This window comes from Collinsella vaginalis (assembly GCF_900176655.1).
In the GTDB taxonomy this organism is placed as follows: Bacteria; Actinomycetota; Coriobacteriia; order Coriobacteriales; family Coriobacteriaceae; genus Collinsella; species Collinsella vaginalis.
In genome coordinates this window covers 188,061-240,657 of the sequence record NZ_LT838843.1, presented here as the reverse complement: position 1 = coordinate 240,657, position 52,597 = coordinate 188,061, and the positions used below count along the sequence as shown (strand labels likewise).

Genomic DNA, 52,597 nt, shown 5'->3' with positions numbered 1-52,597 from the left:
GCGTGCGACGCGGGGCGGCGGCGAGGGCGCGCCGCGCGCGGCGGGTATCGCCGTCAAAGTGGATGGGCCGGGCCGGTTCCTCGAGCTCCAACTCCCAGCGATCGTCAGACAGCCGGGCAGCAGCGAGATCCGCCCCGCAGAGCAACGTGACTCCCAGACGCTCGACCTCAGCGAGCAGCACATCGCGCACGCTCGCGGCCCGGCGCGTCACCGGGTACCAGCGGCCCTCGATTTCGCAGATAACCAGACCGAGTTCCTCGAAGAAGCTTCGAATCAGATCCTCAGGCCCTTCTCCCAGCACATGGTGGGCCCAGGTGGGATCGAGGTAGCGATCGACATCGAGGCGGCCGTTCGAGAGGTTGCAGCGGCCGTTGCCCGTGGCGAGGATGGAGAGCCCTGCGGCCACATCGCGCTCGATCACCGCGACGCGGGACCCGGCGCGGACGGCTGCGATCGCAGCGGCGAGCCCCGAGGCGCCGCCGCCGATGACGGCAACGTCGAATCCGTCCCCATGACCGCCCACCGCATCTCCTCTCAAAACAGCTGCACCCGAGGTCTCAGGCGAATCGCAAAACCGCTACTCCGCGGAATCCTCCACCGCATGCGGTGCCACAGCCTCCGCCGCTGCGACGGCCTCGGGCAGGAAGCCCTCAGGCAGGACGTCCTCGAAGGTCCCCGCATCGCTTGCGGCGGCGAGCGCCGGATCGATGGGCAGGCGCCCCAGGATGTCGAGGCCATGCTCGGTCGCCACGGCATCGAGCTTGCTCTCGCCGAAGACCTCGATCTTCTTTCCGCAGTCGGGGCAGGTCACATAGCTCATGTTCTCGACGACCCCGAGCACGGGGACGCTCATCTTCTCGGCCATGTTCACCGCCTTGGCCACGATCATGCTGACCAGGTCCTGCGGGCTCGTGACGATCACCAAGCCGTCGACGGGCAGGGACTGAAAGACCGTGAGGGCGACGTCGCCGGTCCCCGGGGGCATGTCAACGAGCAGGTAGTCCAAGGGACCCCAGCTCGTCTCCGACCAAAACTGGCGGATCGCCCCGGCGATCACCGGTCCGCGCCAGAGCACCGGGTCGGTCTCGTTGGCGAGGAGCAGGTTGCTCGACATCACCTTGACCCCGTGCTTTGAGATCTCCGGCAGCAGCAGGTTGCCGATTCCGCCGGCGTGCTTGCCGCTCATCCCGAACATACGGGGGATGGAGGGGCCGGTGATGTCGGCGTCGAGGATGCCGACCTTTTTGCCCCGGCGTGCCAGCTCCGTGGCGATCGCGCCGGTGACCAGGGACTTTCCCACGCCGCCCTTACCTGAGAGCACCGCGATTACGCGCTTGACCTCGGACAGCTTGTTCTCGTCGAATTGCTGCGGCGCGGACTTCCCGCCCGCCGCATCTGCATGCTCGCACCCCATGGCACGTCCTTTCCTGTGAGGCGCGCAGGCACTCCGCCCGCGCTGCCGCCCCATTGTACCCAGATGAGAAACGGGCCGCCCCGCAGGACGGCCCGAATCCATGGCATGAGTTGCGCTACGCACTCTCCGCGAGCGGGGGCGCTACATGGCTTTGACCCCCTGTGGTAGTTTTCGGACGCGCCCTCCGCAAGCATAGGGGGCACACCGGTCGGCGTTCACGTGCGCGTTGTCAAGCGGAGCGCACCCTCCGCGAGCGGGGACACACCGCAAACCCTCTTAAACCCTAGGTAGAACCCTAGGCAGCGGAGGCGCCCGCCTTCGCCGCGCGGCGCTCCTTGAGGAAGCGGGCAGGGGCGGCGATGGAATCCTCGATGGAGCCCGTGCCGCTGAGCACGATGGCGCCGTACGCGAAGCCGAAGCCGGCAAGGTAGAGGGTCAGCGAGGCGAGCCCCTGCGTGGCGCCGCTGCCGGCGAAGTCCATGATGTTCACGAAGGAGGTGATCCAGGTGGCCGCGGCGATGGCAAGCTCAACGAGCCAGAGCCCCTTCGAGACGCGGTCCATCTCCCAGGAGATGAACATCACGTAGAAGGACAGGAAGATGCCCACGAAGGCAAAGGTCTGCGAGAACACGCGGATGTCGTACGGGAAAAACAGCTCCCAGAACCCCGCGACGAACATGACGAGGGAGAGCGCGATCTCCGTCCAGCTCAGGATCCAGCCAGAGGTTGAGGCGAACGAGGCGATGATGCCAACCGCGCCGAGGAAGATCCCGATCCAAGGGAGCTGGGCCAAGATGCCGGGAAGTCCCGTCACGGGCGTGATCATGAAGGTCCCCTCACCACCGCTGGCGGGGGTTACGTAGATGTAGGCAGCGTAGAGGACGCAGAACACCGCCATGATGACGAGGTTCCACTTCACGCGGGCAGCTTTCTCCAACAGGTTCTTCATCGCAGATCGACCCTCCACTCGATGTGCATGCGCGGCAGCGGGCCGCGTCTCTTCAGTCCCTCAGTATAGCAGCTCAGAGCAGGTGCCGAACGGCTCGGGCGGGCAGGTGTCCGACTCCGTCCGATGCCGGGCGGCCGAATGTGCCGAGCGACGTCCTCAGTGCTTCATATGCGGCGTGAATCCGCGGCGCTGGCGGCCGCCCGCGAAGGCCGACCCCTTGCGCGCGTCGCGCTTGAGCGCGGCGATGACCTCGTCCTCCGAAGATCCCTGCGAGAGCGCGCGCAGGTGCACGACGGCGTCGCGGAGCCGCGCGGCCTCCTCGAAGTCCATCGCCTCCGACGCGGAGCGCATGTCGTCCTCCATCTGCATGATGACGCGCTCGAGCTCATCTGCCGGCAGGTCGGCGAGCTCCTCGGCGAGACGCTGGCCCGTCGACGTCTCAACGCCGGGCGCGCCCTCCGTCCCGTCCTCGGCGGGCGTGAAGAAGGCGCCGTGGCCCAGGGTGTCCCCGCGTGAGCGGTCGCGCTTCCCCACGGACTCGTTGGCCTCGGCGATGAAGCTTGAGATGTCGTTGATGGCCTTGCGCACCGTCATGGGCTTGATGCCGTGCTCCTCGTTGAAGCGCTCCTGGATGGCACGGCGGCGCGCCGTCTCGTCGATGGCCTCGCGCATGGAATCCGTGATGGTGTCGGCGTACATGATGACCTGGCCCTCGGCGTTGCGGGCCGCGCGGCCGATGGTCTGGATCAAGGAGCGGCGGTTGCGCAGGAAGCCCTCCTTGTCAGCGTCCAAGATGGCAACGAGGGAGACCTCGGGCAGGTCGAGGCCCTCGCGTAGCAGGTTGATGCCGACGAGCACGTCGATCGTGCCGCAGCGCAGATCGCGCAGGATCTCGACGCGGTCCATGGTCGCGGTGTCGGAGTGCATGTAGTTGACCTTGACGCCGGCGTCGAGCAGATGGTCCGTCAGGTCCTCCGCCATGCGCTTGGTGAGGGTCGTCACGAGCACGCGCTCATGCCGTGCCGTGCGCTCGCGGACCTCATCCAGGAGGTCGTCGATCTGTCCGCGCACGGGGCGCACGTCGATCTTGGGATCGAGCAGGCCCGTGGGGCGGATGATCTGCTCGACGTCGTTTTGCGAGACGCGCAGCTCGTAGTCGCCCGGCGTGGCACTCACGTAGATGAACTGGGGTATGCGGGCCTCGAACTCGTCGAAGCGCAGCGGACGGTTGTCCAAGGCAGAGGGCAGGCGGAAGCCGTGCTCCACGAGCGTCACCTTGCGAGACCGGTCCCCCTCGTGCATGCCGCGGATCTGCGGGACCGTCACATGGCTCTCATCGATGATGCAGAGCATGTCCTTGGGGAAGTAGTCGATGAGGGTGAAGGGCGGCTCACCGGGCTTGCGGCCGTCCAGGTGGCGCGAGTAGTTCTCGATGCCGTTGGTGAAGCCCATGGTCTCGAGTAGCTCGAGGTCGTAATCGGTGCGCTGCTGCAGCCGCTGGGCCTCGAGCAGCTTGTCGCTCGCGCGGAGCTCGGCCACGCGGCCCTCGAGCTCCTCCTCGATGGTCTTCAGGGCGGCGGTGATCTTCGGCTTCTCCGTCACGTAGTGGGAGGCCGGCCACACGGGGATGGCGTCGTACTCGCGGGTGATCTCGCCGGTGACCTCGTCGATCTCGGCGATGAGCTCAACCTCGTCGCCGAAGAACTCGAAGCGCAAGGGGTGCTCGGCGTACGGCGGGAAGACGTCCACGACATCCCCGCGCACGCGGAAGGTGCCGCGGCTGAGCTCGTAGTCGTTGCGGTCGTACTGGATGTCAATGAGGGCGTGGATGAAGTCGTCGCGCTCGAGGGGCACCTTGCGGTCCACGTTGGGGGCGAGCCCGGCGTAGTCCTCAGGGCTGCCGATACCGTAGATGCATGAGACCGAGGCGACCACGATCACGTCGCGGCGGGAGAGCAGGCTCGCCGTGGCCTGGTGGCGCAGCATCTCCACCTCCTCGTTGATGGAGGCGTCCTTCTCGATGTAGGTGTCTGACTGCGGCACGTAGGCCTCGGGCTGGTAGTAATCGTAGTAGGAGACGAAATAGACGACGGCGTTGTTGGGGAAGAACTCCTTGAGCTCGCTCGCGAGCTGGGCGGCGAGTGTCTTGTTGGGGGCCATGACGAGGGTGGGCTTGCCGAGCGCCTCAATGGTCTTCGCCATGGTGAAGGTCTTGCCGGAACCGGTGACGCCTAGGAGCACCTGGTAGCGGTCTCCATCCTCAACGCCTTTGACCAGGGAGTCTATGGCCTCCGGCTGATCGCCGGCGGGCTGGTAGGGTGAGACGACCTCAAAGGCCGCCGGCGCGCCCGCCTGGCCGAACCGCTTGAGCTCGCCGCCGACGCGCTCAACCTCGAAATGCTCCATTGCGCCCCTCCGGTGCTCAGGGTGTAGATGCCTTGCATCGTACACATGTTCCCCCCTTCGCGTCAACGCGCGAGGGGCTCGCCTGCACGGTACCCGAAAGCGCCGGGTTTACGCGAACGCCGTCGGATAGATCTGGCGGTACCGGTCGTACGCGTTGTTCACCCGCACGAGATAGGCCTGGGTCTCGGGGAAGGTGATGGCGTTGTGGAGGGTCGTGTCCTCCTGGGCCCAGTTGTCCACGTTCCCCATACCGGCGTTGTAGGCGGCGATGGCCCGATCCGTCGCCCCGTTGAAGTAGGAGCTCAGATATGCCAGGTAGGCGCAGCCGAACTCGATGTTGGTGGCCGGGTCCTCGAGGTTCTCCGCGCTGTAGGAGCTGCCGTCAACCAGGCCCTTGTCGACCATGTCCTGCGCCGTCTCCGGCATGAGCTGCATGAGCCCGCGCGCGCCGGTGGACGATTGGGCGGTGGCATCCCAGCTCGACTCCGTGCGGATGACCGCCGCCACCAGATAGGGGTCGACGTTGTGGCGGGCCGCCGAGGCCGTGATCTCGGACTCGTATTTGAGCGGGTAGATCGCCTTGAACAGGAGGCCCGGGGCGAAGGAGTACACGGCTGCGATCAACCCCACCGCGAGGACGGCGAGCATGGGTAGGACGCGATACCAGGCGAGGAGGCGGGGGCGCTTAGACATCATGGTCGGGCTCCTTGCGCGGCGCGNATGGGTAGAAGGGACAGCAGCCAACACCGGGCATCAGCCGATTCGCGAGCTGCCCCACCAAGACGGGGTGCACGAGCGCATCGAGGCGCGCGGTGTCCTCCGGAGAGGCGAAGGCACGCCGGGCGAGCGCGGCGCGGTCGATGCCGCCGTCGGTATCGAGCACCTCGGGGCCGAACTCACTCGCGATGGCATCAACCAACGCAGAGTCGGGCACGTACAGGCTGCGGGCCAGCTCGTCGAGATCGATGCGCAGGGCACCCCGACTCTCGAGGTGGCGAGCGGCGGCGGATTTGCCCGAAGCGATGTTGCCTATGATGAAGATCGTTTTCATAGCCGCCTATTCTCACTGAGCGCGGAGCGGGCCGCAAGGGATGGCGCGCGTCTGCGGGAAGACACCACGAGGGTGCCTGCGTGCGGCGGGCGCGCGGCGAAGTCGTGGGCGAGGCCGAAGCCCGAGGTGGACGGAAGCGACCGTGCTTCCGTCCAAATTCGCAGCCAGGCGGGGTGCTAGGCCTTCGCGCGGACCTTCGACGCCGCGGGCAGGACCAAGGTGGCGAGGCAGCACACGAGCGCGGCCGCGCCGATCGCGGCGCCCACGAAACCCACCGACTCGATGCCGAGGGCGGTCACGACCACGCCCCCGAACGCCGTGCCGCTCCCGATGCCGAGGTTGAAGATGCCGGAGAAGATCGACATGGCGACCGACGAGGTGTCCCGGTCGGTGGCGCGGATGACCTCGGCCTGGAAGGCGATGCTGTACATCGTGCCGCAGATACCCCAGAGCACGCAGACCGCGATCACGAGGCCGAGCGAGCCGGCCGCGGGCACGAGGAGGGCGAGCGAGGCCGCCACGCCGGCGATCGACAGGCTCATGAAGAAGGACCGGTGCCGATCGTACAGGCGCGTGAGGATCGCGCTGCCGGCAAGCCCCGCCACGCCGAAGACCGTGAGGGCGCCCGTGATGGCCCCGGCCTCGATTCCGCCCACCCGTGCGAGGAAGGGCTCGATGTAGCTGTACCCCGTGTAGTAGGCGGAGGCGAACAGCAGGGTGACGACGAAGATGGCGACGAGTTGGCGGTTCCTCAGCAGGGAGGGCAGCTGGCCCAGGCGGAAGGGCTCGCCGGCGGGCATGGGCGGCAGGCAGATGGCCTGGTAGATGAGGACCGCCACCGAGATGGCGCCCACCAGGAAGAAGGTCATGCGCCAGCCCACCGCGAGGCCGATGGCGCGGCCCAGCGGCAGGCCAAAGATCATCGCGATGGAGGTGCCCGTCGCGACCATCGAGATCGCCAGCGGGCCGTGGCTCTCATCGACCAGGCGAGTCGCCATGACCGCGGCGACGGACCAGAAAATCGCATGGGCCGAGGCGACGACGAGACGGGCGAGGACGAGGATGGGGAAGCTCGGGGCCGCCGCCGAGAGGAACTGACCGGCGGAGAAGACCGCGAGGACGATGAGCATGAGCCGGCGGAACTCGAGCCGCGAGCCCACGATCATGAGCGGCAGCGAGAGGAGCATGACGCTCCAGGCGTACACGCTGATCATGACCCCGGTGCCGGCCTCAGTGAGCCCGAAGGTGAATCCGATATCAGTGAGCAGGCCGATTGGCATGAACTCGGAGGTGTTGAAGATGAAAGCTGAGAGCGTGATGCCCAGCAGGGGCAGCCAGTGCCCGATCGTCATACCGTCCCTGCTGCGATCCGCCATGCGCGATCCCGCCTCTCATCCTGCCGATTCAGCCCAGCGATTATACCGCCTGCCGCAGGCTCGGACGCGGACCCTCATGATTCTCAGGATGTCCACGTCATGCGAACATCTGTTTGTGACCTGATGGTATACTTGAGGGTCACCGATGGCAGTCTGCCGAGAGGAGGGGCATGGCGACAGAGCGCGGTATCGCGGAGCTGATCATCAACCGTGTCATGGGAAGCGAGCGCCTCCGCGAGAGCTCCCACTTCTCCGAGCGCGTCGCCAGCGGGGAGCCCATCCTCACCACGGGACGGCAGATGGCTACCTACCTGCCCGATCGCTACCTTGAGATGCGCTCGATCTCCCGATTGGACACCACGACGGCAGGGCGGTCGCGGTGGCTCTCGGAAGCTGAGCACTTCTACCGTCAGGCCCGTTTCATGGCCGATTGGGAGGACGACTGCCCGTACCGGGGAAGCTTCAAGACCCCCTACCCCACGTACAACGCGATGAGCAACCGCCAGATGAGGGGGTACTTCACGTGGCGCGCCCAGATGCGGCGCGGAGAACCCGATGACGCGGCACCCGCTGCATTCGCTTTCGTGTACCTCTACGAGCTCATCTGCGGCATTGGGGTCGATGAGCCCGCGCACGGGTTCGAGCTCATGCGGGAGCTCTGGCGATCCATGCGCGAGAAGATCCCCAAGCTCGATCATCAACTCCCCGTCTGGTTGCTCGACTACGCCGCCTACCACGGGCTCGACCCGGCGCTCGTCGCCGATCTTCCCGCCATCTCGCATGAGCGCTCGGTTGGCGCGCTCACAGACGCCACGCGCGAGGCTGTGCCTCTCATGCCGCCGTCCCGGCAGCGGCGGCAAGGCCTCCCACCGCTGGGAGACGCCCTCGAGGGCCGTCTGTTCGACCTTCTCTCCGCGCTCTCCAGCTATCGGATCGGGCGCAGCCCGTTGCTGTCCGAGCATGCGGGCGACCTCCGTCATGTTGCCTGCGCCGTCTACCTGCGCCTGCACGAGCATCACGCCAAGCGCGGCTCTGATCTCATCGAGAGCGCCTTCGGATCGGTGGCCGAACTCCCCTATACCATGTTCTCCTCGGCTGTGTTCTTCGATCCAGCGGCCCATCCAGATACCGTGTACGCGGTTGGCCCGTACCACCGGTACGAGTGCAAGGATGGACTTTGGAGCTGCGCGCGCCTCTTCAGCGCCGCTGAACGCTCCACCGAGATCGGGCGGGCGCTGCGTGAGACCGACCGCCGGCTTCGCGAGGCGCTCGGTCATCCGCATCCGCTCGAGCCCCTCGACCCCGTGCCCAAGTACCTGGCGAAGATCATCGATGAGGAGGTCGCCGCCCGCATTGCCTGGATGCAGGCGCACGAGCCCGTGCGGATCGGACTCGATCTCAGCCAACTCTCCGACATTCGGCGAGCCGCGGCCGAAACACGTGAGTCCCTGCTGATCGATGAGGAGCGCGAGGAGGGTCCGCTTCCGACGGTGAACCCTGCGGCAGCAGATGAGGCGCAGGATGAGCCCGAGCTCCACCCGGATGAGGCGGCTACCGTGGCTGAGACCGGGACCGCTCCCAACGAGGCCGGGGCACCCGATGAGCGGGCAGATGAGTCGAGAGAGGCCCTGGACGCACCAAAGCCTGCGGTCGGGTCCGGCCTGCAGCTGGAAGACGCGGCGCCGGAGACCATTGAAGGCAAGGGGTCCGCGCCCGAGCCGCCCATAGGCACGGGTGCCCTGCCCGCGGCGCACGTCGCCTACCTTCGCGCCCTGGTCGCGGGGGATGCGCGCGCGGCCATGGACGCACGCGCCGAGGCAGGCACCACCGAGGACCTTCTCGTCGACGCCATCAACGAGGAACTCTTCGACCTCCTGGGTGACACCGTCCTCGAGTTCGGCCCCGAGGGACCTCAGCTCATTGAGGACTACCAAGAAGATATCGAGAGGATTGTGAACGATGATGAGTGAGAGCAGCCCTGCGCCCACAGCGCCCCGCGTGCCGAAGCGCGTAGCGGCCACCATCCTGAACTCGCTCAAGGGAGGCGTGGTGCCCCGCATCGGGCTCCCCTATATCACCGTGGGTCGCGAGACGGAGATCCGCGCCTTGCTCACGGACCTCGACCTGATCCGCGAGGGCGGGGCGAGTTTCCGATTCCTCGTGGGTCGCTACGGCGCGGGCAAGAGCTTCCTGCTGCAGACCATACGCACCCATGCCATGGGCGAAGGGTACGTGGTGGCCGACGCCGACCTCTCGCCGGAGCGGCGCCTGCAAGGCGGCCAAGGGCAGGGACTCGCCACCTACCGCGAGCTGATCCGCAACCTCTCAACCAAGACCCGTCCTGAGGGCGGGGCCCTCGGTCTCGTGCTCGACCGCTGGGTAGCCGCCACGCCCGAGCGTGCCGGAGCCGAAAAGCTCACCAGCGGGCTCACCGAGCTCGTCCACGGATTCGACTTCTCTCATATGCTCCTACGCTATTGGGAGGCGGCCCAGGAGGGCGATGATGACACCCGCGCGAACGTGCAACGCTGGCTGCGGGGTGAGTACCGCACCCGCACCGAGGCCAGGGCGGACCTCGGGATCTCGCGCATCATCACCGATGACGACTGGTACGACTATGTGAAGCTGCTGGCCACCTTCCTCGTCGCCGCTGGCTACCATGGGCTGCTCGTGCTCATCGACGAACTCGTGAACCTCTTCAAGATCCCCAACGCCGTCACGCGCCAGTACAACTATGAGAAGATCCTGACGATGTACAACGACACCCTGCAGGGCAAGGCACGGCACCTGGGGATCATCATGGGCGGGACACCCACCTCGATCGAGGACCGTCGACGTGGTGTCTTCTCCTACGAGGCGCTCAGGAGCCGGCTCACGCAGGGCCGCTTCGCAAGCGACGAGGTACGCGACATGCTCGCCCCCATCATCCGCCTGCATCCGCTCTCTTACGAGGAGCTGCTCGTGCTCATCGAGAAACTGGCCGAGATCCACGCCGGGTATTTCGGGTACGAGCCGAAGCTCACGGTGGATGACCTTGTCGCCTTCCTGCGGATTGAGTTCTCCCGCGTGGGCGCGGACTCGCACCTCACACCCCGCGAGGTGATCCGCGACTTCATCGAGCTGCTGGACATCATGTACCAGAACCCCAGCAAGAGCCTGGGCGATCTACTCGCCGGCGAACAGGGTGTTGGGAGCGGAGCCAGTGGTGGAAGCGCGACCACGGGAGCAGGTGGGGTTTCCGGGGATGGGGCCATGGGCGCCGGACCGGGTACGGTTTCCGGCGGTGGAGACGGAGACACGATAGCCGGAGGCCGACGCGACTTCACGGAGTTCACGATTTAGGGACGCGGCGGCAGGCTACGGCGCAGGTGGCGATGCGCGCTCTCAGGGGCGGGGTGGGTTGCAGGAAACGCCTCCAACGTATGTTCAATAGGCGCTGATCTTTGGGATCTGCCTGAACCTGGCCACTAAAGTATGCTTTGCAATGCGATTGCAAAAAGCGCCTTCAAAGTGTGTTTTGGAGGTCCCTTTCTTCGGGATCTGCCAAAAACTGGCTGCCAAAGTAGGTTTTCCAGCGCAGTTGCAGAAAGCGCCTCTAAAGCGTGTTATCCAGCGCAGTTGCGGAAAGCGCCTCCGAAGTACGTTCTGAAGTCCCGTTTCTCTGAGATCTGCCAGGAACCGGCTGCCGAAGCACGTTTCCCAGACCCCTCATGCCTGCCGATGAACACCCCACGCGGTCTGCGAGGTCCGCAGATCCGCGCGTCCACAGGCAACGACGGGTCCCAACGGCGCCCTTCACCCACGCGACCGCCAACCCTCCGCGATCGACTCGAAGCCACCGACCTCCATCTCCCTTCGCCCACGAGGCCACCAGCCCTCACCTGACCGCCGCCTCGGCATCCGCACGGCGACGAAGTCGGGACACCGCACCGCGCACCAGGAGCAGGGAGATCAAGATCCCGACCTCAACGAGGACGATGGCGCCGCCGGGCCTGAGGCCGACGTAGAACGAGAGCACGAGGCCCGCAAGCGACGAGACGGCGCCCACCAGGCAGGCGACGAACACGCACTGGCGCCAACTGCGCGAGACCGCGATGGCCGATGCCACCGGGACCGTCATCATCGAGCTCACGATCAGGGACCCCACGGTGCGCGACGCGATCGAGATCGTGAGCGCGCAGACAAGCACGAAGGCGGCGTTCACGAAGCCCGTCCGCACGCCGGCGAGACGTGCCGCGCGCTCATCGAGGGCAACCCAGAAGAGCTCGCGTGAGAGCAGCGTGCAAAACAGGATGACGGCGGCACCCACGCCGATGACGGTGACGAGCTCGGCATCCCCCACCGTGACGATGCTGCCGAACAGGAAGCTCGAGAAGGTCGCCGAGTTGGGCACGAAACCAGACAGCACACCGGCGAGGCCGATGCCCGCTGCCATGATGACGGCCACCGCGAGATCGGCACGAGCCGGCATGACGCGACGGATCCCCTCGATGCAGAAGGCTGAGGAGACGCAGGCGACAACGGCTCCTGCCACAGGGTTCAACCCGGCGATGAGACCGGCTGCCACGCCTGCGAGCGAGGCATGGCCAAGTGCATCACCGATCATGGAGAGCCGTTTGAGCACCACGGTGACGCCCACGAGCGGGACGGCGACGCCAATCACGAGGCCAGCGATGAGGGCGCGCTGCATGAAGGCATAGGCGAAGATCTCAGGCATGGTGGTGTCCGCCCTCCTCAGGCGTGAGGGCGGCGAGCCGCCCCGACTCAAGGCGATAGAGAGTCGCATCGAGGCCCGCCAAACGCTCGAGGTCATGGGTGACCAGGAGGACCGCAAGATCGGGGCGGGTATGGCGTAAATCGGAAAGAAGCTCCTCGAAGCTCCGCGCCGCGTGGGCGTCAAGCCCGCTTGTGGGCTCGTCGAGCACGAGCAGTCCCGGCTCGCAGACGAGGGCGCGCGCGAGCAGGACGCGCTGGAACTGGCCACCCGAGAGCTCCCCGATCATGCGGCGCTCGAAGCCCGCGAGGTCGACGGCCGCCAGTGCGCGCGACACGCGCTCCGAAGCGACGGCCCGCGCACCAAAGCGCGGAAGCGAGGGCCTGAGCGCGTACAGGTTCGCCTTGACGACCTCGTGCACCGAGGCGGGGAACCGCTCGTATGGGACATCGGTCCGCTGCGGGACGTAGCCGACCCGCCCCCAGTCTCGAAAATGCGCTGGGTCGATGCCGAAGATGCGCACCTCACCCGCAGCCGGCTTGATCTCACCGAGGATGAGTTGAAGCAGCGTTGACTTGCCGGCCCCGTTCTCCCCGGTGATGACCGCAAGCTCGCCCGGGGCGACCGTGAGATCGGTGCCGGTGAGGACGGTTTCGCGACCGTGGCCGCACACCGCGTTCACGACGCGAACCGCCGTCCTATCCGATCCCGATTCCATCGATCGCCCCTTCCCATGCGTTTGCGAATCGCGGATATTATACGGATACCCTTAACTCAACGCGGTGACGAGGGTGTCGAGATTTTCACGCATCAGGGAGAGGTAATCGGCACCCTCCTTCTCCTGCTCCTCGGTCAGGCCCTCAACGGGGCTCAGGACACGGCACTCGGCCCCCGTGGCGTCTGCGATGGATTGGGCCACCTTCGGACTCACGAGCTCCTCCGTGAAGATGGTCTTGACGTTGTTCTCCTTGACGAAATCGATGATGGAGGCCATCGTCTTCGCGTCGGGCTCGCCCTCGGCGTCGACGCCGGTGATGGCGCGCTGCGTGAGCCCGTAGGCCTCGCAGAGATAGCCGTACGCCGCATGGCTGACGACGATGGTTTTGTTCGGCAGGTCGGACAGGCGGGACCTGAACTCCTCGTCGAGCTCATCGAAGGCGCGGTCCTGCTCCTCGAAGGCGGTGTCGTAGTCGCTCGCGTGATCGGGATCGACGCGCTTGAGCCCGTCGCGAATGTTCGCGAGCTCCGCTTTAGCGTTTTTTGGGCTCAACCACACGTGCGGGTCGTACTCCACCTCATCGTGGTCATGCCCGTCGTCCCCATCCTCGGAATCATGATCGTGGTCCCCCTCGAGCAGGGTGATCCCGGACGAGGCCTCGACCACCTTCGACGCGTCGAGGCCGGAGACGACATCGTCTGCCCAATGCTCCATGCCAGCGCCGTTGTACACGAAGAGAGCCGCCGACTGCAGGCCCTCGATGTCGCGCGCCGACGGCTCCCAGTCGTGGGGCTCCGTGCCCGAGGGCACGAGGGTCGTGACGTCAACCAGGTCGCCACCGATCTTCTTCGTGAAATCCTCCATGACGTACATGCTTGCAACCACCTGAAGCGCGCCGGATGCGGACGAGCCGGTGTTGGAGCCGGCGCGGGCGCAGCCGGCGAGCAGGGCCTGGCCGCCGAGGGCAGCGAGGCCGAATGCGGCCAAGGCACTGCGGCGGGAGATGGGATGGGCGATGCGTGCGGGTGTACTCATGATGCGGGCTCCTTGCTCGTAGCGGGACGGATCTCAGCTCTTGGACGCGGGCGGGTTCGCGGCGGAGAGGCAGTCCGCGCAGGTGCCGTGCAGGACGCTTGCGGCGGAGTTGATGGCGAAACCATGCTCCTGCAGGACATGCTCGGAGAAGGCCCCCAGGCTCTCGCAGGTCAGCGGCAGCACGCGACCGCAGCTGTCGCATCTGAGCTGCCCCTCGGTGTCCGCAGGGGCCTGCTCGGGCGCGATGCGGTACTGGGCGGCGCCACCGCGGACCTCGGCGACCTTGAGCATGCGATCCTCTGCGACGAGGCGCTCGAGCGTGCGGTAGACCGTGGTTCGCCCCACCTCGACCCCATGCCCGTGCAGCAGCTCGCAGACGGCATCGACGCTCAGGAAGGCGTCGTCATGCGCTGCCATGACGGCGATGATGGATTGCTTCTGCCGCGTCTCGTACGCACCGCGCGCCATGGCTCTCCCTCCAGCATTCCAAGAACTGGAATCCAATTTCAATTTCAAAGTATGGCATAGCGAACATGCCTGCACAAAATGCACACGGGTGCATCCGAGCAGGGCGAGCGTTCCACTGGTCAAGCGCGGGAGATCCCCAACCGCTCCGCCATATCCGCATTCGCGCTCGCAAGGTCATCAGGCGAGAGCTCGCCGATGCTTCGATGCCCCGTGACACGGCAGAACATCCTGAGGTCGTCGAAGGTCGCGCGGTAGAAGTTCTCCACGCGCACGGCCGCCGCATCCCAATCACGGCGGCCCCGCAGCTCTGGATCCTGGGTGGCGATGCCGAGCGGACAGAGCCCGCTGCCGCAGATCCGATACTGCTGGCAGCCGAGGGCCATGAGCGATGCAGAGGCGAGGGCCACCGCATCGGCGCCGAGCGCAAGCGCCTTCACGATATCCGAGGCGACGCGCAAGCCGCCGGTGACGACGAGACTCGCCTTCGAACCGAGCTCATCAAGATGGCGGCGCGCGCGGACAAGGGCGTACATCGTAGGAATCGAGGAGGCATCGCGGAGCATGGCGGGAGATGCGCCCGTGGCGCCGCCGCGGCCGTCGATTGTGATGAAATCGGCCCCTGCCGCGTGGGCGACATCCAGATCTCGCTCGATATGGCCGGCGGCCAGCTTGATGCCCACCGGAGCACCAAGGGAGCGCTCGCGCATCTCTTCGACGAGCGCCCTGAGGCCGTCCACACCGTCCATACCCGGGAACGTGGACGGCGAGATGATGTCCTCGCCGGGCATCCGACCGCGGATGCGGGCGATCTCCTCCGTCACCTTCCCTCCCGGCAGGTGACCGCCCATACCGGGCTTGGTGCCCTGGCCGATCTTGATCTCGATCGCATCGGCGGCGCGCAGGTTCTCATCCGTTGCCGAGTACCGCAGTGGGGCGATTTCAAAAATGTAGCGCGTTGACGCCTCGCGCTCCGCGGGGAGAATACCGCCCTCCCCCGAGCACATGGCCGTGCCCACCGCCGAGGCACCGCGTGCGAGGGCGACCTTCGCCTCCGCGCTCAACGCGCCGAACGACATGTGGGATACGAACACCGGCCCCGCGATCGTGAGCGGACGCACGGCGCCCGGCCCTATCGTGCAGGAGATGTCGACCTCGGCGTCCTCCGCAAGCGGCATCGGGTCGAGCTGGGCCCCGAGGACGAGGATGTCCTCCCATGCGGGCAGCGGGAGCGTGGTCGCCATGGCGGCATCCGGCAGGCGACCATGCTCCGCAAGCTCGTGAATGGTGGAGAGGTGCCGGATCGAGGGATCAACCCGGCGCAGATCAGCAGGTACGGGGAGGGGCCCCTCCTCGTAGGTGTCCTCCTCCGTCTCAGCCGTCTCCGCATCATCCTCGATGCGGATGAATCCAGAGGCGGGTGACCCGCACATACGGCAGCTGTCCAGCGATGAAAACGGCTGCCCCTCCACTTCCTCGTCGTACGCCCACCCGCACATCGGACATTGATACCTTGCCATGTCGACTCCCCTCTTCACGGCCGTTTCCCCCAGCGTATCGTATATAGACCCCCTTCCCGACGGCATTTCGGCGGGGGGCTCGTGAGTCCCATCTCCACCGTAATAATAGAACATGTGTTCGTATTTTACAATAGAGAAAAGGAGATCAACGGGCGTCTTCGCTCAACGCGTGCCATTCGCGCAGACTTCTGTCGCGCCATTCAAGACGAACGGTAGGAAATCACCGGCAAGCGGTCACAAGCGCGGACCCGCTTAACGATTCGCAAACAAAGTCCCTATGATTCGCACAGCCGATTTGTCACCCTTCGGGGGCATCACCGGTGGCCGCGCGGAGACGCGGATCTTCTGCTCGCATGTACCTGGAGTTCCGGATCATGCGCATTTTCAAAAAGATCAACAACAACGTCGCGCTCGCCCGCGATGAACAGGGCCGTGAGTCCGTCGCGTTCGCCACAGGCGTCGGTTTTCCTCCGATCCCCTACGAGCTGACCGACGAGTCAACTATCCAGCGCGTGTTCCGCGATGTCGATCAGGGCCTGCTCAGAGCCGTCTCATCAATCTCGGACGACGTGCTCGCAGCCGCCCTCGACATCGGCGATCTTGCTTCCGCCGCCCTCCGGTGCGACTTGAACTCAAATCTGGTCTTCACCCTCGGAGATCATCTCCAATTCGCCGTGGAGCGCGCAAAAGACGGCATCGCTTTTGACAACCCTCTTGCGCTCGAAGTCGAATATGTATATCCCCGCGAGTCAGAGGTCGCGCGACGCGGGCTCGACATCATGTGGCGCCACACGGGCATCCGCCTGCCGGATCATGAGGTGAGCTCGATCGCCCTACACCTCGTGAACGCGGAATCGGCCGATGCCCATGACCCGGAGAACATCGCGCTGATCATGAAAAGCGCCGCGGTGATCGAGCAGGTCACCGCGATCGTCGAGCGTGAGATGGATATCAACGTCGATCGGTCCTCATGGGGCTACGTGCGCTTCATCACCCATATCCGCTATCTCATCAAGCGCCTGAGCAGCGATCAAGACCCCGTCGCATCGCAGAACGCAGGGCTCTTCGCCCATGTGAGCGAGAGCTTCCCCGAAGCATATCGGTGCGCCCTGCGCGTCAGCGAATTCCTTTGTTCCCACTACGGCCGCGCGAGCTCGGATGAGGAGACCCTCTATCTGATGATGTACCTCAACCGCCTGCGCTCGGACGCGACGCGATAGCATATCCCGCCGCATGCGACGCCGGGCCCAGCGCAGCATGCGACCCCTCTCACCCCAATCCACAGGTGCCGGGAAATCGGCAGCTACCCGAGGAGGTCCCATGGACTACGCAACGCTAGCGAACGCGATCATAATCGCGGTTGGAGGCAAGGACAACATCACCAGCGTCACGCACTGCATGACCCGTCTGCGCCTCGTGCTCAAAGACGAGTCGCATGCCGATGACGGCAGCGTCAAAGGTCTCGACCATGTGCAGGGAGTCGTGCACGCGAATGGTCAGTACCAGGTGATCATCGGCCCCGAGGTGGCCGACGTTGCCGCCGCGGTCGCTGAGGCGGTCGGATGCGAGCTTGGCGAGACGACCGTTCAAGAGGATGCGCCCGACGAGATCGATGGCCTGAAGCTGCCCTCAGCAGGCGGCGGTATCTTCAATCGGTTTATCAGGATCATCTCGAGCTGCATCTTCCCGCTGGTCGGTCTTTTGATTGCATCCGGTATGCTGCGCGGCACCCTCACCGTGCTCACGACGGCCGGGCTCATGCAGACAACCGACGGCGCGTATCTTGCCCTGAACGCGGTCGGCTCCTCCGTTATGTACTACCTTCCGATCCTCGTTGGCTTCATCGCCGGAAAAACGTTTGGGGCCAATCCCTACCTCACCGCCGTGATCGGGGCCTCGATGGTCTACCCCGACATCGTGGCAGCTCTCACAGACGGCGTTGAGCTCACATTCCTCGGGATCCCCCTCATCCTCACCCGATACGCCTACCAGCTCTTCCCCATCCTGATCGCAGCCTGGTTCACGGGGATCGTCGAGCGCTTTTGGCGGGCACGGCTCCCGCGCGTGATCTCGCTCATGTTCGTGCCCCTGCTCACCATGGTCGTTGTCGCCCGGATCACCTTCCTGGTCATCGGCCCCCTCATGACCTGGATCGGAAACGCGCTCGCAGGGATCGTGAGCGCTATCATCGCCGTGAGCCCGACGATCGCAGGCGCCGTGCTCGGGGCGTTCTTCCAGGTCCTGATCATGCTCGGCGTCGCCCGCGCCTTCAGCCCGATCATGATGAACAACATCACGACGTTCGGCGAGGACCCGATCCTTGCCATGGCCGGCGTCTCCCTGTTCGCGCTCGCCGGCGCGGGCCTCGGCTACATGCTCCGCCAGAAAGATAAGAAGGACCGCAGCGAGGCGCTCATGCTGAGCTTGACGTCCTTCCTCGGCATCAGCGAGCCGATCATCTACTCCATGGCCCTGCCGCGAAAGTCCCCCTTTATCGCATCGTGGATCGGCGGCGCCCTGGGCGGGGCCATCATCGGCTTCTTCGGCTGCGCCGTCCAAGCATACGGCGGCGGCATCTTCCAGGGCCTGCTCATGGTCTCAGCGGACAAGCCCATGAATGTGGTCTGGTGGGCCGTCGCAAGCGCGGTCTCGGCGGTTGTGAGTTTCCTCGTCTCGCTCGTCATTTCCAAGGACAGCAGCGCGGAGGCGTCGGATGACCATGCGTCGAGCGAGTCCGGTGTGCAGGCATAACCTCTTTGAACCCACATCGATGAAGGAGTGCACCTATGTATAGAAACACCGCACCGATTCACTTCCCCAACGGCTTCCTATGGGGTGGGGCCACAGCGGCCAACCAGATCGAAGGCGCTTGGGATGAGGGCGGAAAGGGCATGACGGTCCAGGACTGCCTGCCCTATCGCGAGGTCGGCGTCGCCGACTTCACTAAACAGTTCGCATTCTCGACCGCAGATCTTGACCGCGCGCTCGCTGCGGATGCCTCTGATAACTACCCCAAGCGGCGCGCTATCGATTTCTACCATCGCTACCAAGGGGATATCGAGCTTTTCGCTGAGATGGGATTTCGAGCGCTCCGCGTCTCGATCTGCTGGAGCCGCATCTACACCGACCCGCGCGACCCAATGCCCAACGAGGAGGGCATCGCATACTACCTTGACCTGTTCAAGGAGCTCCGTGCGCACGGCATCGAACCCATCGTGACGCTCTCCCACTACGACCCGCCCCTCGCGCTGGTGACGGACTTCCAGGGCTGGTATTCGCGGGAGTGCATCGATCTGTTTGTCAAATACGCTCGCACCTGCTTTGAACGCTTTGGGGGCCTCGTCAAGTACTGGCTGACCTTCAACAAGGTGGACGCGATGCTGCGCCATGCGGTGACCTCCGGAGGGCTCATCGAGGACAGGTTCCCCGGGCTTCCATTTGAGCAGGTTATCTATCAGGCGATGCACCATCAGATGCTGGCCAGTGCGCGTGCGGTGAAGCTCTGCCATGAGCTTGTTCCGGACTCGCAGGTCGGCTGCATGATGACCAAGCTCATGTTTTACCCGTACACGTGCAAGCCCGAGGACAACCTGGCAATACAGCAGAGGATGCGCAGCATCTACCGGTATGTGGATATCCAGGCGTTCGGAGAGTACCCCCGCTATCTGCTCACGGCGATCGAACGCAAGGGATTCTCGATTGAATCTCGTCCCGAGGATGCCGACATACTTCGGGCAGGCACGGTGGATTTCGTGAGCTTCTCCTATTACATGACGAGCTGCATGGCGGCCGACACCGATGGCCTCGACATGGCCCCGGGCAACACGGTCAACGGCGTGAAGAACCCCTACTTGCCGAGCAGCGAATGGGGATGGCAGACCGATCCCACAGGCCTGCGCATCTCACTCGTCGAACTCTACGACCGGTACCGCAAACCCCTGCTGATCGTTGAGAACGGCCTGGGCGCGAAGGACACCGTCGAGGCGGACGGGCGGGTGCACGATCCTTACCGGATTGAATACCTTGCCGAGCATGTTCGGGCCATGAGCGACGCCATCAACGTGGACGGCGTCGATCTCATCGGATACACATGGTGGGGCTGCATCGATTTGGTGAGCGAGAGCACCCGCCAAATGTCGAAGCGGTACGGTTTCATCTACGTCGACATGGACGACTACGGAAACGGGACATTCGAACGGATCAAGAAGGACGGTTTTGAGTATTATCGCCAGATCATAGCGAGCAACGGCGAGCACGCGTCAACCGGCGCGTAGGCCCCGTGCGCGCCCGCCGCCTCTTGAAAGGGTCGGCGGGCGCGCCTCCATTGGCTGCGGCGCGGGCGCATGCGCACAGCCCGGTGAGAGCCGACCGGCTCCCCCTGATTCATCTCCCGATCTTTCCTCCTTTGTGCTAGAATAGAACGTATGTTCGCAATCTAGTTTATCGCGAGGGAGGGACAATGGGCGTCTTCGATCGGTACGCACCGTTCGTGCAGGATTTCATCTACGACCACGGCTGGGAGGATCTCCGGGGCATTCAGGTCGCCGCCGCTGAGGCCATATTCGATACCGATGAGAACGTCCTGCTGACCGCTTCCACCGCCTCCGGTAAGACGGAGGCCGCCTTCTTCCCCATCCTCACGGAGTTCTGGGAGAACCCGCCCGCAAGTGTCGGGGCCCTCTACATCGGACCGCTCAAAGCCCTTATCAATGATCAGTTTCTGCGCTTGAATGACCTCTGCCAAGAGGCTCACATCCCCGTTTGGCACTGGCACGGCGATGTGGCCGCCTCGCATAAGGCCCGTCTGCTCAAACATCCCAGCGGTATCCTGCAGATCACGCCCGAGTCACTCGAGGCCCTGCTCCTGCACCGGCACAACGCCATCGGGCGCCTCTTCTGCGACCTGCGCTACGTGGTCATCGACGAGGTCCATTCCCTCCTGCGCGGAGATCGCGGCGGGCAGGCCCTCTGCCTCATCGAGCGCCTCTCGCGCATGGCCGGCGTCAACCCCCGCCGCATCGGGCTCTCCGCCACCATCGGAGACCCGGAGCACACCGGGGCCTTCCTCTCACAGGGAACCGGCCGCAACTGCGTCATACCTCGTTTTGAAGAGCCCCGGCGCACCTGGCGTCTCTCAATGGAGCACTTCTATATAACCGGGCCGCAGGCACCTGAGCGCGCGGCATCGGGAACGGGGCCCGTCCCTGCCGAGGTCGTAGCCATCACCCGCGAGACCCCCGCCGCGCCTTCAGTTGAGGACCTCCTCGACCGGGCATACGACGCCGCAGCTGAGCCGCACGCCCTCGTGCCGGCAGCTGCCGACCCCCATGGCCCCGACAATGACAACCCCCATCCTGATGGCGGACCCGCCGATGTCAGCATCCCGCAGGCTGATGAGTCCGCCCTGGTCTTGCCCTCTGATACCGCACCCGCAGGGGCAGATCCGGGCATCGGGTACATCTTCGAGCGCACGCACGGCGCCAAATGCCTCGTATTCTCCAATTCCCGTGAGGAGGCGGAGGCCGTCTGCTCGATGCTTCGCAGCTACTGTGAGGCCAACCACGAGCCCGACCGCTTCCTGATCCACCATGGGAACATCTCATCGAGCTTCCGTGAGGCGGCCGAGGAGCTCATGCGCGATCCGGAGCGCCTGGACACCACCGTGACCACGGCGACTTTGGAGCTCGGCATCGATGTTGGCAGGCTCGAGCGCGCCTTCCAGATTGACGCCCCGTTCACCGTCTCAAGCTTTCTGCAGCGCATGGGCCGCACCGGCCGGCGCGGCTCACCACCCGAGATGCACTTCGTCATGCGCGAGGAGCAGCCCGAGCCGCAGTCGCTGCTGCCCGAGACCATACCCTGGAAGCTCATACAGGGGATCGCCCTCGTCCAGCTCTACCGGGAGGAGCGCTGGGTCGAGCCGCCCGATCTCAACCGGCTCCCCTACAGCCTGCTCTACCACCAGGTGATGTCGATCCTCGCCTCCACGGGGGAGCTCTCCCCCGCCGAGTTGGCAGATCGCGTGGGCAACCTCAGCTACTTCCACCGCGTCTCATCAGATGACCTCCGCCAGCTCCTCCGGCACCTCATCGAGATCGAGCAGGTCGAGCTCACGGAGGGCGGCGGCCTCATCGTGGGGCTCGCCGGAGAGCGCGTCATCAACTCATTCAAGTTCTACGCGGTCTTCCAGGAGAACGAGGAGTTCACCGTGCGCTCGGAGAGCGCCGAGCTCGGCACCATCGTGAACCCGCCGCCAGCCGGCGAGCGCATCGCGATCGCGGGGCACTGCTGGCTCGTCGAGGAGGTGGACTGGAAGCGCCATCTCGTCTACTGCACGCAGGTCAAAGGCCGCGTTCCCGCCTACTTCGGCGATGTCGCGGGAAACATCGACACGCATGTGCTCGCACGCATGAAACGCGTCCTGGAGGAGCACGAAGCCTATCCGTACCTGCTCGGCAATGCCCGGGCGCGCCTCATTCACGCCCGCCATGTAACGGAGAATGCCCGCGTCAGCGGACCTGAGGCCTGCCCACTCATCAACCTCGGCGGGAGCTCGTGGGCGCTCTTCCCCTGGCTCGGGAGCTACGCGTTCCTCGCGCTCGAGCGCCTGCTCAAGATCAAGTGCGCTGCCCGGCTCGGACTGCGCGGGCTCGACCCGTCGCGCCCCTATTTCATGCAGCTGCGGCTCGGTGAGAACGTGGATGAACGCGAGTTCTTCGAGGTGCTTGCCGAGGAGGCGGAGGCTCCGTTCGACCCCATCGAGCTCGTGTATCCCGGCGAGGTCCCCTACTTCGACAAATACGATGGCATGCTGCCTGAGGAACTGGTGCGCAAGGGATTCGCGGAGGGCGTCCTCGATATCGCCGGGATGCGCGAGCGCGTCCTCGAGTGGCGGGAGCGCTTCTGCGGGTGAGCTCCGTCTGATCATAGGAGACGCCCCGTGATTAGTCGGCAACAGGGCGAACGCAGGCGCATGGGGACGGCGCCCCAGCAGACCGCTTACGAACAAAAAGCGTCCGCAGCCCGGACATCCGGGCTGCGGGCACCAGCCAACAGCCTAAGGCGCGTACTCGGGCTGCACTGATCCCAGCACAGCCCCTCATCGCTTCTACGCAGCGAGGATAGCCTTAAGATCCTCCTCCGGCGTGGAGGTCGGATGGATGTCGTAGTTCTCCACCAGCGCGTTCAGGACGTTCGGGCTCACGAAGGCCGGCAGGGTCGGGCCGAGGTAGATGCCCTTGAGGCCGAGGTTCAGCAGGGTGAGCAGGATCGCCACGGCCTTCTGCTCGTACCAGGAGAGCACGAGCGTCAGCGGCAGCTCGTTCACGCTGCACTCAAAGGCGTCGGCGAGGGCGAGGGCAACCACCAGGGCACTGTAGGCGTCGTTGCACTGACCCATATCGAGGATGCGCGGGATCCCGCCGATGGTGCCGAGATCGAGGTCGTTGAAGCGGAACTTGCCGCAGGCGAGCGTCAGGATCAGCGAGTCCTCGGGCGCGTTCGCCACGAAATCGGTGTAGTAGTTGCGGCCGGGGCGAGCGCCGTCGCAGCCGCCCACGAGGAAGATATGCTTCACGGCGCCGGACTTGACGGCCTCGATGACCTTGTCGGCCACACCGAGCACCGCGTCATGCCCAAAGCCCGTGGTCACGCTCGAGCCGCCGTTGATGCCCGTGAGCTCCTGGCGCTCGGTGTATCCACCAAGCGTGAGGGCGCAGTCTATAACCGCGGTGAAGTCCTTGGTGCCATCCTCCGCCGTGTCGATGTGCGCGAGCCCGGGGTACTCCACGACGCTCGTGGTGAAGACGCGGTCGGCGTAGCTCGGCTTGGGCTTCATAAGGCAGTTGGTGGTGAAGAGCACCGGAGCGGGCATGCCGTCGAACTCACGACGCTGGTTCTGCCAAGCGGTACCGAAATTGCCCTTGAGCTGAGGGTGCTTCTTAAGCTCAGGATAGGCGTGCGCCGGGAGCATCTCGCCGTGGGTGTAGATGTTCACACCGCGGCCGTCGGTCTGCTCGAGGAGCTGCTTCAGATCCTTGAGATCATGTCCGGAGACCACGATGAAGGGGCCGGGCTCGATCGCGAGCGGGACCTCGGTGGGCACGGGCTTGCCGAAGGACTCGGTGTTGGCCTGATCGAGGAGCTTCATGCAGGTGAAGTTGGCCTCGCCCACCGCGAGCGCCTCGGGCAGGAGCTCGTCGACGGAACCCGGGGTCCCGATCGCACGGAGAGACCGGTAGAAGTGGGCGGCGAGGTCGTCGTCGGTGTAGCCCTGAACGATCGCATGATGGGCATAGGCGGCCATGCCGCGCAGACCGAAGAGGATGAGCGATTTCACGGAGCGGATGTCCTCATCGGGCCCGCCCCAGAGCTCGGCGAGATCGTACCCCTCGGGCGCGGTGCCCCCGTTCAGCTCGGCAGCGGCCTCGCGCACACGCACGGTGACACGGCGCACCGCCTCCGGATCGAAGTCAACGTTGGTCACGCAGGTGAAGAGCCCCTCGTACAGGAGCTCATCGAGATCGCGGCCCGTGGTCTTGCCCTCGGCGGCGCGGGCGAGGCCGATGAGGGCGGAGGTGAGCTCGTCCTGCTCAGCTGCGGTCTCGGCGTCCTTGCCGCAGACACCGGCCTGGGCGGTGCATCCGGAGCAGTTCGCCGTCTGCTCGCACTGGAAGCAGAACATGCTGGTATCGAGTTTGATCATGAAATCCCCTCTCATGTTCACGGGTGCGCTCCTCACACCCTGTTGCCGCGATTATACAAACGCGCCTCGAAGGTGTATGTTGTTTTCACAACGTATCGATGGTTTTCGGGGAAGCTTTTCCATCCCCTGGTAGGGAGCGTACATGGCCCTTAACTATGACGAGATTGCAAACCAAGTTGCCGGCACCGCGCCGTTTGAAGGCATCGACCACGACGACACCGTATCCATGCTCAGGTGCATGGGCGCACGAGTTCGCGCCTTCAAATCAGAGGAGCTGATCCTGCGCATGGGCGAGCCGGCGCCCGCGTTCGGACTGGTGCTGGACGGGGGCGTGCGCATCGAGCGCACCGACGCCTGGGGCGACACCTCGGTGATCGGCTTCGCCCGACCCGGTGAGGTCTTTGGGGAGAGCTACGCGTGCGCGCCGAACACGCCACTGCTGGTCAACGCCGTCGCGACCGAGGGGACGCGGATCCTCCTCCTGAACGTGAACCACGTGCTCCGCCCCTGCGACAAGGGCTGCGCCTACCACGCGCGCCTGCTCACGAACCTCCTCATGCTCTCCGCACGCAAGAACATCGAGCTCTCACGGCGCATCTTCCACACCAGTCCCAAGTCGATCCGGGGGAAGCTGCTCTCCTACCTGTCATCCGAGGCGGCGAGAGCCGGATCGCGGCGTTTCTCGATCCCCTTCAACCGCCAGCAGCTGGCCGATTACCTCGCCGTCGACCGCTGCGCCCTCTCAAGCGAGCTCGGTCGCATGCAGCGCGACGGCCTCCTGCGCACCCGGCGCAGCGAGTTCGAGCTCCTCGTCGAGGCTGCGGAAGGCTAGGCCGCCGGATCGCGCAGGGCGCGCCCGAGCAGCTCCTCCCCGAAGGGGATCGACTCTGGCAGGTCGATCGCGCGGTCGCTGGCGACGACGAGGTAGTTGTCCTCCCCGCCCCAGACCTCATCGCTCGTCTCGATAACCTGGACATGCGCGAAGACCTGCAAGAGCGTTGCGATCTCGTCGCGCAGGAAGGTGAGGTCTCGACCGCCATCGCGGGAGACAACATTTGAGAGGTAAAGGCCCCCGGGCGCGAGGCGGCCGGCTATGGCCTGGACCGCTTCCACCGTTGCGAGCGCAGGAGCGGGCTCCGCGCCCGCGAACGCGTCGTTGATGATCGCATCGTACCGGGGAAGGATGATCTCGCCGGCCCTCAGGCTCCGCAAAGGGTACCCGGGCCCCTCAACCGCGAATCCGGGACGCGTGCCCACGGACGGGGCACCAGCCGTCGAGAGGATCTCGCCCTCGCCCCGCTCAACCAGATCGCGGCCGTCGCCCACGATGATGCGGAGCGAATTGCCATCAGCGGTGCGCGGGTCGGCGAGGCGGCGTTCGAGCTCGTCGAGGAAGAACCAGCGTCGGGCGGCGCGCACGACGGCGGCATTGAGCTCGACCACGTCGAGATGGACGCCGGAGGCGCTGGTGAGCAGGTGCTTGGGATACGAGAATCCACCGCCGCCGATCAGAAGGACCGACTGCGGGGTCTCATGGGAGAACGGGATGTCGAATCCGCGGTAGTAGGAGAACACGGGCTCGAATCGGAGCTCTCCCAGGTAGCTCGCGCTCTGGTAGACCCCACCCTGGCTGAGCACGCGGATGCGCTCACCCGACGCGCCCTCCACCACATGGACCCGGGCGATACCGTGCTTTGTCCTGATCACCTGCAGGCAATGCCGACGTGCGACCGACACCGCCGCCGCGCCGAGCAGAGCTCCTGCGGCGACGGTGGCGGCGACGGCCGCGGCCTTCATAGTTCCTTTGGCCATAACGGCCCCCTCAGATCTCACGCTGTTGGTACAGGCCATTATCCGCAAAACCGAGGGCCCGGTAGTACGCACGGGTGCCCACCGCAGAGATCACATTCACGCGTCGGTATCCGGCCTCACGCGCGATCTCGCAGGCGCGCTCGACCAAGCGCCGTCCCAAGCCGAGATGCTGGGCGGCACGGCCACCCTCGCCGAGGCGCGCCACGGCACCGTAGATATGCACCTCACGGATCATGGCCTCACCCGGCCGCATAGGGATCTCACCAGTATGCGCGGCGATAAACGATGGATCGGGAAGCGAGAGCCTGAGGAATCCCGCGATGCGGTTGTCCTGTGCCCGCCACTCGATGAACCGCTCCCGCGAGACCGAGGTCTCATAGGGCACTTCCAACATACGAAGGCGCTCGACATTCACCTCCCCGGTCCCCACCTCACGGAACCGGATCTCACGGACCGTCGCCTGGCCGCGCTCAAGACGCGCCTCGACGAGCTGCCGCAGGTTCGGCTTCTTGTTGCCGGCGCGGATATCCCCCGAGGAGAAGTCGCGGATCATACGGGAGATGCGGCAGTACGGTGGGGTTGCGACGATGTCGTCGGCGAGGATGGAAAGCAGCCCCTCTTCTGGATACGGCCGCCAGCTTCCATCCTGATGGTTGCGCAGGAGGCGCGCGCTCTCGATGAGGGCGCAGGGGTAGAGCTTCACCTCATCGGGAAGGAAGGCCCGATCTGAGACGAGGCGGCGGTAGTCGGCGCGGTCAAGCTCGGGGGTCGCGCCCAAGAGGCTCACCATCTGATGCGCGTGGATCTTGAAGCCGAAGATGCGAAGCCACGCGAAGGCGCGCTCGATCTGCTCGACCGTGAGGCCCCGGCCGTTGATGTCGAGAACAGCTTGGTTGAGGCTCTGCACGCCCATCTGGACCTTGGTCGCCCCCTGGCGTCGGATGCGCATGAGCGCCTCAGGTCCCACGGCATCGGGCCGTGTCTCGATCACGAGCCCGACGACCCGGTGGCGGGCGGATTCGTTCTCATGCTGCAGGCGTTCGAGCTCCTCCCAGGTGCCACGCTGGGCGGCCGCGAGGGTGCGATGCGGGGCGCTCGCCCCATACAGCTCGTGGATCGCCTGGTTGTAGCTGCGGGCACCGGTATTGACCGCCGCTTGCGCCCCGGCAGCGAAGGCGGAGAGCTCGTCCTCGCGTGCCGGGAACCCCTGGTCCCGATACCAGGCGATGCGCGCAGCGGCGGTGGCGGGAAGTGGCGCCGGCGCAGATGGACCTGATGCGCGGCGAGGATTCTGATCGGTCGTTTCGCGCAAAGCTGCTCGATCAGGAGACCGGTTGGCGAGGTGGCCGTCCCTCGCTTCGGGCTCATCAGCGTCTATGGCCTCGGACACGTCCCTACCGCTCACCGGGGTGTGTCCCGATGCCGCCGCGGTGTCGGCGGGATAGGCCGCTCCTTCGTTCAAAGCCCGGAAGAGCTCCGAGATGAACCAGATCTGGTAGTCCTCCGGGTAATCAGACCACGTACCGCCGAGCACGATGAGCTCGATCTTGTCCGTGGCGTGCCCCATCTGGGAGAGCGCCGTCAGACGGGCCGACACCTGCAGGTACGGATCGAACCAGTTCTGCTCGGCGCGCTCGCAGGCCGGCTCGCGATGCAGGTAGCTCTTGGGCATGCGAACGTCGTTGGGGCAGAACAGGCAGTCCCCCGAGCACGGCCAGGGCTTGGTGATGACCGTGATCGTGGCCACCCCCGACGCCGTGCGCCGCGGCTTCATGCGCAGGACCGCGAGCAGGCGCTCCTCGAGCTCCGACGTGATGCCCCATGAGCGCCAACGGTCCGGTTCCTCCCGTTTGACGCGTAGGTAGAACGGCAGAAGCCGTCGCTTCGCATAGGTTCGTTTATCAACATGGTCGCGGCGGAGCTGCGCATGGACGATGCGGACGAGGGCGCGATCATCAACCGCCTCCCCCGCCCGCAGCGCCTCCACGATGTCAGTGATGATCTCGTCCATGCGCCAGATTGTAGCGCATGCATGAAACACCCGATATTCGTCGTCCGTCTGCATGGACCTCCGCGCTCCGGGCCGGAATGGGCACCGCGCGCCCACGCACGGGGGATGCACCGCATATGGGAACGCGATTCCCTGGCCAAAAATGCCGCGAAACAGTGATGTGCGAGATGGGGGGGGCAAAACGTCATCTCGAGGCGCTCGCAAAGGCATTTTGCCTGAGAGCACAGTCGAGAGTAGGTTTCGATCCCGCGTGAATCGACTGGTCAACAGCAGGCACCAGGATGCGAGCGCGTGCATGATATGCGCGGAAAACGTCTTCTCGAAGTGGTCCCAAAGGCGTTTTGCTTGAAAACGCGGCTGCGAGTATGTTTTCATGCCCGTTTGTGCCGACATCGCTGAGCGGCAAGGACGAGGCAATGCGTAGCATATCGGTTAGGATGTGGTGCACGGATCACCTGAACGGGAAGGGTTATGGAGCCGTCATTCGCCCGCGAGCTCATCGCGCTCAACAACCGATTCTATGCGGAGCATGCGGCATCGTTCTCCGCTACGCGTTCCGCGCCTTGGGCGGGGTGGCGCGAGGTTGTCCGTTACGCGCGAGCTGCCGGAGTTCTGGCGCAGCGGATCCGTCCTGAACACCACTCCGACCGTCTCAACGCAGCCGACGCACGTGATACTCTCCCAGCGCAGGCGCCGAGATCCGTGCGCGTCCTCGACCTCGCCTGCGGCAACCTGCGGTTCGAGCGGTTCCTGCATGAGGAGGTGCCCGGGGCGAGCTTCACCTTCGATGCCATCGACCGCTGCGCCCCGCTCATGACGGCAGGGAGCATCTCCCCCTCGTGCCACCTCATCGAGCTCGACATCCTCGAGCACCTCGCCGCCAACGAGTCGTTTCCCCTCGATACCCCCACCGATCTTGCGGTCTGCTTCGGCTTCCTGCACCATGTCCCCACCGCCGAGCTCCGGGAGCGAGCCGTTCGCGCCCTCCTTGACGCGACGCGACCCGGCGGCATTGTGGCCCTCTCATACTGGCGCTTCATGGATGATCCGCGCCTCGCCCGCCAAGCGGCTCGGACTGCCGAGCGCGCAGCCGTGCGGCCGCCCTTCCCCACCTTTGACCCATGCGAACTTGAACCTGGTGACCACCTCCTTGGCTGGCAAGCAGACCCGACGGCATTCCGTTACTGCCACCACACCTCCGAGGATGAGCTCAACGACCTGACCAGGGCCCTCGAACCCCTGGCAGGCGAGCTCGCCCGCTTCTCCGCAGACGGGTCCACCGGGTCGCTCAACCGCTACCTCATCCTGCAACGTCACTGACCCGCGCGGTCCGCCGCGCGAACGAGCCTGAGCAACCGCCATCACCTCTTGTGTCGTTGAGATCCTCCCGATCCCTTCAGCACCCCCTCGCGTACAATGGTGCGGTTCAAATCCCGTCCGCACCAGGAGTCCCATGCACGCCCGCAGCCCCAAGAACTTCGTCCTCGAGGAGCGCCTCGAGCGCTACGCCACCGCCATTGAGGTGGTGCCGTCCGCGTACCGGGGGCGCTGGGCGGCAGCGTGCGCGCCCGCAGGCGGCACGCCGTTTGCGGCGGTTCACCTCGACCTCGGCTGCGGCAAGGGAAGCTACCTTGTCGAAGCCGCCCGTCTTGATCCCGATACGCTGTTCATCGGCATCGATTCCGAGCCCGTCTGCATCGCCTACGCGGCGCAGGCCGTCTGCGACGCCCGGGTGCCGAACGCCCTCTTGATCCCCGGCCGCGCCGACGATCTCGCCCGCGTGTTCGCCCCCGGCGAGCTTTCCGCGATCACCCTGAGCTTCCCCACGCCGTTCCCCCGCAAGAAGCAGGCGCCGGGCCGCGTCACGCAGGTGGATCGACTCCTCGAGTACCGTGGCCTCATGGCCCCGGGCGGGACCCTCACCCTGCGAACGGACAGCGAGCCGTTCCTCGACTTCTCGATGGCCCAGCTGGCAGGTGCCGGATGGCAAATCCTCTGGACCTCCGCCGGCCTCCGCGCCGACCACCCCGAGATCCCTGCCAGCGAATACGAGCTGAAGCTCTCGCAAGAGGGGGCGCGGAGCCTCGGCCTGTGCGCGACGCCGGGACCGGAGCCCACAGGCGAGCAGGTGGAGGCCGCGCGAAACGTGCCGCAGAGTCTTTTCGCGTACCTCCCGGACGACCTCTACGAGGGCTCCTACATCCCTCATGGCATGTCGTGGGCGGTTGAGACCTTCCGGAATCGGCGGGCCAACGCGGCGCGNCCTGGTCCCCTCGCCGATGCGGTGGTCGCCGACCGCCGCGGGCTCACCCTTCTGGTGCGCAACGCCCTCTTCCAGCGCGTCCGCCTCGCCGCCCGCGACCAGGCCGACGAGCTCGGCGACATCGATGTCGAATGGGGTTTCGGAAAAGCACGGTGGCGTCGCGTCCTCGATGCCTTCTATGAGGAGCACGAGGAGCTGCTCACCGATGCGGATGCCCGCTCAACGGCCTACTTCCACATCAATGACGCGGACGAGCGAGACGATCATGTCTGGCACGTGCAGCAAGTCTTCGCCGACTCCAACGGCGACCATGACTTCAGCATCATGGCCGATGTGGATCTCGATGCGACGCAGGCGGGCGACGGCGTCGTCTTCAGCCGCTATCGCGTCGGCGTGATCGAGGACCTGCTCGAGGAGGGTCGCTAACGGTACAGGGCGGGGCGAACAGGCCGGCTCCACGGCGTGCGCCGCCGCTCTTCAATGCGGCCGTGGACGCCGAAGTGCAGCCTCCGTGCGCGGTTTCCTCCAGCTTGGTCGCGAGCCGCTGAGGCGCCCCCTCGGTCACCTCCGCACGCGGCTTTATCCCATGGGCGCGCTCCCCGCGCTCCCGCTTCGGACATATCGCAGGCGTAAACGGAGGTCGTCAGGACAAACCGTGACGCCGCGTCGTTCGCTCACTCATCATAGGCGCACGCGGAGCGCACCGCCCTCGATCTCCCAGCGCACCGAGGTGCAGGCGGAGAGGAAGCGCTGGTCGTGGCTCACCAAAACGAGCGCTCCAGGGAATCCGGAGAGGGCCCGCTCGAGGGCCTCGACGGAATGCAGGTCGAGGTGGTTCGTGGGCTCATCCATGATGATGAGCGCCGGTCCGCTGAGCATCCCCATGGCCAGCATGAGCTTGCGCAGCTCACTGGGACTTGTCCCATCGCCCGAGAGAATCCGGTCGGGATCTGAATTCAGCTGCGCCACCGTCGAGAGCACCTTCCCGCGCTCCGCTGTGGAGAGGCCGCGCACACGCTCGAGGACCTGGCGGCGGGCGGGCGCGTCAATCTCCTGAGGGAGATCGATCACCGGCAGGTCGGGATCGATCAGGCAGCGCATATGCGCGAGAAACGTCGACTTCCCCGCCCCGTTCGCCCCCACGAGCGCGATATGGTCGGTGTTGCCAACGAAGAGCTCAGGAAAGGCGAGCGTCCCCTCCCCGCAGAGAATCTCCCCCTCGGGAAGGCGGATGAGAACCCGGCGGCGGGCGGGCTCCGCATCGAGCCAGAGATCGCCGTCGTAGCGCTTTGAGACCCGCGCGGCGGCAACCCTTCCCTCAACAGCGGCGATCCGGGAGTCCAGCTGCGTGGACAACCTGCCTCGCGCCCCATCCTGACCGCTGNGCGGCGCGGCGAGCCGGGCAGCGGAACTAGCAGGAGCGGCGTCGATAGCCGATAGGCGGCCCAGGCCGCGCACCGCCCCCGCGCCGTTCCGTCCGCACAAGCCGCTATGATGGGTTCGTCGAACAGAGGAGTCCCATATGACCGAGATCACAGACCCCTTCGCCCACGGCTCGCTCGGCGAGCTCTCGCCTGCCTGGTGGGAGCCGGAGGACGGCAGTGCCCCCGAGCCCTGGCTCACCTCCGAGGAAGCCTATGAGCGCTTCCTCTCATGGGTCGAGGCGCGCGGCATCACGCCCTGGCCCCACCAGGAGGATGCCCTGTTCGCGCTCGCCGCGGGCTCAAATGTCATCCTCGGCACACCCACGGGATCGGGCAAGTCCCTCGTCGCGATCGGCATGATGTTCATGGCCATGGCGGCCGGACGGCGCGGCTACTACACAGCCCCCATCAAGGCCCTCGTCTCCGAGAAGTTCTTCGCCCTCGTGGAGATCTTCGGCCGGGACAACGTCGGTATGATCACCGGGGACTCCCACATCAACACCGCAGCGCCCATCATCTGCTGCACGGCCGAGATCCTCGCGAACCAGGCCCTCCGCGAGGGCGAGGGGGCCGATGTGGGGGCCGTCGCGATGGACGAGTTCCACTTCTTCTCCGACCCCGATCGCGGTTGGGCCTGGCAGGTGCCGCTCCTCACCCTGCCCCGTACGCAGTTCATGCTCATGAGCGCCACCCTGGGCGACATGACCGCCATCGCGCACGCCCTCGGCGAGCGCACGGGCCGCGAGGTCGAGCAGATCACGGAGGCGCCGCGCCCCGTCCCCCTCTCCTACCAATACGTCAAGACCGCCCTCGAGGCCACCGTCGAGCTGGCCCTGCGCGAAGGCGACTCCCCCCTCTACATCGTGCACTTCTCGCAGGACGCCGCCTTGAGCAGCGCCCGGGCGCTGGCGAGCTACGGCGTCGCATCCAAGGAGCAGCGCGAGGCCATCAAGGAGGCCATACGCCAGGAGCGCTTCACGACCGCCTTCGGCAAGACCCTGCGCGGACTCATATCTGCCGGTGTGGGCCTCCACCATGCCGGACTCCTCCCCCGGTACCGCCTGCTCGTGGAGAAGCTCGCGCAGCAGGGCCTCCTGCCTGTCATCTGCGGCACCGACACCCTCGGCGTGGGTATCAACGTGCCCATCCACACCGTGCTCATGACCGGGCTCACCAAGTTCGACGGCTACAAGCAGCGCCGTCTGCGCTCGCGCGAGTTCCATCAGATCGCCGGCCGCGCGGGGCGCGCCGGGTTCGACACCGAGGGCGTGGTCATTGCCGAGGCTCCCGAGTTCGAGATCGAGAACCACAAGGCCGAGCTCAAGGCCATGGGCGATCCCAAGAAGATGAAGCGCCTGAAGAGAAAGCGCCCGCCCGAGGGCTTCGTCACCTGGAATGAGGACACCTTCACCCGCCTCGTCGAATCAGCGCCCGAGACGCTCCACCCGCACCTGCGCATCACCCACTCCATGGTCCTCGCCGAGGTCGAGCAGGGTGGGGACGCCTGGGCGCGCATACAGGACCTCATCGTCCGCTCACTCCAGACGGACGAGCAGAAGGTTGCCCTGCGCGCCCGCGGAGCCGAGATCCTGGCCACGCTCATCGACGCCGGCGTCGTGGTGTGCGAGATCAAAGGCGGGCAGGATGAGTCGGCAGCTGCGGACCCCGGCAGCCCTTCCCCGGAGGTGGGTCGCGAGGCCGATGATCCCGCCGATGCGACCGGCGTCGACTTCGGCGATGCGCTTGCAGATGGCGGCGCGGCGGAAGGGAACGCGTCCACGAGAAGCGAGGTTCAGCTTGCGACCACCGAGGACGCAGATGAGGCCGACGCGCCGGCGGGCGGTGCCGCGGACGAGGTGTCGAATGCCTCCGTTGCACCGGCCCCCTCACTCCTCGCAGACACCCGGCCGGCCACCTACACCCTGACCGTGGACCTCCCCGACGACTTCGCCCTCGACCAGCCGCTCTCCCCGTTCCTGCTCGCCGCCCTCGAGCTGCTCGATCAGGACTCCCCCTCCTACACCCTCGATCTCATCTCCTATGTGGAGGCCACCCTTGAGGACCCCAAGCAGATCCTTCGCGCGCAGGAGCGCCGCGCCCGCGACCAAGCCATGGCCGAGATGAAGGCAGAGGGCGTCGAGTACGAGGAGCGCCTTGAGCGAATCGCGGAGGTCACCTATGACAAGCCGCTTGAGGACGAGCTTGAGGCGGCCTTTGCCCTCTACTGCGCGAAGGTGCCCTGGGCGCGCGATTTCGAGCTCTCGCCCAAGAGCGTCCTGCGCGACATGCTCGAGGGAGGCTTCGATTTCAAGAGCTACATCGCCCATTACAAGATTGAGCGCAGTGAGGGCATCCTCCTGCGCTACCTCGCTGAGGCCTTCCGCGCCCTCGACCGCACGGTGCCCGTCACCCATCGCAGCGAGCAGCTCGAGGACATCATCGCGTGGCTCGGCCTCATAGTACGCTCCGTCGACTCGAGCCTCGTTGACGAATGGATGCAGGNAGCTGCGCCACCGTCGAGAGCACCTTCCCGCGCTCCGCTGTGGAGAGGCCGCGCACACGCTCGAGGACCTGGCGGCGGGCGGGCGCGTCAATCTCCTGAGGGAGATCGATCACCGGCAGGTCGGGATCGATCAGGCAGCGCATATGCGCGAGAAACGTCGACTTCCCCGCCCCGTTCGCCCCCACGAGCGCGATATGGTCGGTGTTGCCAACGAAGAGCTCAGGAAAGGCGAGCGTCCCCTCCCCGCAGAGAATCTCCCCCTCGGGAAGGCGGATGAGAACCCGGCGGCGGGCGGGCTCCGCATCGAGCCAGAGATCGCCGTCGTAGCGCTTTGAGACCCGCGCGGCGGCAACCCTTCCCTCAACAGCGGCGATCCGGGAGTCCAGCTGCGTGGACAACCTGCCTCGCGCCCCATCCTGACCGCTGTAGATCGCCAGGTTGATGCGCTCGGCCGCGCTGTGATCAGCAGGGTCGGGATGCCGCTTGGAGCGGCGGGCATCGGATCGCGCGGCGAGATCGGTCCGCCGAGCGCGTTCAGCCGAGAGCCGGGCCAGCTCCCCCTTCGCGCGGCCGCGTTCGGCCATCGTAGCTGCCCGGTCATGCTCCCATGCCGCGTGGGCACGGGTGTATCCGCCCTCGCGCATGCGCAAGCCGCCGTCCTCGAACGAGACGCATCGGCCAACCAAGGCATCCAGCAGATCGCGATCGTGCGAGATCAGAATGCCGATCCCCCGGTAGGTTTTGAGCGCCTCGGTCAGTGTCCGGACGCTCGGTGCGTCGAGGTGGTTCGTGGGCTCATCGAGGACCAGCACGTCTGGATGGGTCCATAAGGCAGCCGCTACCTGCAATTTCTTCCGTTCGCCATGGGAGAGCTCGTCATAGCGCCACGCCATGTCGTCCTCGATGCCGAGCGCCTCACGAAGCTCACGCGCATCGCGGTCCCAGGCAAGGGCGAAATCTGTCAGATTGTCAGGCGAAATCTCCGTCTCCTGCGCGCAGAGCGCGGATACCAGCCCCGCGGTCACGGTGCCCGCATCGGGCGTGAGCGCGCCGACGGCTATGCGCCCGAGCGTGGACTTCCCGCAGCCGTTGTCACCGAGCAGGCCGGTCCAACCAGCGGGGAAGCTCAACGTGACATGTGAGAGCGCCGGATCGATGGATCCGGGATAGGTGTAGGTGACGTCGTTCAGCATGAGCTGCATGGCATATCTCCTCAGATCAACTGCCGGAAACCCGGCTTTGACGGACGCTGCAGCCGATGTCCTCGGCACGGCCCGCGCATATTCACAGATGAGGAGTTAGAAGCGCATGTGCTCGATAGGTCCCTTCAAGGAGGTGGGCGCCCTCGCATCGACCCCTCCCACGGGGCGGGCGCGAGCAGCCGGTATAGGGGATGCGAACGAGATTGCAAGGAGCGGACCGGGTATCCCGTGGCGCGACCACGCTTTCGCCAGATGTGCGGGGCCCTCTGACGGGGCACCTGGCCTCCACCCGGGACCATGGCGTGCGCTTCCGCCGTGTGCGCGACTTATATTCCACGAATGCCAATTCCATTCGCAGGACGGCACCACCGAGCGCAATCGAAAGGTGGCTCAGACCCGAGCGCCACAAAAAGACCCCGGCACCGCTAGGNGCCGAAACCGCCCCGGCTGCCGCCGCGGTCGTCACGGCCACCAAAGCCACCGCGTCCACCACGGTCATCGCGGTCACGGCCGCCGAAGCCACCACGGCCACCGCGGTCGCTGTGCCCGCCGCGCGAACCGCCGAAGCCCATGCGGGGGGCACCGAACTTGCCATGGCTGCGATCGTTATCGCGCCCGCCACGGTCGCCACCGCGGCCACCGCGATCCTCCTCGAGGCCCATCGCCACGAGCGGGTCAATTACCTTATCGAGCTGCGCGAACAGCGCCTCGACCTCCTCATTCGAAAGGCCGGGCACAAGCGGCTCGTCTTTCTTCACGATGTCGCCCACATGGTCGGCGGCGTCCTCACTCGCGAAGACGACCACCTTGCGCATATCCGGCTCATCCGGCTCGATGCGGCCGACGAGGTCGACCTTCTCGGCCTCGGCCAGCAGGGCGTCAAGCTCGCGCAGACGAACGCCGAGCAGGTCGGCCATCTCCTTCTGCTCCATCTTGGGCTTGAGATCAAGCAGCTTGATGGCACGGGCCAGCTCGTTCACCTTGCCCGCCTGATCCTCGGCGGCGCGCTCAAGGGCGACACGCCGGCGGAACAGCAGGTTCTCGGTGCGCTTGATTTTGTTGATCAGGTTCTCGTTCAGTTCCTTCTGGGACACCTCCGGCACAGCGGGAGCCGGCTCAACGTCGACCTCTTCCGCAGCGGGCGCCTCGACCTCGCCCGGGATCGCCTCAGCGGACCCCGTGGAGGTCTCGCCCTGCTCGACGGCAGGCGCATCCTCCTCAGAAGCGGACGTCAGGTTCACCTCTGCCTCGGGCTCCTCGACGGGAGCGCTCGCGGGGCTGGTCTCAACCTCGGCATCCTCGTTCATCGTCTCGTCAACGTTCTCAAACATCTCGGACATCACGTCCTCCTTCTGCGCCATCCTAAGGCGCATATCGTCGGCGCTTCCGCGCCCATCAGCCGGGAATTCCTACTGTGATCATCGTTGTCATTCGTATCGACCCCTCCCGGGGCCTCCCGGCCAGCGGTCTACTTTATCCCCGCAAACGAGCATGCCATTGCGGCATCCCCTCAGCACATGAAAACCACTCTTTCCCATTCTTCAGCCCCTTCTGAAAGTTCAATTTAAGTTCAATTTCTTCTGTGCTAGGATCGCCCTATCTTGAACTCTGAACAATTTTGAACTCAGGGAGGTAGCTATGGGACAGGGATCGTTCGCCCAACGGCTTCGCAACGTCATGGACGATCGGGGATTCAAACAGGTCGACCTTGTCAACAGCGCGACCACACAAGGTAAGAAACTCGGAAAGAGCCAGCTCAGCCAGTATGTGAGTGGCAAGACCATCCCCCGGCCCGAGGTCATGGAGACGCTCGCCGGCCTGCTTGGGGTGAGCGCCGCCTGGCTCGCCTCGGGCGACGCCGCCCTCCATAGTGAGAACCCGCAGGCTGCGACCCAGCCTGCCCAGACCACCCCGTCGTCCAACCCGTCAACCCCGGCCCTGAGGAGCTCGACCATGCGCCAGTTCAAGAAGTCAACCAAACTCGACAACGTCCTCTACGATGTCCGCGGTCCCGTGGTCGATGAGGCGGCCCGCATGGAGTCCGAGGGCATGCGCGTGCTCAAGCTGAACATCGGCAACCCCGCCCCCTTCGGCTTCCGCACGCCCGATGAGGTCGTCCAGGACATGCGCCAGCAGCTCCCCGAGTGCGAGGGGTACTCCGATTCGCGTGGTCTCTTCTCTGCGCGCAAGGCGATCATGCAGTACTCCCAGCTCAAGCATCTGCCGAACGTCGACCTCGAGGGCATCTACACCGGCAACGGCGTGTCCGAGCTCATCAACCTCTGCATGCAGGCCATCCTCGACAACGGCGACGAGATCCTGATCCCCAGTCCCGACTATCCACTCTGGACCGCGTGCGCGACCCTCGCCGGCGGCACGCCCGTGCACTACCTCTGCGACGAGCAGGCCGAGTGGAACCCCGACCTCGATGACATCCGGAAGAAGGTCACCCCACGCACCAAGGCCATCGTCATCATCAACCCCAACAACCCAACCGGCGCCCTCTACCCGCGCGAGATCCTGGAGGAGATCGTCGAGATCGCCCGCGAGCATCAGCTCATGATCCTCTCTGATGAGATCTACGACCGCCTGGTCATGGACGGCCTTGAGCACGTCTCCATTGCGAGCCTCGCCCCCGATCTGTTCTGCATCACGTTCTCCGGCCTGTCGAAGAGCCATATGATCGCCGGATACCGCATCGGGTGGATGGTGCTCTCGGGGAACAAGCGCTGCGCCCGCGACCTGATCGAGGGCCTGCACATGCTCGCGAACATGCGCCTCTGCTCGAACGTGCCGGCGCAGTCCATCGTGCAGACGGCCCTCGGCGGGCACCAGAGCGTGAACAGCTACATCGTGCCGGGCGGGCGCGTATATGACCAGCGCGAGCTTGTGTACGAGGCCCTGAATCAGATCCCCGGCATCACCGCCGTGAAACCGAAGGCGGCGTTCTACATCTTCCCGAAGATCGACGTCAAGAAGTTCAACATCACCGACGACGAGCAGTTCGCCCTCGACCTGCTCCACGAAAAGCGCGTCCTGCTCGTGCCGGGCAAGGGCTTCAACTGGACCAAACCCGACCATTTCCGTGTGGTCTACCTTCCCCGCCGGCGCGTGCTCACCGAGTGCATGGAGGACATCGCCGACTTCATGTCGACGTACCGGCAGGCGTGAGGCCGCGGGATTTGAGGCTCGAAGGGCGCGGGCGCGAGCCAGCCGCCTCAAGACCTCCTGAGTGCGCTGCGGCGGATTCGCGCCTCCCCGCAGCGCGGGGCCCTCGGCCGCACGACAGCGGAAGAGCAACATGAAAAGGGGCTCCCGGCGCGAGCGCACGCCGGGAGCCCCTTTCGTCTCATCTGCTCCAAACCGCTAGATCACGTAGTCGTACCCGCGCGGGCTCGCCACCAGATCGGCGATCGTGATGCCATCGAGGTAGCCGGAGATCATCTTGTCCAGCTCGGTCCACATTCCGATCGTAGAACACTCCGCGGAGCGCTCGCAGCCCGCTCCATCCCCTTCTAGACACGACACCGGTGCCAGGGTTCCCTCCGTAAGACGGAGGACCTGGCCGACCGTGAACTGATCCGGGGACTGCGTGAGGCGGTAGCCGCCGCCTTTGCCGCGCATGCCGGAGAGCAGGCCGTTACGCACCAGGACGGAGAGGATGTTCTCGAGGTACTTTTCGGAGACGTCCTGACGCTGGGCGATCTCCTTCAGGGGAATCCGACCGGCCGCCTGGTGCTCGGCGAGGTCGATCATGACGCGCAACGCGTAGCGACCTTTGGTTGAAACCAGCATAGTTCCTCCTTTCGTCTAATTTCCTATATCCTATCAAATTAGCGGGTTATTGTCGTACCGCCGTTTCTGACGCTTCGGTGTGGGTTTGAGGTTTTACCGGCACATAACGGTCGGTTTGGTGTGGGTTTGGCCTCAGGTGCTCAGTATACCCATTTGAGCTATACACGCTGAACAGGCCTTTTGCGGAACAAGGATGCCGGTCTACCGGACCGGCTCTAAAACCCACACCAAACCGACCGTCTTTGCGCCCGCAATGGGTAAACCCACACCAAACCGCGAAAGCGCGACAGACCGACCGAGGGTGACGGCCCCGCATGCGCGAAAGGTGGTGGAACGATTTCATTTGACATATGTCCTTGACATCCGTCTCACGCGGTGGTCTACTCTCTATAAATTCCTATTACCCAACTGGTTAGTAGGAATTATAACGAACTAACCAAGGCGAACCAGGCACAACACGTCAAATGGAGGTAATCATGAGCAAGGTCTACACGTCAATCGATCAGGCTATCGGCCACACCCCCCTGCTGGAGCTCAGCCACATTGAGAAGGAGGAGGACCTGGGTGCACGCATCCTCGTCAAGCTTGAGTACTTCAACCCAGCGGGCTCCGTGAAGGACCGCATCGCCAAGGCCATGCTTGACGCCGCGGAGAAGACCGGTGAGATCCGCCCGAACGACGGCTACACCATCATCGAGCCCACGAGCGGCAACACCGGCGTTGGCCTCGCGAGCGTGACGGCCGCGCGCGGCTACCGCCTGATCATCACCATGCCCGAGACCATGAGCGTCGAGCGCCGTCAGCTCATGCAGGCCTACGGTGCGGAGCTCGTCCTCACCCCGGGTGCGGAGGGCATGAAGGGCGCCATCGCCAAGGCCAAGGAGCTCGCCGAGTCCATCGACAAGAGCTTCATCCCCGGTCAGTTCTCGAATCCCGCGAACCCCGCCGTCCATGAGGCGACCACGGGCCCGGAGATCTGGGAGGACACCGAGGGCAAGGTCGACCTCTTCGTCGCCGGCATCGGCACCGGCGGCACCATCACCGGCACCGGTCACTATCTCAAGAAGCAGAACCCCGAGCTCAAGGTTGTCGCCGTCGAGCCCGCTGGCTCCCCCCTGCTCTCCAAGGGCCATGCCGGCCCGCACAAGATCCAGGGCATCGGCGCCGGCTTCATCCCCGACGTGCTCGACACCAAGGTCTACGACGAGGTCGTGACCGTCGAGAACGAGGACGCCTTCGCGACCTCCCGCCTCGTGGGCCACAAGGAGGGCGTGCTCGTGGGCATCTCCTCCGGCGCGTCCGTCTGGACCGCTATCCAGCTTGCCAAGCGGCCGGAGAACAAGGGCAAGACGATCGTGGCGCTGCTGTCTGATACGGGCGAGCGGTATCTGTCCACGCCGCTGTTCTCCGAGTAACAGCTGACGCGGGGATGCGGGCCCCTTGATCGCCCGCCCCTCCCGGGTTCGCGGGCAGGCTTCGCGATGTCCGCGAACCCGGGAGGGGCGGGCTGCTGTGGGGTTTTACGTCCCGCAGGTCTCTTTAGGTGATGCAGCGCCCGGCGGGCAGGAGCCCGCCGGGCGCTGTTGGCTATCTGGATTGATACGGAGATAAATTCTGCTTTTAGCTGCGCCCCGCATCGGAGATGGAGGCCTTGTTGTACTTGTGGCCGCGCCATCGCTGCAAGAAAAGGTGGCTCTCGTAGCAAGGTCGCGCGGGGCAGAGCGCTCTCAACGCGGGAATGATGTGTGCCTCGCTCGCCTCCCTGAGCCACGTGCTCGTGCGGGTGTCGTGCGTTTATGAGAGACGTGCCGGTCCGGTTATGTTATGGGAGAATGGGCCGGTTCGGTCAGTCGTCGATGAAAGGTGGCGGATTTCAGGTGTCAAAGGGGCGGGTCCTGGTTGCTATGAGCGGCGGGGTCGATTCGAGCGTGACCGCCTACCTGCTCAAGCAGCAGGGCTACGAGTGCGCGGGCGCGACCATGCGCCTCACCTGCTCGCGCTCCTTCGATGACGCGGGCCCGCGCAGTTGCTGCTCGCTCGCTGACATCGCCGACGCCGAGTCCGTCTGCGACCGTCTGGGCATCCCGTTCCAGGTCCTCGATATGCGCGAGCTCTTCGAGCGCAGCGTGATCGACAAGTTCGTCACCACCTATGAGGCCGGCCGCACGCCGAACCCCTGCATCGACTGCAACCGCTTCCTCAAGTTCGGCGCCCTGCTCGACTATGCGCTCGAGCACGGATTCGATTCGATCGCAACGGGCCATTACGCTCGGATCGGCATGCTCGCCGATCGGGCTGCAGAGCAGGACGGGGAATCGAAGAAACTTCTCGATGCCCTAGCCTCCCCCGCCGAACATGCCCGCGCGCTCTCCGTCGGCGTTGACCCCGCGAAAGACCAGAGCTACGTGCTGTACTCCCTCACGCAGGAGCGGCTCGGCCGTACGCTGCTCCCGCTCGGCGGCCTCAACAAGGAGCGCGACGTTCGGCGCATTGCCGCCGAACAGGGCCTCGTCAACGCGGAGAAGCGGGACAGCCAGGGGATCTGCTTCGTGCCCGATGGGGATTATGCCTCCTACATCGAGCACCGCCGGGGGCAGCTCCTCGACGGCGGCGACATCGTCGATGGCACAGGGGTTGTCCTCGGACATCACGAGGGTGCGATGCGCTACACGGTCGGTCAGCGCCGCGGACTCGGCGTCGCGCTGCTCCATCCCATGTATGTGACGGATGTGAACACTGCGACGAACACCGTCACCTTGGGCGAGGAGTCAGATCTCATGGCGCGGGGGCTCATCGCAGATGACTGGATTTGGAGTGCGCCCGAGGACGCCGTATGCTCCTTGCTGGACACCGCGGCCGCCCACGGTGAGGGCCTGCCGGTGCGCGCCCGGATTCGTTATCATCAGCAGGCGCAGGCGGCCCATCTGATCTGGGACGACGCAGGAAACGAGCCTGACGGCGGCGCACGGCGCCTGCAGGTGGCCTTCGATGAGCCACAGCGGGCCATAGCCCCTGGCCAGGCCGTCGTCGTCTACGCGGGCGACGTGGTGCTCGGCGGCGGAACCGCGATCAAAGCGCTCCGATAGCCCCTCCCGAGCGGGCGTGCCCCATCATGTGGTGAACGATAGCGGTGCAAGACGCTGCGCGCAGCGGAATTCACACTCAGGGACAGGCGACACAGCGGGACTCCGGGTTGATTTAGCCCACAAGCCCGACTCGTTTTCGCCATCATGCGTCTGTCGAAACGATACATACGGACTCCGCCCCCCGGCGTAGATGACGTCTCAGGTTAATTATGCAAAATTTTTTGTTTTTACTCAATATATCTCATTATTTTATTTCAGATCTCAAGGAGCGTTTTCAAAACTTCCAGAAGTGCGGCAGTGATCTGAGGTATGCAAGGTAGACGCAGAGACCGGGGCAAGGTTTGCGCAGGAACGGGCCGACCGACCAGTCTTGCTACGCCGCCTCAGCCCATTTACTACCGCACTTCTGGAAGTTTTCAACATGAGCGCCCCATTCGCAACGCATAGGTATGCCCCACGGCGAGTGGAGCGCACCGAATAGCGTGGGGCGCTCTATGTATGGGACGCTCCTGTCGTGTTGAATACGGCTGATGGCGGATCAGCTTGCCAACATGAAGACATGCGCCTCTCACCGTCGAACGCGCGCATCCGTGGAAGGGAGGGCGCATGCTCTTGCCCTTCCTCACGGCGCAAAGACGCAACCGACCCACATGGCAGACGCGGGAGTCAACGCGCCGAAATGCAACATCGTCCCTCCCAAGCATGGGATCGTCTTGATAACCGTCCCTTGAAGCCCTTATTTTGCAAATCTCAGAAATGTCTTGAATACCCCCAGGGGGTGGGGGTATCATGCACGTCGAGTTCAAGTGAAAGGAGCTGACATGGCTCATGAGAAATTCGATGTCACGGGTATGACCTGCGCCTCCTGCCAGGCCCATGTCGACCGTGCCGTCCGACGCATTGACGGGGTCTCAGAGGTCGCCGTCAATCTGCTTTCCGGTTCCATGGCGGTGGACTACGACGAGTCGCGCGTCACGCCCGACCAGATCACCGCCGCCGTCGACCGTGCCGGCTACGGGGCATCCCTCGTCGAGACCGCTGCCGCCGCCGCGCCCGGAGCTGCCGCAAGCTCGCCCTCCCGCGCAGAGTCCCCCACCAAGAAGCTCGAGGCTGCCGCCGAGGCGATGAAGAGCCGCCTCGTCATCTCCCTCGTATTCTGGGTGCCGCTGTTCTACATCGGCATGGGGCACATGTTCGGATGGCCGCTGCCGAGCGTCTTCACCGACCACACGCACAGCATGACCCTCGCGCTGACCATGCTGCTGCTGACGATCCCCATCGCCTTCGCGAACCGCGCCTACTTCATCAACGGCTTCGAGTCGCTCTTCCACGGCGCCCCCAACATGGACGCTCTCGTGGCCATCGGCGCCGCGGCGAGCATCGCATGGTCGCTCTACGCCATGTTCCTCATGGCGGCGCAGCTGGCCGACGGCGACGTGCACGCATCGATGATGACGGCCATGGACAACCTTTACTTCGAGGCTGCCGGCACCATCCTCGCACTGGTCACGGTCGGCAAGTACCTGGAGACGCGCAGCAAGTCCAAGACGGGCGGCGCGATCGAGAAGCTGATCGACCTCGCGCCCAAGACGGCGACCCTCGTGGCCGACGACGGCACCGAGACCGAGGTCGACGCCGACTCCATCCAGCTCGGCCAGATCATCCGCGTGCGGCCCGGCGAGTCAGTCCCGGTGGACGGTGTGATCGTCGAGGGCGCCTCGGCCATCGACGAGAGCGCGCTCACCGGCGAGAGCATCCCCGTCGAGAAGAACCCCGGCGACACGGTCTCCGCGGCCACGATCAACCGCACCGGCAGCTTCACCTTCCGGGCGACCCGCGTGGGTGCCGACACCAACCTGGCGAAGATCATCCAGCTCGTCGAGGACGCAAACGCGACGAAAGCGCCGATCTCACGCCTGGCCGACCGGGTCGCCGCCGTGTTCGTGCCGATCGTGATCGGCATCGCCATCGTGACCTTCATCGTGTGGATGGCGCTCACCGGCAACGCCAACGAGGCCCTCACCGCGGCCGTGGCCGTGCTCGTGATCAGCTGCCCCTGCGCGCTCGGCCTCGCCACGCCCGTGGCGATCATGGTCGGAACCGGCAAGGGCGCTGAGATGGGCATCCTGTTCAAGAGCGCCGAGGCCCTGGAGAACCTCCGCGGCGTGGGCGCCGTGGTGCTCGACAAGACCGGCACCGTGACCGCCGGCAAGCCCGCTGTCACCGACGTGGTCCCCGCGAAGAACGCCGAGGGCACCCCGGTGATCAGCGAGAAGGCCCTGATGAAGCTCGCCGCCACCCTCGAGCGCCAGAGCGAGCACCCGCTTGCCGAGGCCATCATGGCCTATGCGGCTGAGCGCGACATCATCGCGCGCGGCGTCGAGGACTTCGTCGCCGTGCCCGGGCGCGGTGTGCGGGCCCGCGAGGGCGCGGGCGAGATCGCTGCGGGCAACGCCGCCCTCATGGCCGAGCTCGGCATCGAGGTCCCGGCCGGCGAGCTCGAACGCTATGCGCATGACGGCAAGACGCCGCTGTTCTTCGCCAAGAACGGCGCGCTCATGGGCACGATCGCCGTGGCGGACGAGCTCAAACCCACGAGCGAGGCGGCCATCGGGGCCCTACGCGAGCTCGGGGTGCGCGTGAAGATGCTCACGGGCGACAACCGCGCCACCGCCGAGGCCATCGCCCGCCGCGTGGGCCTGCCCGCCGAGGACGTGATCGCCGACGTCATGCCCGCCGACAAGGAGCGCCACGTGCGCGAGCTGCAGGAGGCCGGCGAGAAGGTCGCCATGGTGGGCGACGGCATCAACGACTCCCCCGCGCTCGCCCGCGCCGATGTGGGCCTCGCGATCGGTGCCGGTGCAGACATCGCCAAGGAGGGCGCCGATGTGATCCTGATGCGGAGCGACCTGCTTGACGTCGCCCGCGCCATCGAGCTCTCCCGTGCGGTGATCCGCAACATCAAGCAGGACCTCTTCTGGGCGCTCATCTACAACGCCCTCGGAATCCCGCTGGCCGCAGGGGTCTTCTTCCCCTTCACCGGCTGGCAGCTGAGCCCCATGTTCGGCGCTGCGGCGATGAGCCTCTCGAGCGTCTGCGTGGTGGCGAACGCCCTGCGCCTGCGCGGATTCAAACCCCGCGTGGCGCGCTAAGATGGCATCTCCGGGGCGGGCCCGCACCGCTGGACCCGCCCCGTTCATGCGATAGACCACACGCCCCCGCCGGGGACGCACAGCAGAAAGGATACGATCATGAAGTACGTCATCAAGACCGAGGGCCTGCACTGCGGGCACTGCGACGCCTCCGTAGAGACCGAGCTCCTAAAGGTCGCCGGCGTCACCGACGCCGACTCGAACCACGAGACCCAGACGGTCGAGGTCGAGACCGACGGCGCGGTATCAGAGGATGCGCTCAAGGACGCCGTCGCCGCCGCAGGTGACTTCCGCGCCCTCTCGGTGACCGCCGCCTAAGGCGTTCGCCCCTGTACGTTGCGACCCTGAGGAGGGATGCCCGATGCAAGCGGATCACGAGAAAACCCTGCGGTTGCTCAAGACCGCGCGCGGGCAGCTCGACGGGATCATGCGGATGGTGGAGGATGATCGCTACTGCATCGATATCTCCACGCAGATCATGGCCACCTCGTCGATTCTTGCCCGCGTCAACGCCAACGTGCTGAAGGCCCATATCGAGGGCTGCGTGCGACAGGCCGCCGAAAGCGGGTCTGAGGAGGAGAAAGACGAGAAGCTCGCCGAGATCGAGCAGGTCATCGACAAGCTGGCCCGGTAACGCGCACGACGCCCATCAGGGCGAAGCGCACGAGACGAACGGCGCTGCGGGGCAGAGATCCCGCGGCGCCGTCTTTCTCAGAGCGCGTCAGCCCCCGCTCAGCTTGAGCGGCGCTCGGCGTCGAAGGCGTCCTCGTACCCGTACTGGCGCGCTATGTTGTTGAGGTTCTCGACGGCTAGGTTGACGCCGTTCTGCCAGCAAGTGCGCGCATACTCCTCGTAGATCCTCACGGTGCGCGGCGAGTAGATCTTGAGCTCGCTTCTCAGGTAGGTCTCAAACGAGGTGAGGCCGGGCCGGTCGTCGTCTGCCAGCAGAGGGCGTCCGTCCGCGGTCATACGCGGGAACATGACGTTCGCCTGCGCCTGCCACACGAGGAAGAACCGGAAGATCCGCTCGATCCGCTCGCACGTCTCGTACGAGGGCGTCGGCAGCAGCGGGCCCAGCCCCTCGAAGGCCCGCGCATCGGTTGACTCCATCATCCAGGCGTACTTCTCGCTCATGAGCGACCGTCCCGTCGCCTGCGCGTTCCTCACATCCTCGAGGTAGGATTCGAGCAGCTCCTCCGACCACGTGAGGAGGAGCGAGCGCCGCATGGCCGTGAACATGTCCGGGCGATGCTGGCATTCAGCGGGGCCGTCGATGCCCTGCACCTGCGAGAAATCGGCCCACTCCAGCCGAACGATGGTGTCGACAAGTTCACGCACAGACATGTTCCCTCAATTCCTCGGTGACCTCGTGCGGAGCAGCTCCTGCTTCGCGATGCGGGCCCGCAGGGGCTCAACATAGTCGAGCAGGAACGAGCCCTCGACCTCTTCTAGCAAACCCAGGCCGCGCAGGCCGTCGAGAATCTCCTCGGCAATGTGCTCGACCAGATCCTGCACACCGAACGCATCGAAGCGCTCCATCGGACCATCCGCCTCGACGAGCTGCTCCAGCGCGCCCGCGATCGATGCCCCCAGCGCCCCGCAAAGCCTCAGGGACGTATGGGCCCACTTGTAGTAGGGACAGTACCGTCCGCTGAGTGCATGGACGATCAGGCAAGCCGCCTCGTGGCACCGCGCATAGGCGATGCGCGTCCCCACCGGGTCCCGACGCAAGACAGCGCGGATCAGGTTCGACTGCCCCGCCTGCGCGAAATCCAGGCAGCGCTCCGCCAGGCGCTTGAGGAGGATGTCGCGCGGGTACCCCTCGAGCAGGCGTGTCCGTATCCCGCTGAAGACCCCGGGGCCATCGTGGAACACCTCCCCGTTCGTCGCCGCAGCGAGCGCGAACTCGGGGATCTGGTCCCACTCCACCTCGGTCTCGGGGCCCGCTTGCAACCCGGTGAAGCGCCGGTAATGGTCCCCGACCCGCATCGCGCCGCATCTGCCCTCAGGGCAGGGCTGATGGATGCCGAGCACGGGGCAATCGAGGAAGCGGGATGGGGCAGATGCGAGCACATCCTCGACCTGGCGGGCGAGATCGGGCGCGTCATCCGGCACCCAGATGCAGAGGGCGACACCCCAGTCATGGTCGCGGGACACGCGGTCGTCGAAGCCGAAGCGATCGGATCCATCCCCCACAGAACCGACTGCTACCAGCTCAAGCGCCGCGCGGCCCAGTTCACGCTCAATCGAGGGGATGGCGACCTCGTGCGCGTACCTCCCGGTGAGCTCCAGCCCTTTCATGTCCGATCAACAGCTTGGCTCCTGGCCTGTGCGTACGCCAAGTTCTCGCACACCAGCTCATAGGCAGTAGAGTCCGTGCCGAACAACCGCTCCGTCAGCGCGCGCGACTCGGTCAGCAGCTCGCACGCGCGCTCGAACTCGCCGATCTCCACATGATGCGCCGCCACGTTGTTGAGGGCGCCGGCGTACGCCGCCCCCTCCTTGCCGTGCACCTGGATGATGAGCTCCATGGCGTAGTCGTAGAGGGCCACCGCCTCATCGAGATCCCCCAGTTTCGTTGAGCAGACGGCGCCGTTCATCAGCGTCGTCGCAATGGACGCCTGCGCCTCCGGGGCATCGGACGCCTGCAGGAGCTCGAGTGCGCTCACATGGCAGCCGAGCGCCTCCTCGTACCTGCCCATATCCTGCCACAGCAGGCCGATGTTGTTGTAGCAGCTGATCGTGTGCCAGTCGCCCTCCCCCAAGGCCGACCGATAGATCTCAAGCGCCCGCTTGAACTCCGCCTCAGCTTCCTCATGCTTGCCCATCAGGCGGTGGAGGCCGGCCAGGTTGTTCAAGGTGGTCGCGTACTCGGGATCGCGCTCCCCCAGCGTCTCGCGAAGAGCCCTCCCCGCAGCGGAGAAGTGCCGCTCGGCGTCCTCGTAGAGGCCGATGGCCCGCTCGATCGAGGCCGCATCGTTCAGAAGCACCGCGTAGTCTGCGCTTCCCGCACCGTACAAGTCGCGGGCCTCATCGAGGATGCGGATCGACACGGGGTAGGCGCTCCGGTAATCTCCGGCTGCGAGATGGGAGTTCAGATCGTCCTGCAGTTTGTCGACCATGGCCTTCTTGCCGCTGATTGAGCATGAGCCGCATGGCTCGCAGTTCGCGTTCATGTCCATACCTCCGCATATCCACCGAGCTCCGCACTCACCGTCGAGGAGAGGCGCGTCTCATCGAACAACCGGGATGGGGTGCCGTTTGACGCCCCATCCCTGCCTGACTTCTCCTATTTTCCGCCCTTCGCAGCAAGCTCCGTGGGCATCGTCAACGCGAACACCAGTGAGAACGCGAATCCGCAAAGCGCGAAGATCACGGACGCCGTGTAGGTCCCATCGGTGATGCTCGGCAGAAGGCCTCCAACGAAGGATCCCGTCGCCGGCCCGATGAACATGACGATGAGCGTGGCGAGGCCCCAGATCTTGCCGAAGCACTTCGACCCGTAGATGGAGCCCGCGTACCCGGCGACGCCACCGGGCTCGATCGCCCAGTAGAACGAAAAGATGATGCAGGCGATCACGCCGAGCCAGATGCTCTCCTTCGTCATCGCGAGCAGCAGCACGCAGCCGATGATTCCGCAGATGGGCGCGAAGATCAGGGAGTACTTCCGGCCCTTCGCCTCGTTGCCGATCTTCTTGACGAAACCGTCGCATACCTTGCCCAGCAGGGGCATCGTGAAGATGCCGCAGACGCCGATGATGACGTAGAGGTTCGTCGCGGTCGTGATGTCGAGCTCGATGTTCGTCTCGAAGAACTTGACGATCTGCGACCAGATCAGGAACTCTCCCAGCATCGAGCCGAGGAACGCGAGGATCGCGGCCCAGATGGGATACGTCCTGAACGCCTCACCGAGTTCGAAATCGTGGACGGGGGCGGCGGCACCCTTCTTCGCCGGCAGCGAACCAAACGGCTCGAAGCCGTAGTCGGACGGATTCTTGCGTGCGACGAAGGCGGCGACCAAGAGGAGCGCGAGGAACAGGAAGGCGAAGATCTTCATGGACGCCCTCCAAAGCGACGGGTCGCTCTTGAGCATGGGCGCCAGGAAGTAGGACAGGATCACCTGCGCGATGGGGGCGCCGGCAAACGCGATGCCCCACGCGGTTGAGTACTTGTCTCCGATGAACCACTTACGCACCGATGTGGTCGAGGAGACCCAGAGCATGCCGGTGCCCACGCCCGCGAAGAACCCGTAGCACAGGCAGTACGGGATGAAATCGCTCACAAACGATGTGATGAACATCCCGCAGAAGCAGAAGATGGAGGCGACGAGGTACACGGGCCTGCTGCCGAACTTGTCGACGATCCTGCCGGCAAAGAACGAGGTGACGGCGTAGACCATCATCATCAGCGAATAGCCGGTGGAGAGCATCGCGCCCGTCCACTCAACACCTGTCGTGCTGGTCAAGTCCTTGCTCATGGACCCCTGGAGGACCGAGAAGGTTGAGCGGAATCCGAAGAGGCAGAAGCAGGCGAGGAACGACGCCAGGACCACCATGCGTGAGATCTGTTTCGCATTCTTCATGAGAATATCCTTATACGAGGGCGGCCCCAGCATGCCTTGCACAAACTGGGGCCGCGGGAGTCAGAACGGAAGATCCGACCTATGGGAAACCGTTCCCCTTACGCGTGAGCCGCGAAGTTCTCGCAGTTCTTGGCGCCGAGCTCGGCAAACGCCCAGGATTCGACCGCGAAGCCGCTGCAGATGGCCATGCCCTTCTCATCCGGCTCGCTCAAGTGGCTGCAGAACTTGCACTTCATACCCGGCGCAAACCGCTCGCAGGTCGGGGAATCGGTCTGCACGACGATGTCGCCGTTCGCGTGGCAGATCCCCTTTGCCACATCGATGGGAATGAAGTTCGCGCAATCAGAGTGGTTGCAGTTGGTGCACATGATGTTCACGCTCCTTGGTGAGAGTTCAATCGAATGGGCTTACACGGACTCGTACTCGGTACGGGCGATGACCTCGTCCTGGATCGGCTTGCCGATCTCGCACCAGTACTGGGTGAAGCCTGCGACGCGGACCAGGAGGGTACGGTAGTTCTCGGGCTTCTTCTGGGCGTCCTTGAGGACACGGGAGTCGACGATGTTGTACTGGATGTGGAACCCGCCCTTGCGCATGTAGGAGCGCGTGAGGTCGAGCAGCTTCTTCGAACCCTCGATGCCGTGGACCGCGGTCGGGTGGATCTTGAGGTTCATCTGGCTGTTCTGGCTCATCGCGTGATCCCAGCCGGTCGCGGACTCGAACAGGGCGTACTGGCCGTTCTTATCGGTGCCGGGGTACGCGGACATGGAGGCGTCGGCGAACGTGGTTCCTGAGAGGCGGCCGTCTGCGGTCGCACCGGTCACGGCGCCCATGGGGCCGTGGGTGGAGACGGACATCTGGCAGACGTAGAACGGCTCGGCGTAGAGCGACTGGAAGGCGTCGCCGATGTGGCAGAACCAGTCCTCATAGGTGTAGAGGATCTGATCCGCGTACGGATCGTCGTTGCCGTACTTCGGGGCGCGCAGGCAGTCGGAGTGGATGACGTCGTAGCGTCTGTCATCGTCGTCCCGCTTCTCCTGGTCGATCAGGGACTCGGAGCCGACCTCCTTCGACGTCTTGTAGCCGAAGTTGCTGAGCATGGCGTCGCGCATCTCGTCGAGGGTGTACTTCTTGTCCTCGAAGACGAGCTTCTTCAGGGCGACGAGCGAGTTCACGAGGTTGCAGGTGCCGCAGCATTCGATGTTGAACGTCGCGTTGAAGCGGTAGCCCTTGTTCGCGATGTTCTTGCCGCGATCGAAGCAATCGGGCTTGAGCAGGGAGTTGACGACCGAGGGCGTGAACTTGCGCCAGACGTCGTGCTGGATGTTGTTCGCCTTGACGAGCACGGCGACGATCTCCTCGTAGTACTTCTTGTACTGCTCCCAGATCATCTCGTAGCTGTCCAGCGGCAGGTTGTGCGGCTCGACGATCTGCAGGCCCGTGCGGTGATCGAAACCGTTGTTGAGCACGAGCTCGAGGATCTTGGGGTTGTTGAGGAAGTGGACGCCCACGGAGGTAGGCTGCGCGGCGCCGCCGGGGATCCAGTAGGAGCGGTCGTTCAGGTGCAGCTCCTGCCAGATGCCGGGCGAGGTCTCCAGGCAGCCGCCGACGGACCAGGCGCGCGCGTCGGTGATGTCGAGGCCCTCGTGCGAGTACTGGCGCAGGAGGAACTCCTGGGCGACGCGGTTGTTCATGAACGCCGGGTAGCCGGTGCCCGTCTTCTCGCACTCCATGGCCTTCATGAGGAACTCCTCAGGCAGGGAGTCATCATAGAGGACCGAGAGGGTCGGCTGGGTCGTCTGGCACTTGATGCCGGCCTCGAGGATGAGCATCTCAAGACGGTTGGCCGCCGAGCGCCCCTCGCGGTTCTGGCCGCCGAGGCAGAGGTTGTTGAAGGTGTTGCCGGACAGGACGCCGCCGACGACGCCCGTGCACGCGAACGCGTCGATGCAGGTCATCTTCACGCGGTAGAGCTCCAGCCACTCCTCGACCTCTTCCTCGGTCGTGCGGCCGGCTTCCATGTCCTGCTCGAAGTACGGGTAGAGGACCTGGCCGACGCGTCCGGGGGACAGACCGCTCATGGCGTCCTCGTTGAGCTCGGCGAGGTGCAGCAGGTAGATCATCTGCAGCGCGTCCTTGAAGGTCTTCGGCTTCTCATGGGCGAGACGGTGCATGCGCTCGCTGATGCTCAGGAACTCGGCCTTGCGCTCGGGATCCTCGGTGGTAGCGGCGAGGCGGTCGGCCTCCTTGCCGTAGTTGTCGAACCAGGCGCTCAGGCCCTCGACGAGGAGCTTCGAGGACATGTAGTAGTACAGGGAGTCCATGCCGGCGATGCCGTCGCCACGGGGGTCGCCCGCAACCTCACCGGCGCGCTCGGCGCACATCTCGATGAGCTTGTCGAAACCGTGCTCGAGC

The 52,597-nt window shown here is 65.2% G+C and carries 39 protein-coding genes and 1 pseudogene (1 of these 40 running past the window's edge); 16 read left to right on the top strand and 24 right to left on the bottom strand.

Annotation, left to right across the window (positions count from 1 at the left end; genetic code table 11):
- The 7 genes from CAP13_RS02735 to CAP13_RS02705 all read right to left on the bottom strand — a co-directional run.
- The coding region (locus CAP13_RS02735) for an FAD-dependent oxidoreductase (protein WP_179184901.1) at positions 1-523 on the bottom strand (523 nt) is incomplete at its 3' end.
- Positions 524-577: 54 nt separating this feature from the next.
- A complete protein-coding gene (locus CAP13_RS02730; RefSeq protein ID WP_085830117.1) occupies positions 578-1,414 on the bottom strand; it encodes an Mrp/NBP35 family ATP-binding protein in 837 nt (278 codons plus the stop codon).
- A 295-nt stretch (positions 1,415-1,709) separates the two neighbouring features.
- The gene (locus CAP13_RS02725; protein WP_085830116.1) at positions 1,710-2,363 is read right to left on the bottom strand and encodes a hypothetical protein; all 654 of its coding nucleotides are present in this window, start codon (positions 2,361-2,363) and stop codon (positions 1,710-1,712) included.
- Positions 2,364-2,519: 156 nt separating this feature from the next.
- Positions 2,520-4,769, bottom strand: a complete 2,250-nt coding sequence (gene uvrB, locus CAP13_RS02720) for an excinuclease ABC subunit UvrB (RefSeq protein ID WP_085830115.1) — start codon at positions 4,767-4,769, stop codon at positions 2,520-2,522.
- Positions 4,770-4,877: 108 nt separating this feature from the next.
- Positions 4,878-5,465 (bottom strand): lytic transglycosylase domain-containing protein, encoded by a 588-nt coding sequence (locus CAP13_RS02715; protein ID WP_425429819.1) that lies wholly within the window; start codon positions 5,463-5,465, stop codon positions 4,878-4,880.
- Positions 5,455-5,820, bottom strand: coding sequence for a dephospho-CoA kinase (coaE, locus tag CAP13_RS02710; RefSeq protein ID WP_085830114.1), 366 nt, complete (start codon positions 5,818-5,820; stop codon positions 5,455-5,457). Before coaE ends, CAP13_RS02715 begins: the two co-directional genes overlap by 11 nt.
- Before the next feature lie 176 nt (positions 5,821-5,996).
- A complete protein-coding gene (locus CAP13_RS02705) occupies positions 5,997-7,196 on the bottom strand; it encodes an MFS transporter (RefSeq protein ID WP_085830113.1) in 1,200 nt (399 codons plus the stop codon).
- 170 nt (positions 7,197-7,366) lie between these two features.
- On the opposite strand from CAP13_RS02705, the gene CAP13_RS02700 reads away from it, so the two are divergent.
- Together CAP13_RS02700 and CAP13_RS02695 are read left to right on the top strand one after the other, a co-directional pair.
- Positions 7,367-9,166, top strand: a complete 1,800-nt coding sequence (locus CAP13_RS02700) for a TerB N-terminal domain-containing protein (protein ID WP_085830112.1) — start codon at positions 7,367-7,369, stop codon at positions 9,164-9,166.
- Positions 9,159-10,538 carry an ATP-binding protein gene (locus tag CAP13_RS02695; protein WP_085830717.1) on the top strand — a complete coding sequence of 460 codons (1,380 nt, stop codon included), beginning with the start codon at positions 9,159-9,161 and terminating at the stop codon, positions 10,536-10,538. The genes CAP13_RS02700 and CAP13_RS02695 overlap by 8 nt, the downstream gene beginning before the upstream one ends.
- Before the next feature lie 535 nt (positions 10,539-11,073).
- Here CAP13_RS02695 and CAP13_RS02690 read toward each other — a convergent pair.
- The 5 genes from CAP13_RS02690 to CAP13_RS02670 all read right to left on the bottom strand — a co-directional run bounded on the left by CAP13_RS02690 (position 11,074) and on the right by CAP13_RS02670 (position 15,648).
- Positions 11,074-11,913: a metal ABC transporter permease gene (locus CAP13_RS02690; RefSeq protein ID WP_342743195.1), complete on the bottom strand. Its 840-nt coding sequence runs from the start codon at positions 11,911-11,913 to the stop codon at positions 11,074-11,076.
- On the bottom strand, positions 11,906-12,628 hold the full coding sequence (locus tag CAP13_RS02685) for a metal ABC transporter ATP-binding protein (RefSeq protein WP_085830111.1): 723 nt from the start codon (positions 12,626-12,628) through the stop codon (positions 11,906-11,908). The genes CAP13_RS02690 and CAP13_RS02685 overlap by 8 nt, the downstream gene beginning before the upstream one ends.
- Before the next feature lie 51 nt (positions 12,629-12,679).
- A complete protein-coding gene (locus CAP13_RS02680) occupies positions 12,680-13,663 on the bottom strand; it encodes a metal ABC transporter substrate-binding protein (protein ID WP_085830110.1) in 984 nt (327 codons plus the stop codon).
- Positions 13,664-13,696: 33 nt separating this feature from the next.
- Entirely contained in the window at positions 13,697-14,131 is a 435-nt protein-coding gene (locus tag CAP13_RS02675; protein ID WP_085830109.1) for a Fur family transcriptional regulator, read from the bottom strand.
- A gap of 119 nt (positions 14,132-14,250) precedes the next feature.
- On the bottom strand, positions 14,251-15,648 hold the full coding sequence (locus tag CAP13_RS02670) for a glutamate synthase-related protein (protein WP_085830108.1): 1,398 nt from the start codon (positions 15,646-15,648) through the stop codon (positions 14,251-14,253).
- Positions 15,649-16,022: 374 nt separating this feature from the next.
- Here CAP13_RS02670 and CAP13_RS02665 point away from each other — a divergent pair, with 374 nt between their 5' ends.
- From CAP13_RS02665 to CAP13_RS02650, 4 genes are all read left to right on the top strand, one after another.
- Positions 16,023-16,868, top strand: a complete 846-nt coding sequence (locus CAP13_RS02665) for a PRD domain-containing protein (protein WP_179184900.1) — start codon at positions 16,023-16,025, stop codon at positions 16,866-16,868.
- A 100-nt stretch (positions 16,869-16,968) separates the two neighbouring features.
- On the top strand, positions 16,969-18,399 hold the full coding sequence (locus CAP13_RS02660; protein ID WP_085830106.1) for a PTS transporter subunit EIIC: 1,431 nt from the start codon (positions 16,969-16,971) through the stop codon (positions 18,397-18,399).
- 35 nt (positions 18,400-18,434) lie between these two features.
- Positions 18,435-19,922: a family 1 glycosylhydrolase gene (locus CAP13_RS02655; RefSeq protein WP_085830105.1), complete on the top strand. Its 1,488-nt coding sequence runs from the start codon at positions 18,435-18,437 to the stop codon at positions 19,920-19,922.
- 185 nt (positions 19,923-20,107) lie between these two features.
- Positions 20,108-22,561: a DEAD/DEAH box helicase gene (locus CAP13_RS02650; RefSeq protein ID WP_085830104.1), complete on the top strand. Its 2,454-nt coding sequence runs from the start codon at positions 20,108-20,110 to the stop codon at positions 22,559-22,561.
- 195 nt (positions 22,562-22,756) lie between these two features.
- Here the strand turns inward: CAP13_RS02650 and hcp are convergent, their stop codons facing one another.
- Entirely contained in the window at positions 22,757-24,352 is a 1,596-nt protein-coding gene (gene hcp, locus CAP13_RS02645; RefSeq protein ID WP_218775291.1) for a hydroxylamine reductase, read from the bottom strand.
- A gap of 142 nt (positions 24,353-24,494) precedes the next feature.
- On the opposite strand from hcp, the gene CAP13_RS02640 reads away from it, so the two are divergent.
- The gene (locus CAP13_RS02640; protein ID WP_085830103.1) at positions 24,495-25,184 is read left to right on the top strand and encodes a Crp/Fnr family transcriptional regulator; all 690 of its coding nucleotides are present in this window, start codon (positions 24,495-24,497) and stop codon (positions 25,182-25,184) included.
- Here the strand turns inward: CAP13_RS02640 and CAP13_RS02635 are convergent.
- Both CAP13_RS02635 and CAP13_RS02630 read right to left on the bottom strand, forming a co-directional pair.
- Complete coding sequence (locus CAP13_RS02635) at positions 25,181-26,164, bottom strand: spermidine synthase (protein ID WP_085830102.1); 984 nt, start codon at positions 26,162-26,164, stop codon at positions 25,181-25,183. The genes CAP13_RS02640 and CAP13_RS02635 overlap by 4 nt on opposite strands.
- A gap of 10 nt (positions 26,165-26,174) precedes the next feature.
- A complete protein-coding gene (locus CAP13_RS02630; protein WP_085830714.1) occupies positions 26,175-28,175 on the bottom strand; it encodes an elongator complex protein 3 in 2,001 nt (666 codons plus the stop codon).
- Between the two features lie 471 nt (positions 28,176-28,646).
- Here CAP13_RS02630 and CAP13_RS02625 point away from each other — a divergent pair, with 471 nt between their 5' ends.
- Complete coding sequence (locus CAP13_RS02625; RefSeq protein ID WP_085830101.1) at positions 28,647-29,495, top strand: class I SAM-dependent methyltransferase; 849 nt, start codon at positions 28,647-28,649, stop codon at positions 29,493-29,495.
- Positions 29,496-29,628: 133 nt separating this feature from the next.
- Positions 29,629-30,864 carry a DUF3516 domain-containing protein gene (gene trmB, locus CAP13_RS09620; protein ID WP_143764874.1) on the top strand — a complete coding sequence of 412 codons (1,236 nt, stop codon included), beginning with the start codon at positions 29,629-29,631 and terminating at the stop codon, positions 30,862-30,864.
- Between the two features lie 255 nt (positions 30,865-31,119).
- Here the strand turns inward: trmB and CAP13_RS02615 are convergent, their stop codons facing one another.
- Positions 31,120-31,794 (bottom strand): ATP-binding cassette domain-containing protein, encoded by a 675-nt coding sequence (locus tag CAP13_RS02615; RefSeq protein WP_245798869.1) that lies wholly within the window; start codon positions 31,792-31,794, stop codon positions 31,120-31,122.
- Between the two features lie 166 nt (positions 31,795-31,960).
- Here CAP13_RS02615 and CAP13_RS02610 point away from each other — a divergent pair.
- Positions 31,961-34,387, top strand: a pseudogene (locus tag CAP13_RS02610) (DEAD/DEAH box helicase); the annotation flags it as partial.
- Here the strand turns inward: CAP13_RS02610 and CAP13_RS10470 are convergent.
- Positions 34,317-35,558 carry an ATP-binding cassette domain-containing protein gene (locus CAP13_RS10470; protein ID WP_425429825.1) on the bottom strand — a complete coding sequence of 414 codons (1,242 nt, stop codon included), beginning with the start codon at positions 35,556-35,558 and terminating at the stop codon, positions 34,317-34,319. The pseudogene CAP13_RS02610 and the gene CAP13_RS10470 overlap by 71 nt on opposite strands.
- A gap of 1,647 nt (positions 35,559-37,205) precedes the next feature.
- Between CAP13_RS10470 and CAP13_RS02595 the strand changes: the two genes are divergently transcribed.
- Entirely contained in the window at positions 37,206-38,738 is a 1,533-nt protein-coding gene (locus CAP13_RS02595; protein WP_085830097.1) for an aminotransferase class I/II-fold pyridoxal phosphate-dependent enzyme, read from the top strand.
- A gap of 195 nt (positions 38,739-38,933) precedes the next feature.
- Here CAP13_RS02595 and CAP13_RS02590 read toward each other — a convergent pair whose 3' ends face one another.
- Entirely contained in the window at positions 38,934-39,362 is a 429-nt protein-coding gene (locus CAP13_RS02590) for an RrF2 family transcriptional regulator (protein WP_085830096.1), read from the bottom strand.
- A 476-nt stretch (positions 39,363-39,838) separates the two neighbouring features.
- Here CAP13_RS02590 and cysK point away from each other — a divergent pair, with 476 nt between their 5' ends.
- The 5 genes from cysK (at position 39,839) to CAP13_RS02565 (ending at position 46,234) form a co-directional block, all read left to right on the top strand.
- The gene (gene cysK, locus CAP13_RS02585) at positions 39,839-40,777 is read left to right on the top strand and encodes a cysteine synthase A (protein WP_085830095.1); all 939 of its coding nucleotides are present in this window, start codon (positions 39,839-39,841) and stop codon (positions 40,775-40,777) included.
- Positions 40,778-41,239: 462 nt separating this feature from the next.
- Positions 41,240-42,448: a tRNA 2-thiouridine(34) synthase MnmA gene (gene mnmA, locus CAP13_RS02580; protein ID WP_245798867.1), complete on the top strand. Its 1,209-nt coding sequence runs from the start codon at positions 41,240-41,242 to the stop codon at positions 42,446-42,448.
- Positions 42,449-43,269: 821 nt separating this feature from the next.
- On the top strand, positions 43,270-45,600 hold the full coding sequence (locus CAP13_RS02575; RefSeq protein WP_085830094.1) for a heavy metal translocating P-type ATPase: 2,331 nt from the start codon (positions 43,270-43,272) through the stop codon (positions 45,598-45,600).
- Between the two features lie 99 nt (positions 45,601-45,699).
- A complete protein-coding gene (locus CAP13_RS02570) occupies positions 45,700-45,918 on the top strand; it encodes a heavy-metal-associated domain-containing protein (protein ID WP_085830093.1) in 219 nt (72 codons plus the stop codon).
- Positions 45,919-45,961: 43 nt separating this feature from the next.
- Entirely contained in the window at positions 45,962-46,234 is a 273-nt protein-coding gene (locus CAP13_RS02565; protein ID WP_085830092.1) for a metal-sensing transcriptional repressor, read from the top strand.
- Positions 46,235-46,332: 98 nt separating this feature from the next.
- Here the strand turns inward: CAP13_RS02565 and CAP13_RS02560 are convergent, their stop codons facing one another.
- The 6 genes from CAP13_RS02560 to hpdB all read right to left on the bottom strand — a co-directional run.
- Positions 46,333-46,944 (bottom strand): DUF4125 family protein, encoded by a 612-nt coding sequence (locus CAP13_RS02560; protein WP_085830091.1) that lies wholly within the window; start codon positions 46,942-46,944, stop codon positions 46,333-46,335.
- Between the two features lie 6 nt (positions 46,945-46,950).
- Positions 46,951-47,901 (bottom strand): DUF4037 domain-containing protein, encoded by a 951-nt coding sequence (locus tag CAP13_RS02555; RefSeq protein WP_085830090.1) that lies wholly within the window; start codon positions 47,899-47,901, stop codon positions 46,951-46,953.
- Positions 47,898-48,776 (bottom strand): tetratricopeptide repeat protein, encoded by an 879-nt coding sequence (locus CAP13_RS02550; RefSeq protein WP_179184899.1) that lies wholly within the window; start codon positions 48,774-48,776, stop codon positions 47,898-47,900. Before CAP13_RS02550 ends, CAP13_RS02555 begins: the two co-directional genes overlap by 4 nt.
- 113 nt (positions 48,777-48,889) lie before the next feature.
- On the bottom strand, positions 48,890-50,182 hold the full coding sequence (locus tag CAP13_RS02545) for an MFS transporter (protein ID WP_085830088.1): 1,293 nt from the start codon (positions 50,180-50,182) through the stop codon (positions 48,890-48,892).
- Positions 50,183-50,280: 98 nt separating this feature from the next.
- The gene (hpdC, locus tag CAP13_RS02540) at positions 50,281-50,550 is read right to left on the bottom strand and encodes a 4-hydroxyphenylacetate decarboxylase small subunit (RefSeq protein WP_085830087.1); all 270 of its coding nucleotides are present in this window, start codon (positions 50,548-50,550) and stop codon (positions 50,281-50,283) included.
- A gap of 39 nt (positions 50,551-50,589) precedes the next feature.
- Positions 50,590-52,597: the 3' portion of a 4-hydroxyphenylacetate decarboxylase large subunit gene (gene hpdB / locus CAP13_RS02535; RefSeq protein WP_085830086.1), read on the bottom strand. 719 nt of this gene lie beyond the right edge of the window; 2,008 of the gene's 2,727 nt are visible here — the last part of the coding sequence; the start codon falls outside the window, past its right edge; the stop codon is at positions 50,590-50,592.

Coding starts and splice junctions, on each gene's coding strand:
- CAP13_RS02730 (WP_085830117.1), bottom strand. CDS start 1,414: ATGGGGTGCGAGCATGCAGATGCGGCGGGCGGGAAGTCCGCGCCGCAG.
- CAP13_RS02725 (WP_085830116.1), bottom strand. CDS start 2,363: ATGAAGAACCTGTTGGAGAAAGCTGCCCGCGTGAAGTGGAACCTCGTC.
- uvrB (WP_085830115.1), bottom strand. CDS start 4,769: ATGGAGCATTTCGAGGTTGAGCGCGTCGGCGGCGAGCTCAAGCGGTTC.
- CAP13_RS02715 (WP_425429819.1), bottom strand. CDS start 5,465: ATGATGTCTAAGCGCCCCCGCCTCCTCGCCTGGTATCGCGTCCTACCC.
- CAP13_RS02705 (WP_085830113.1), bottom strand. CDS start 7,196: ATGGCGGATCGCAGCAGGGACGGTATGACGATCGGGCACTGGCTGCCC.
- CAP13_RS02700 (WP_085830112.1), top strand. CDS start 7,367: ATGGCGACAGAGCGCGGTATCGCGGAGCTGATCATCAACCGTGTCATG.
- CAP13_RS02695 (WP_085830717.1), top strand. CDS start 9,159: ATGAGTGAGAGCAGCCCTGCGCCCACAGCGCCCCGCGTGCCGAAGCGC.
- CAP13_RS02690 (WP_342743195.1), bottom strand. CDS start 11,913: ATGCCTGAGATCTTCGCCTATGCCTTCATGCAGCGCGCCCTCATCGCT.
- CAP13_RS02685 (WP_085830111.1), bottom strand. CDS start 12,628: ATGGAATCGGGATCGGATAGGACGGCGGTTCGCGTCGTGAACGCGGTG.
- CAP13_RS02680 (WP_085830110.1), bottom strand. CDS start 13,663: ATGAGTACACCCGCACGCATCGCCCATCCCATCTCCCGCCGCAGTGCC.
- CAP13_RS02675 (WP_085830109.1), bottom strand. CDS start 14,131: ATGGCGCGCGGTGCGTACGAGACGCGGCAGAAGCAATCCATCATCGCC.
- CAP13_RS02670 (WP_085830108.1), bottom strand. CDS start 15,648: ATGGCAAGGTATCAATGTCCGATGTGCGGGTGGGCGTACGACGAGGAA.
- CAP13_RS02665 (WP_179184900.1), top strand. CDS start 16,023: ATGCGCATTTTCAAAAAGATCAACAACAACGTCGCGCTCGCCCGCGAT.
- CAP13_RS02660 (WP_085830106.1), top strand. CDS start 16,969: ATGGACTACGCAACGCTAGCGAACGCGATCATAATCGCGGTTGGAGGC.
- CAP13_RS02655 (WP_085830105.1), top strand. CDS start 18,435: ATGTATAGAAACACCGCACCGATTCACTTCCCCAACGGCTTCCTATGG.
- CAP13_RS02650 (WP_085830104.1), top strand. CDS start 20,108: ATGGGCGTCTTCGATCGGTACGCACCGTTCGTGCAGGATTTCATCTAC.
- hcp (WP_218775291.1), bottom strand. CDS start 24,352: ATGATCAAACTCGATACCAGCATGTTCTGCTTCCAGTGCGAGCAGACG.
- CAP13_RS02640 (WP_085830103.1), top strand. CDS start 24,495: ATGGCCCTTAACTATGACGAGATTGCAAACCAAGTTGCCGGCACCGCG.
- CAP13_RS02635 (WP_085830102.1), bottom strand. CDS start 26,164: ATGGCCAAAGGAACTATGAAGGCCGCGGCCGTCGCCGCCACCGTCGCC.
- CAP13_RS02630 (WP_085830714.1), bottom strand. CDS start 28,175: ATGGACGAGATCATCACTGACATCGTGGAGGCGCTGCGGGCGGGGGAG.
- CAP13_RS02625 (WP_085830101.1), top strand. CDS start 28,647: ATGGAGCCGTCATTCGCCCGCGAGCTCATCGCGCTCAACAACCGATTC.
- CAP13_RS02595 (WP_085830097.1), top strand. CDS start 37,206: ATGGGACAGGGATCGTTCGCCCAACGGCTTCGCAACGTCATGGACGAT.
- CAP13_RS02590 (WP_085830096.1), bottom strand. CDS start 39,362: ATGCTGGTTTCAACCAAAGGTCGCTACGCGTTGCGCGTCATGATCGAC.
- cysK (WP_085830095.1), top strand. CDS start 39,839: ATGAGCAAGGTCTACACGTCAATCGATCAGGCTATCGGCCACACCCCC.
- CAP13_RS02575 (WP_085830094.1), top strand. CDS start 43,270: ATGGCTCATGAGAAATTCGATGTCACGGGTATGACCTGCGCCTCCTGC.
- CAP13_RS02570 (WP_085830093.1), top strand. CDS start 45,700: ATGAAGTACGTCATCAAGACCGAGGGCCTGCACTGCGGGCACTGCGAC.
- CAP13_RS02565 (WP_085830092.1), top strand. CDS start 45,962: ATGCAAGCGGATCACGAGAAAACCCTGCGGTTGCTCAAGACCGCGCGC.
- CAP13_RS02560 (WP_085830091.1), bottom strand. CDS start 46,944: ATGTCTGTGCGTGAACTTGTCGACACCATCGTTCGGCTGGAGTGGGCC.
- CAP13_RS02555 (WP_085830090.1), bottom strand. CDS start 47,901: ATGAAAGGGCTGGAGCTCACCGGGAGGTACGCGCACGAGGTCGCCATC.
- CAP13_RS02550 (WP_179184899.1), bottom strand. CDS start 48,776: ATGAACGCGAACTGCGAGCCATGCGGCTCATGCTCAATCAGCGGCAAG.
- CAP13_RS02545 (WP_085830088.1), bottom strand. CDS start 50,182: ATGAAGAATGCGAAACAGATCTCACGCATGGTGGTCCTGGCGTCGTTC.
- hpdC (WP_085830087.1), bottom strand. CDS start 50,550: ATGTGCACCAACTGCAACCACTCTGATTGCGCGAACTTCATTCCCATC.